The following is a 56,754-nucleotide window of genomic DNA, read 5'->3' on the forward strand; positions in this document are numbered from 1 at the left end:
CGGCAGGAACCCCGACGACTTCTGATTCGCCTTCCACGCCTTCAGATCGGCCTCGCGGTGGGCGATGTTCCAGTCACCGCACACCACGACCTCCCGCCCACCGGCCGCCGCCTTCTCCCGCAGCTCCACCAGGTACGGCAGGAACGCCGCCATGAAGCGCTCCTTCTCCTCCTGCCGCGGCGTGCCGACGTCACCGCTGGGCAGGTACAGGCTGGCCACCACCACGGACGGCAGCTCCACCTCCACGTACCGGCCGGAGTGCTCGAACTCGGGCACCCCGAACCCGACCCGGACCGCCTCCGGCGCCTGCCGGGTCAGCACGGCGACCCCGTTGCGCCCCTTGACCTCCGAGTGCGCGTGCGCCACGTGCCAGCCCGCCGGCGACCGCACCTCGTCCGCCAGCTGACCCGGCTCCGCGCGCACCTCCTGGAGGCACACCACGTCCGCGGCGGTCGCGGCGAGCCACTCCAGGTAGCCCTTCTTGGCGGCGGCGCGCAGGCCGTTGACGTTGACGGTGGAGACGGTGAGCACGACCGCACAGCCTAGTGCCGTTCGGCGACCGCCCAGCCGTGCGGGTAGACGGCGTCGCAGCCGGTGCACCGCGCCACCAGCCCCAGCATGAGCACCATCGGGCTCGCACCCCCCGGCGACGGCACGCCGCTCACCTCGTGCCCGTCCAGCTCGGCCCGCAGCCCCGGCCACTCGGGTGCGCACGCGCACGTCGTCACCGCGCCCCGACGCCCCGGGCGCCACCTGAAGAACATGCCGACCATCACACCACCGCCTGGCCGCGCCGCGCGTACCGGACCCGGCAGGGCGCGGCCGGCCACTTCGTCCGCATCCCGCGCACCGGCCGGGGATCGGGGTCGAGCAGCGTGAAGTCGTAGCGGCGCAGCAGCCGGGCGAGCACGACCTTCATCTGGAGGTACGCGAAGTGCACGCCGGTGCAGCGGTGCAGGCCGCCGCCGAACCCGATGAGCGACTGGCGCTCCCGCCTGCCCGCGCGGCCGTCGGCGAACCGGTCGGGCCGGAACTCGTCCGGCCGCGCGTGCTCGCCCGGCAGCCGGTGCGACACCGACGGCGCGGCGATCACCACGGTGCCCTCGGGGATGACGTGCCCGTCCAGCCGGAACGTCTCCACCGCCTGCCGGGCCAGCACGTGCGCGACGGGGTGCAGGCGTTCGGTCTCGTGCAGGCAGTTGTCCAGGTGCGCCATGCGCTTGACGTCGGTCAGGTCGAGCCCGCCTGCCAGGTCGAGCCCGCCCGCCTCCGCACGCACCCGCCCGACGTGGTCGGGGTGGCGCAGCAGGTCGACCAGCGCCCACGAGATGTGCCCGGTGGTGGTCTCGTGCCCCGCCCAGGTGAACAGCAGGATCATGTTGACCAGCACCGGGTCGGGTACCGGCGTGCCGTCGGCGTAGGTCGCTCCGACCAGGGCCTGGAGGAGGTCCGGCGGCTCCAGCGGCGCGGCGCGGCGAGCCCGGACCAGCGCGCCGAGCGCGCACCGCAGGCGGTCGCGGGCCCGGTTGCCCCGGAGCACGGACGGCAGCGGGAGCCACTGCGGCGCGAAGAGGTTCATGCCGGCGGAGAACCGGCGGAACTCGTCGAAGAAGTCCCGGTCCATCCGGGAGCCGAAGTCGGGCCCGAGGAAGCAGCGGGCCGCGATGCGCATGACCAGCGGCCCCAGCTCGTCGGTCAGCTCGAACTCGCCCGCGTCGCCGAGGTGGCGCTCGAACGCGGCGGTCTCGTCGAGCACGACCGCCAGGTAGCCGTCGAGCTCCCGGCCCCGGAAGCGCGGCACGACGATCTCGCGCTGCCGCCGGTACTCGTCGGGGTCCGCGAAGAAGTAGAACCCGGGCGAGAACATGCGCTCGAAGAACGGGTAGGCGGTGCGGATCGACAGCTTGCGGTCGGTCTCGGCGAAGAAGAACCGGTTGTGCCGCGCGCCGAGCAGCACCACCGCCCGCTTGCCCGGCAGGCGCAGGGAGAACACGTCGCCGACTTCGCGGTGCCCGCGCTCGATCAGCCCGACGGGCGCGCGGGCGACCTCGACCACGTGCCCCAGCAGGGGCAGCGCACCGGACACCCGGGGTGGGAGACCATCACCGAGCACGGTTGTGGCGCCACGGGCCACGCGTCACACCGCCTCCGGGGAGACCCGATCTCCGGGGAGGCCCGGTATCCGGGACACCGGCGCGGCTCACCCGCAGTCGCCGTCCGACGTCGGGGTGACGAAGTCGTCCTTCACCCAGTGGCCGTCCGAGAGCTGCCGGAACCCGTTCTGGACCGTGCGCTCGGCCTTCACCACGGCGTCCAGGCGGAGCGTCGACACGATCGGCTCGGTGTCGGCGGGACCGGTCCGCACGTTCAGGATGTCGGCGGTCACGGTGACCTCGCACTCGGCCGACGCGCCCGACGCGCCGCCCATCGGCTTGCCGCCGTTCGCGACGTACATCACCCCCGCCGTCGCCAGCACACCCGCCACGACCAACCCTCGCGCTGGAATCCCCAACATCGCGCCACGCCTCCCGGAACCCGCTTGGGTGGAGATATAGCCGAGGCGAAGCGCGATGGAACGCCGCGACGCCGTTTCCACTCCGCAGGTGAACCGAACGAGTGACACCACCGCACGCGACCACTCAGCGCACTGGACACTCGGGCGTGTACGGGCAGGAGCCGGGCAGCGGCCAGGCGCCCCCGCAACGGCGGAGGGGACCGCCCGGAAGCGGTCCCCTCCGACCCGGCCCGGACCCCGCCCGGCCGTGCGCCTGCCCGTGCTCAGCCGGCCATGCGCTTCTGCAGGTTCTCGTCCAGCGTGCCGAGGAAGTCCTCGGTGGTCAGCCACTCCTGGTCCGGCCCGACGAGCAGCGCGAGGTCCTTGGTCATCCGGCCGCTCTCGACGGTCTCGATGACGACCCGCTCCAGCGTCTCCGCGAAACCGGTCACCTCGGGGGTGCCGTCCAGCTTGCCGCGGTGCTTCAGGCCGCCGGTCCACGCGTAGATCGAGGCGATCGGGTTCGTGGAGGTCGGCTTGCCCGCCTGGTGCTGGCGGTAGTGGCGGGTCACGGTGCCGTGCGCGGCCTCGGCCTCGACGGTCCGGCCGTCCGGCGTCATCAGGACCGACGTCATCAGGCCCAGCGAGCCGAAGCCCTGCGCCACGGTGTCGGACTGCACGTCGCCGTCGTAGTTCTTGCACGCCCAGACGTAGCCGCCCTCCCACTTCAGCGCCGCCGCGACCATGTCGTCGATCAGGCGGTGCTCGTAGGTGAGGCCGGCGGCGTCGAACTTGTCCTTGAACTCGGACTCGAAGACCGCCTGGAAGATGTCCTTGAACGCGCCGTCGTACGCCTTCAGGATCGTGTTCTTCGTCGACATGTACACGGGGTAGTTCCGCTGCAAGCCGTACGAGAACGAGGCGCGCGCGAAGTCCTCGATCGACTTGTTGAAGTTGTACATGCCCATCGCCACGCCGCCGTCGGGGCCGTAGTTGGCCACGACGTGCTTGATCGGCTCGGAGCCGTCCTCGGGCGTGAACGTGACGGTCAGCTCACCCGCGCCGGGCACCTTGAAGTTGGTGGCCTTGTACTGGTCGCCGTGGGCGTGGCGGCCGATGATGATCGGCTTGGTCCAGCCGGGCACCAGCCGCGGGATGTTGGAGATGATGATCGGCTCGCGGAACACCACGCCGCCGAGGATGTTGCGGATCGTGCCGTTGGGCGAGACCCACATCTTCTTGAGGCCGAACTCCTCGACCCGCGCCTCGTCGGGCGTAATGGTGGCGCACTTGACGCCCACGCCGTGCTTCTTGATGGCGTGCGCGGAGTCGATGGTGACCTGGTCGTCGGTGGCGTCCCGGTGCTGGATGCCCAGGTCGTAGTACTCCAGGTCGACGTCCAGGTACGGGTGGATCAGCTTGTCCTTGATGAACTGCCAGATGATCCGGGTCATCTCGTCGCCGTCGAGCTCGACGACGGTCCCCTGCACCTTGATCTTACCCATACTCCGGGCGCTCCTCTCGCGACAATGCAAGCAAGACAAGCGTACTGCTATGTCCGGCCGCGCGTGACCCCACCGACTCGAATGGGAACGGGGTCACAATGCCTTAGCCTCCACTCACGATCTTGGAGGGGGCACCATGTCGACCGGACCGACGCACGCCATGAGCGGCTTGCTGGCCTGGGCGGCGGTGACCGCGCTCGCCGACCACCATCCCATCGGCCAGCTCAGCCCGCAGAGCTGGGCCGTCGGGGCGGTCCTGGCGACCGGCGCGGCGCTGCTGCCCGACCTCGACCACCCGTCGTCGACCATCTCGCGCACGTTCGGCCCGATCAGCGCGGGCGCGTCGGCGGCGATCAACTCGATCAGCTCGTTCGTCTACCGCACCACGCGCACCCGCAAGGACTCGAACCGCGACGGCGGGCACCGCGGCCTGACCCACACCCTGGTGTTCGCGCTGCTCGCGGCCCTCGGCACGACCGCCGTGGTGCAGCAGTCGCAGAAGTGGGCGCTGCCCGCCCTGATGTTCGTGTTCGCGGGCCTGGCCGTGCGCGGGATCATGAACGACTGGTGCCCGAAGAAGGACGCCCTGCTCATCACGGTCGTGTCGGCCGCGATCACCGGCATCTGCCTGGCGTGGACGGCCCGCACCCCGGCCAGCGCGGCGGCGTGCGGGCTGGCGGTGGGCATCGGCTGCGTGGCGCACTACCTGGGCGACGCGATCACCGAGCAGGGCTGCCCGATCCTGTGGCCGATCCCGCTGGGCGGCAAGACGTGGTTCCCGGTCGCGCCGCCCAAGGTCATGCGGATGCAGACCGGCGGCGCGGTGGAGATGAGGATCGTCGGCCCGCTGATCACGCTCCTGTCGATCTGGCTGTCCGCGGCGGCGCTCCAGCGGGCGGGCGCGCTGCCGTTCCTGACGGGGTTCGATCTGATCCCGACCTAGATGTTCGATCTGATCCCGACCCAGATTTCGGACACCGGCCATCCGGCGGCTACCCGAGCCTCACCCGATCGGACTAATCTCGACGGGAGCCGCGGCCGGGTGGCCGGCCGACGCCGATGGCGGGCCCGCGCTGATGGCGGGCTCGCGCCGACCCGCGGTGGGCTCGCACCGGACCGCGGGGGAAGGGACCGGGATCGATCCTCGTGGACGTGCGATGACGACGTGGCTCGGCCTGGACGCGGGGCACGCCGACCCCCGGACGGCGGACGACACGGCGGTGGCGCTGTACGAGTCGCTGCTGTTCCACGCCCACGTCGTGTGCGTGCACGCGGTGGAGGGTCACCACGCCATCTCGTTCCGCCTCACCGACGACCCGTCCGAGAACACGGTCTCGACCCTGCTCGAACGCGGCTACGGCGTCGCCGTGCACAACGGCGGGCTGCAACGGCTGGCCGGGCCGGACCACCTCACCAGGGGGGCGCTGCGGGCCGCCCTGGCGCACCGGGACCGCAGGGAGGGGCGGGCGCTGCGCTTTCCGGGACGGCGGTCGCTGCGCGGCAGGCACGGGGTGTCGGACATCCTGGCGTTCAGCGCGATCGAGGAGGTGCTGCCGCACGGCATCAAGAGCGTCGACGCCAGGGGCGACCTCCAGCCGTGCTTCCTCGACGGCCGCCTGGTGCTCGTCTGCCCCGAGCCGTAGCCCGCGGTTCCGACCCCGCTAGCCGGGGTGCGCGCCCGCGGTGTCCTTGATCTGGCCGCCCAGCCCCTCGGCGCTGCGCGCGCAGTGGGCGCAGCAGAAGAACCGCCCCTCCACCTCGACGCCGTGCCCGAGGATGCGGCAGTCGCAGTGCTCGCACCGGGGCGCCAGGCGCTGGGCGGCGCACTCGATGCTGTCGAAGGTGTACGCCCCGCCGCCGACGGTGCGCACCTCGAACGCCATCCAGTAGTCGTTCCCGCAGACGTCACATGTCGCCATGGGCGCAGCGTGCGGCAGCACCGCGCACCCGGCAACTCGAAACCGGGCCGGGACGTGGGCGATCCCGCGCGACTCGCGCGGTGTGGTCGGTGCCGTGCCGCCTGCGTCCGCCGTTGGTGTGCCGTCGATGCGGGCGGTGTGCCGTCGATGCCGCGGACCAGGCCGGATTCGAACCGGCGTACTCCCGCCCCGGAGGGCACGGGCGCGTCAACCACTGCGCTACAGGTCCACGAGCCGTGGCCGGTACCGGGCCGTCGGGCTCGGCACCAACACTAACCACCACCCAGCGCCGGAAACAGAGCCGAAACGGGGCCACGCCCGCGTGCCGCGACCCGACCGCACCACGCGGGAACCCGGCCGAGACCCGACCGCACCGCACCGAAGCGCGTCCGCGACCGACCGCACCGCACCGGACCGCGCCCGCACCGGTGCCGCTAAGGTCTGCCGCGTGCGCGGGGTCGACTACTACGAGCTCCTCGGGGTGGGCCGCGACGCGTCCACGGCGGAGATCAAGTCCGCTTACCGATCGCTGGCCAAGGTCATGCACCCGGACGCGGGCGGCTCGTCGCCGACCTTCCGGGTGCTGCAGGAGGCGTACGACACGCTCCGCGACCCGAGCCGCCGCCGCGACTACGACCGGGGCTGGTCGACCACCCGCCCGCAGTCGCCCACGAGCCCGTCGCGTCCCCGCCGGACGGGGCGCACGGGGCGGTTGCGCGACTTCGGCGACGACCCGGACTTCGTGCCGCCGAGGCCGGTGGTCGACACCGACGAGGTGCCGTGGTGGCACCTGGTCGACCTCGGCCAGCGGGTGCGCTACGCGCCGGCGTCCGGTCCCGGCCACGCGCCCGCCCTGGCGGCGGTCTGCGGCTGGTTCTTCCTGCTGCTGCCGGTGTTCCTGCTCGACTTCTCGCCGCTCACGCTCACGTTGTGGCTGCTGGTGGTGGCCGCCGCGGCGGCGGTCGCGTTCCGGTTGGTGCGCCGCTACCTGCGAGCCGTCCGGGCGGACCGGGCGTTCGCCGTGCAGGTCGACACGGACGTCGTCCACGGCACCCCCGACGACCGCCCGTGCGAGCGCGCCACGGCGGACCTGCTGGCGCGGTACGTCACCCGCCTGCCCGGCGCGCGGGTCTTCCACGGGCTCGCGTGGCCGGGTTCGGTGTTCGCCGACGTCGACCACGCGGTGCTGTGCGGCCGTCGCCTGGTGCTGATCGAGTCGAAGTCCTGGCTGCCCGGCCACTACGCGGTGGAGGACGACGGCGTGCTGTGGCGCAACGGCCACCCGTTCCGGGGCGGTGGCACCCGCCTCCCCCGGACCCACGCGGCGTACCGGAAACTGCTGCCGTGGCTGGACATCCGCACCGTTCTGGTGGTGTACCCGAGCAGGGCGGGCGAGATCACCACCGATGAGCCCGCGGACACCCTGGTGCCACCGATGACGCCGGCGCAGTTCGTGTCGGAGGTCGGCGAGTGGCTGTCGGAAGACCCGGCAACAGTGGACCGCGAAGCCTACCGCCTCCTGCTGGCCCAGGTAGTGCCGATCACCCGCAACACCGCGTGAGCCCCTCAGCCGACTCATGACCCACGAAACGGTCCTACGAGATGTAGAATCATGCCAGTGCGAAGCTCGCCGAAATACCGGACGAATTCGACATGGCCGAACCGTCCTTCGGCTGCACAGGTCAGCCAACTTACGCTTGAAGCTCCTGGCCCAGCGATACCGCCTGCACTTCATCAGGCGACAACTGGGCCCTGGCCATCTGGCGAATCTTCTTCGAAGTGAACCAGGTGACGACGGGCCTTCGATCCGCGCGCCCTGAGCCGCGGGTGCGGCCATGTCCTTTGGCCCCGCCAGGCATGCGTGGCCCGACCCGGAGGCCGGCGAACCCCCCTTGTGCACGGACTCGTCCGTCCTGCTCCGGGCATGTTGCTGGACCAGCACGCCGTCTGATGCATGTCCGAAAGGACAAGCGCCTGCCGACTGCCGGACGACTCCTACGGCTGCCGAGTGGTCCTGCCGGTCTTCGAAGGCGCTCCGGGATGCGTCAGGCGCGGTAACAACCCTGTCGGCGGCGGCGATTCCCCAGTACATCAATCGAGGGGCAATCGTCATGACCTATCCGCAGGGTGCTCCGGAGTACGCACCCGCCGCACCGCAACCCAAGCCGAACAAGTTCGGCGCGCTCGCGTGGACCGCGCTGATCGTGGGCATCGTGGGCGTCGTCGGCTCGCCCGTCATCTTCCTGAACAACCTGACCGCCGTGGCCGCGTTCGTCGGGGCCGTGCTGGGCGTCATCGCGCTGTTCGGCACCAAGAAGGTGCTCGCGGGCATAGGCACGGCGCTGTGCGTCCTCGGGATCGTCTTCACGGTCATCGCCCAGCAGGCCGCCGTGGAGAAGCTCGACGAGATCATCAACGGCACGACCAACCAGGGTCAGGTGAACGACGGCGACGCGGGCAACGGCCAAGCGACCCGGACCGATACGACGAACGCTCCACCGACCTGGGGCCAGCGCTACACGTGGAAGAGCGGTCTGGCCGTGGACGTCTCCGCACCCGCCGCCTGCACCCCCGGCGAGTACGCGTCACCGCGGGGCGTCGAGCGAGCCGTCAAGATCACCGTCACGGTCACCAACGGCACGGACAAGGCGTTCGAGACGGCGGTGCTGACGATCGGCGGCGACGCCCAGTTCAACGGCAAGAAGGCGGAGCAGGTCTTCGACTCCAACGGCCAGTGCGGCGGCGGGGGCTTGGACAGCACCACGGTCCTGCCGGGCAAGACCTACACCTACGAGACGTCGTACGCGGTCGGCGCGCAGCCGGGCGAGTTGCAGGTCGTGTTCCAGCCCGATTTCGGCTCGGACAAGGCGGTTTTCGTCGGCCAGGCGTGAGCATCGGATGCACGTAGCCGTCTTTCATGAGACCGCCACCCGCCTGGTCGATCAGCCGAACAGCCTCTTCGGCGGCTGTCCGGCTGATCGACCAGGCGGACGTGCGGCAGCGGACGCAGCGGGCGTTCGAGGTGATCCCCGGATGTGGACCCAGGAGCGCTTCTCGTACTCCAGTCCGGACTTCGAGATCATCGACACTCAAATGGGTCCCCGAGTCGCGGCGAGGGCCACACCACCGCTGTGGTAGGCGGTCGCGAATCCCGCGTCGTTCGTCCAGGCGGGCGGGCCCGGAACCAGGGTGCCGGAAACGATCCGGGAGTCGGCTCGTACGTGAACACCAAGTCGGCCTTCCGCCTCCGAGCCGCGTATACCCTGGTCAGCTCCACGATCAACCCGTTGTCCCCGCTCGATACTCGCTCCTTGCAATTCAGTCTGGCTGTCCGTCACATTGACTGGGCTGACCACCCACCGCTGGCGCTGGCGCACGGCGCCACCAAGACCACCGTGGGATGCTTCCGCCATGAGCCCGAAGCTGTGCCTCGCCCAGGACCAGGAAGCCGACGAACTCCTGTCCGAGAGCCCTCTCGCCCTGCTCTTGGGTATGTTGCTGGACCAGCAGATCCCGATGGAGAAGGCGTTCAAGGGGCCGAAGGACATCGCCGACCGCATGGGTGGGTTCGACGTTCGTCGGATCGCCGAGGCCGGTGAGGAGGAGTTCGCCGCCGTCATGGCGCGGACCCCGGCCATCCACCGGTTCCCCGGCTCGATGGGCAAGCGGCTCCAGGCGTTGGCGCGGTACCTCGTCGAGCACTACGACGGCGACCCCGAGGCCATCTGGACGCGCGACGAACCCGACGGCAAGACCGTCCTCAAGCGGCTCAAGGAGTTGCCCGGCTACGGCGACCAGAAGGCGCGGATCTTCCTCGCCCTGCTCGGCAAGCAGCTCGGCGTGCGGCCCGAGGGCTGGCGGGAGGCCGCCGGGGCCTACGGGGAGGAGGGTTCGCGGCGCAGTGTCGCCGATGTCCGGGACAAGGTCACGCTCGCCGAGGTGCGGGAGTTCAAGAAGGCCGCCAAGGCGGCGGCGAAGGAGTCGTCCTGACGCGGCGTCGCGTCGGCATCGCCCTCGACCGGTCGCACCGCGCGCAGGCGGCCTCGGCGTGCGCCCGCATCACCGAGGCCGACCCGATCACCGGTTCGCCGCCGCGAGGGAAGCGGAGCGCCGGCCGCCCCTGCGGTCACGTCACCGGTACACGGCCAAGACCTGCAACACCACCAAAGGCCCGCGCACGACGGCGAGGTCCGCCTCCGCCTTGGCCGCCTGGCGGCGTTGCCGCCTGGTCAGCGCCGGTTGACCCGGCACCTCCAGCAGCGTGTACTCCCCCTTCCTCGGCACGATGTCGGAAACCTTGCCGAACACCGTCGACCGCCCCTCCAACTCGTTGAACCGGCCGCCGATCAGGCCCGCCCTGATGGGCAGCACGAAGGGCGGGGCACCTGAGCCCGGATGCATCACGACGGACACCTTGTCGCCGATGGCCTCGCGCGCCTCGCCGATCAGGGTGACCATGTCGAAGAACTCCTCGCCCACGTCCACGTTCCCGGCCAGGCCGAGGTGGCTGATCTGCCGGACGACGTTCCCGATCAGCTGGTACTTGTCGGCGTTCATCATCGCGCTCACCAGGGGTGAGATCTGGATATCCCCTCGCACCTGGAAGAACGACTCCTCCTCGACGGCCTCCAGCGCGAGCGCTTCCCCGGCCCGGACGTGGTTCACCTCGCCCTCGTCCATCATGTACCGCAACAACCGGCCGAACCGGGCAGCCGAGGTCTGCCGGACCGTCTTCCTCCTGCTGTCGGACGACGACAAGCCGTTCGGCGCCACCTCGTGACCGGACGGGGTGACACCCGAGCTGTCGAGGGTGGTGTGCCGGTCCTCCTCGTCGAACAGGCCGCCCTCGATCACGGAGAGGTAACTGTCGACGGTTCGGTCATCGCAGTACAAGAAGTCCCTGAACAGGCTCATCCGCCCTCTCCACCGATTTCCAGGGCATCGGACACCGCTTTGTTGGCCGCCTCGATCGCAGGCTGGAAATCACCGGCCGACAGCCAACCGCCGCCCACCGTGTCCACCTCCAGGCCCGTGCTCGCGAGCCGGTCTGCCAACGTCTTGCGCTTGGCGGCGGAGCCGTCGAACCGCACCAGCAACCGACCCGAGACATCGCTGAACGACTTGACCCGGCCGACTTCCACGAGCAGCGTGCGATTGCGGTCGATTCCGTCGGCGATGCCCGCCTCGTAGTAGACGTTCGGCCTGGCCTGCCCCCGGACCTCGGACTCGTCCGGGCCGTCCGCGTCATCGAGCAGGTCGCCCCGCAAGCGCACCAGGACGTCCGGGGTGAACAGGATGACCACCGCGTCGGACATCTCGAACCCACGGGCGACCACCTCCCCCACGTAGGGGTTGGGCACACCGGTGCGGCGGACCGCGTGCGGCCACTCGATGACGCGCAACCCCAGCGAGCGGAGGAATTGGTGCATCGCCTCGACGATCGCCGCATCACGGCCGTGCACCAGGAAGACGCTCCGCCCGTCGACCCGGTGGCGCACGCCGGGATCACTTCGCGCGCCGTTCCCGCCGGAGCCCTCCGAGCCGCCCGGCGGTCCACCGACGTGCTCGTCGGTCACGTCCTCGGCCCGGTCGGCCGCGCGCCACTCGACCGTCGGCCCACCGGCGAAGAGCACCGGCGAACCCCGGTCTTCGCGCTCGATCTCGCGGATGAGCACGGACGACGGCACCGCGCTCGCGGACACCCGCAGCCGGGTGATCGAGGACGCGTGGACGGTCCTCCCGTTGACCGTGATGTGGCGACCCTCGCGGTACGGCGCGAGGAACTGGGACTCCAGCTGCGCCGGAGCGAGGTCCAGTTTCACCTCGTCGTGCCGCTCACCGGCGATCGAAAGACGGGTGTGGAAATAGCTCACGGACGCTCTTCCCCGTATTCGTGCCAGGCGCTGACCACGCCGCCGGCCGCGGCGGTCCGGTGGCACAGGTACTCGGCGAGCTGGTCGGCGGCGGTGTCGAGCTGCGCCGCCACCTGGTAGCGGCTCATGCCGAGCCGCCTGGCCGCGGTGGACCGGTCGTTGTCGTCGATGAGCACGTGCGAGACGAGGTCGGCCTGTTGTGGCGTGACGACACCCGAGCGCATCGCCTCCGCGAGGACGATGTCCGGGTGCCCACCCGCCGGGCGGTGCCGCCGAACCGTCCCGGTGGGCTCCGAGCGGCCCGCCGACCGCAGCTCCCTCCGGCACACCTCGTGCCCCCGCCGGCGGGCGGCTCCGTGGAGTTGCGCGTAGATCCGCGGTGTCCGGGCCTCCGCCAGGTCGAGTTCCTGGAGGAAGCCCGCGACCACCTCGGATTCGAGGTCGACGTGGTCGACGGGGAAACGCCCGCGGAGCGCGGTGACGATGTGCCTCAGCCCCGGCCTCATCATTCCGGCGGCCACGGTCGTCCACGGGTCGGGGATCGCCTGCGCCCGCTCGACCAGCTCCGCCCACACCGCGTCCTTGGTTATCCAGGCCGTTCCCCGGCGGAGGAGCAGTGCCCGCAGCTCGTCCGGCCGCAGCGCTTTCGCGGGCAGCCCGCAGCCGAGCGCGGCGCAGTCGAGCAGCACCGGTTTCGAACCGGAAGACAGTGCGAGGAACTCGCGCTCGATCGCGTTAAGGTGCGATGGCGAAGACATCAGCTGACGCCTTTCGGGAGGAGGTGGGGACCAGTCACCCAATTAATGCCCGATCAATGCCGAAGCCGGCCCGGAAGTCACCGGAACGAGTGATATGCCCTCGGCACGGCGGGCTTTCCCGGTAGGGTTCGGAACTCGCGCTCTTCGACCGGGAGGTCAATGGACGAGGTCCACGCACCGGACCGCATTGATGTGGTCGATCATCACCGCGCCGCTACGAGACGAATTTTCGCCACCGCCTCGGCGGCCTTCTCGAACACCCCGCCCTCGGCGCGCGGGAATCCTGCTCAGGGCATCGGCGACGCGCGGCACCACCGGCCGGCAAGGCCGCGGCACACGGGCGCACGGCGCGTCGCGCAGGCCAGCGGCACGCGGGCACACGGGGCGTCGCGCACGCCGGTCGCGCACGTGGTTTCGCGCTGCGGCCGAGCGCGGGCGATGTCGGTGGCTCGGGTTGGAGTCCCCGCGTGGGACTGCCGGGATCGGCCGATCCCACACCGCTGGGGCAGGGCGGGTTCGCCACCGTCTACCGGGCGCGGCAGGTGGGGTTGGGGCGGGACGTCGCGGTCAAGGTGGACGACCGCGTGTCGCGGACCGAGCGTGATCGGCGGCGGTTCCTGCGGGAGGCCGAGGGCGGCTCCACGGTCACCCCAGGACGCCCTCAGCCCCGGCTACGCGCCGCCCGAGGCGTTCGCGGGCCGAGGTGATGAAGGCCGACACCCGCCCCACGCTGGACACGTCGACTTGGGAGATCGCCGCCGTCGCGTTCAGCGAGAGCGACCGGAACTACTTCCACTGCTTGGCGAAGGACCCCGAGTCGGGCGAGGCGACCACCAGCGCGTTCGGCTCGGCGGGCTCCTGACGCGGCGGGCGCAGCGCGAGGACCAGCAGCACCAGCGCGACCACGGCGAGCAGCGACGCGATGGGCGCCAGCGGCACCAGGCCGACCCAGCTGATCACCACGCCGCCGACCACGCCGGACAGGCCGACGCCCAGGTAGATCGCGGACGCGTTGAGCGACAGCAGCAGGCCGCTGTTCGCGGGCGCGAGCGCGATCAGCCACGTCTGGATCGGCGGGTTCGACGCCCACGTCAGCGCGCCCCACACGAACAGCGCCACGGCCGCGCCCGCGACGGTGGACGTGGTCAGCGGCAGCGTCGCCAGCACGACCGTGAAGGAGCTGAACAGCACCAGGAGCAGCTTGCGGATCCCGAACCGGTCGGTGAGGCGGCCCGACGCCCAGTTGCCGAACGCGCCGCCGACGCCGTAGGCGACGAGCAGCCCGCTGATCACCGCGCCGTCGACGTGGGCGGTGGCCGTGAGCAGCGGCGCGATGTAGTTGAACACCGTGAACACCGCCAGGCACACCAGCACGGTCAGCATCAGCACCATGACCACGCGCCGGTCGGCGGCGGGCGCGAACCGCTCGCGCAGGCGGACGCCGGGCGGCGGCTCCACGCGCGGCAGGCCCAGGCGCACGGCGACAGCGGCGACCGCGGTGACGCCCGCGATCAGCCAGAACACGCCCTGGTAGCCGAGCGGTCCGCCCAGCAGGTTGCCCGCGGGCACGCCGAACACCAGCGAGAACGTCAGGCCGCCGAACACCAGGGCGACGGCCCGGCCACGGCGGTCCGGCGTGCTGAGCACGGTCGCCACGAGCGTCGCGGCGGGTGTGTAGACGGCCGCGCCGAGCGCGCTGACCACGCGGGCCGCCAGCAGCAGCGGGTAGTTCGGGGCGAGCGCCGCGAACAGGTTGCCCACGGCGGAGACGCCCAGCGCGGTGACCAGCAGCGTCCGGCGCTCCCACCGGCCGGTGACGGCCGCGAGCAGCGGTGACGAGATCGCGTAGGCGATGGCGAACGCGGTGAGCAGTTGGCCTGCGGTGGCGTGCGAGACGTTCAGCTCGCGGCTCACGGCGGGCAGGACGCCGGAGACGATGTACCCGCTGGTGCCGATGGCGAACGCCCCGGCCGTGAGCAGGTAGGTGCGGGCAGACATGTGGCTTCCCCCGGTGGGCTGATTGGTTCGATCAGAACCGTACTACGAGATCCGTCGAACTTCGATGATTCTCGTATCATGGGTCCATGCAGAGCCCCCTGCCCCACCCGGCGCGCGACGAGATGCGGATCGAGGCCGTGCTGAGCGCGCTGGCCGACCCGATCCGGCTGCGGATCGTCCGCGCGCTCGCCGACAGCGCGGAAGGGATCTCGTGCGGGCTGCTCGACCTCGGGGTCAGCGCGTCGACGTTGACCCACCACGTGCGGACCCTGCGCGAGGCGGGTGTCGTGCGGGTGCGGCCGCGCGGCACGTCCCGGATCAGCAGCCTGCGCCGGGACGACCTCGACGCCCTCTACCCCGGCCTGCTCGACGGGGTGCTCGCCGCGCCCCGCTGACCCGCCCCGCTGGGCACCGCCTTTCCGGGCACCGCCTGGGCGACACCCGTCCGCGCGGCGCGCCACCCCGAGCCCGGAGAAATGGATTGCGGCCGTTCCTAGGGTGGTAAGACGTGCGCGCCTATGCGCAACTCGCGCTCGCCGGATTCCGCCGTTACTCCACCTATCGACAAGCGATGTTCGCCGGCCTGGCCGCGAACGTCATGTTCGGCCTGCTCAGGACCTCCGTGCTGATCGCCGCCGTGGCCGCCGCGCCGGTGGCCGGGTACGACGTGCCCGCCGTCGTCGCGTACGTCTGGCTCGGCCAGGGCCTGATGGCGTTCGTCCAGCTCTGGGGCGACACAAGGCTGACCGAACGCATCCGCACGGGCGACGTCGTGGTCGACCTGCACCGGCCGTGGCACCTCCAGACGGCGCTGTTCGCCGAGGACCTCGGCCGCGCCGGCTTCAGCGCCTTCCTGCGGTTCGCGCCGCCGCTCGTGATCGGGTCGCTCATCTACCCGTTCCGGTGGCCCGAGGCCGCGGTGTGGCCGCTGTTCCTGCTCAGCTCGGCGCTGGCGCTGGTGGTCAGCTTCGGGCTGCGGTTCCTGCTCAACGCCACCACGTTCTGGTTGCTGGACAGCCGGGGCGTGATCACGCTCTACGTGGTTGCGGTCAGCGTGCTGTGCGGCTTGGCCGTGCCGCTGGACTTCTTCCCGGAGTGGTTCCAAGACCTGTTGTGGGCCACGCCCTTCCCGGCGCTGATCCAGGCGCCGATCGACGTCTACCTCGACCGACGTCCACAGTGGACGGTCCTCGGCTACCAGGCGTTCTGGGCGGTCGCCGTGTACGCGGCCGGGCACGTGGTGCTCGGCCGCGCCGTGCGGAAGGTGGCGGTGCAGGGTGGGTGACCGCGTCTACCCGAAGCTCGTCGGCGCCCGGCTGCGCGGCCAGATGACCTACCGGGTCTCGTTCGCCCTGGAGTGCCTCGGCCAGGGTTTCGCCCAGGCTTCCGAGCTGGTCGTGATCCTCGCGCTGTTCGGCCAGGTCGACTCGCTTGGCGGGTTCTCCCGGTCCGAGGTGATCCTGATGTACGCGATCGCGAGCACGGCGTTCGGGATCGCCGACCTGGTCGCGGGCCAGCTGAACGAGCTGCCCGACTACATCCGCACCGGCAAGTTCGACGTGCTCCTGCTGCGCCCCTTGGGCACCCTGCCGCAGATCGTGGTGTCGGACGTCCGGCTGCGCCGGGTCGGCCGGGTCGCCATCGGCGTGGTCGTGATGGTGCACGCGTTGGGGCACAACGACATCGCGTGGTCACCGTGGACCGCGCTGCTGGCGGTCGTCGCGCCGCTGGCCGGCGCCGTGATCTTCTCCGCGGTGTGGGTCGTGGCCTGCGCCGTGTGCTTCTGGCTGGTGGAAGCGCAGGAACTGGCGAACACGGTCACCTACGGCAGCAACGCCTTCACCTCCAACCCCATCACCGTGTACCAGGGGTGGCTGCGGCGGTTCATGGCGTTCGTCGTGCCCGGCGCGTTCGTCGCCTACTACCCCGCACTCGCCCTGCTGGACCGCCCCGACCCGTTGGGCGGCCCGGCGTTCCTGGGCTGGGTCTCACCGCTCGTCGCACTGGCCGCCGCGGGCGTGGCCGGGCTGGTGTGGCGGTTCGCCGTTCGCCACTACCGAGGGACCGGGTCATGATCGAAGTGCGGGAGCTGTGCCGCGAGTTCACGGTGACGGGCAAGGCCGGGCGGTTCCGGCGCACCCGGACGACCGTCCGCGCGGTCGAGTCGGTGAGCTTCGACGTCGCCGCGGGCGAGGCCGTCGGGTACGTCGGGCCGAACGGCGCGGGCAAGTCGACCACCATCAAGATGCTGACCGGCATCCTGGTCCCGACGTCCGGGCACGTGCGGGTGTCCGGCGTCGACCCGTCCCGGTCGCGGCGCGAGCTGGCGCGGCGGATCGGGGTGGTGTTCGGGCAGCGCAGCCAGCTGTGGTGGGACCTGCCCCTGCGCGACAGCTTCGCGCTGCTGCGGTCCATCTACCGGGTGGGCGCGGCCGACCACGCGCGGCGGCTGCGGGAGTGCGTCGAGCTGCTGGAGCTGGCCCCGTTCCTCGACCGGCCGGTGCGGCAGCTCTCGCTCGGGCAGCGGATGCGCGGCGAGGTGACCGCCGCCCTCCTGCACGGCCCGGAGCTGCTGGTGCTGGACGAGCCGACCATCGGGCTGGACCTGGAGTCCAAGGAACGGCTGCGCGAGTTCCTGGCCGACCTCAACACCGCGCGCGGCACCACGCTGCTGCTGACCACGCACGACCTGGACGACATCGAGCGGCTGTGCCGCCGGCTGGTGGTCATCGACCGCGGGACGGTGCTGGCCGACGGCCCGCTGGAGGGCCTGCGGGCGGAGGTCGCGCCGGACCGCGTGCTCGTGGTCGACCTGGAGCGGCCCGCCGAGCCGTTGGAGGGCCTGCTGGGCGTGGTGGACGTGCGGACCGAACTGGGCGGGTTGCGACAGCGCCTCACGTTCCGCCGGTCGGAGACCACGGCCGCGGCGCTGATCACGGCCGTCGTCGCCCGCGCGGAGGTGCACGACCTGGTGATCGAGGAGGCGGATATCGACGATGTGGTGCGTCGGCTCTACGCGCGTCGGTAGAGTCGGACGAAACGGTCAGCCGAGTTCGGCCGAATCCACGGGAGTCGTCATGCGCGCAGGTCGTCCGGTCGCCACCCTCGTCCTGGTGCTGGGACTCGCCGGCGCGGTCTCCGCGTGCGACGCGGTGCAGCAGGCGTCCGACACCGCCAACCAGGTCGGGGCCGCCGCCGACAAGGCGCAGCTGTGCATCGACGCGCTCGCGCTCGCGGGCTTCACCCCGAGCTCCGCCGACCCGCAGAAGGCGGTGGAGGAGACCAAGGCCAAGGCCGAGGAGCTGACCAAGCTCGCGGAGAAGACGGGCGACACCACGCTCAAGGACGCCATCACCGGCGTGTCGGACACCATGTCCAACGTGACGCTGAACGACCTCGACCCGGCGCGGCTCGCCGACTGGTCGCAGCGGAAGCTGGAGCAGGTGGAGAAGCTGACGCGCGCCTGCGGCTGAGCGGAAATGCCAGGCTGTCGGTACCTTCGGAACCGTCCTACGCTGTGACGCACCGGAGGTGTTGCAGATGCACGCGACAGTAGGTGACCGGCTGCACGTCCACAGCCGCGCGGTGGGTCTCGACGAGCGCATCGGCGAGATCGTGGAGGTCCGCGGTTCCGATGGCGCGCCGCCGTACCTGGTCCGCTTCTCCGACGGCCACGAAGGGCTGGTCTACCCCGGCCCGGACTGCCTGGTGGAGCCCCGCACGGGCGACTGAGTTGAATTGGCTGTGTTGGATTGCCTCGGCTCCGCCGAGGCGGGCTCGGCCGCCTGGAGTCGGGCCATCGCGCCTGATTTCCCGCCGATCGTAAAGCGTGATCGGCGGGAAATGAGGCGCGACAACCCGACGCGGCCTCGCGGCGCGGGGACCGGGGGTCAGGGAGCGGGGGCAGGGCGCGGGCGTGGGGCAGGGGGCTGGGTGCCCGGTTGTTGCCGGTGCTTTTCGGGTGGCAGGTGGCCTCCGGAGCCGGGGTGGCCCTGGGGTCAGCCCAGTACGGTGGTGATCAGGTCGTCGGCCAGGGCCTCGGTTGCGGCTGCGACGCCTGACCAGCGGCGGGTCAGGTCCAGGTCGAAGGTGAGCGGGCGGCCGTGCAGGTCCAGCAGCGCGCCGCCGGCGGCGGGCACCGTCACCAGGGCCGCGATCAGGTCCATCAGCCGGTGGGTGTCCGAACCGGGGTCGGCGAACGCGTCCACCGAGCCCTCCGCGACGAGCATCGTCTCCAGGCAGGTGGTGCTCAGGACGCGGATGCGGTCGACGGCGTTCGCCAGGCGCAGCCACGCGTCCTCGGTGCCGCGCTTGGGGCGCATCGCGCAGATCGACGCGCCCCGGAGTTCCGTGCGGCCGGACGTGCGGAACGGCGTCGGCTGACCCGCCTTCGCCGACCAGGCCCGACCGGTGTCGAACCAGACCGTCAGCGCCTCCACCGGTCGGGTGTCGAGCACCAGCGCGCCGGCGAAGCAGGACAGCGGCACGCCGGCCGCCGCGTTGGCCGAGCCGTCCACGGGGTCGACGACCAGGGTGGCGGCGGAGCCGTTGTCCACGAACCCGGTCTCCTCGGACAGCAGGTTGGCGCCCGCGTTCGTCGCCGCCTCCGCGATCGCCGCCTCGACGATCGCGTCCACCCGCATGGTGGGTGTGCCGTCCGCGCCGTCCGCGACCTCCGCGCGCAGCTCGGCGCGCGTGTGGAGGTGCCGCGCCTCCTGGTACGCGCGGGACGCGGCGCGGGCGGTCGCCGCCAGGGCCGGGTGGACGTCGGGGGCGAGCAGGGGTTCGGGAACGGGCCACGGGTTCTTCGTCACGACGGAGAACATGCCACGGGGGAGCCCCGGACAGGGCTCCCCCGCGACGTGTTGCCCGGATCCGGTCCGGATCACCGGCTCAGATCAGGCCGAGGGCCTTCACCGCGTCGCGCTCCTCGACCAGCTCGGCCACGGAGGCGTCGATGCGGGCGCGCGAGAAGTCGTCGATCTCCAGGCCCTGCACGATCTCGTACCGGCCGCCCTTCGACGTCACCGGGAACGACGAGATCAGGCCCTCCGGCACGCCGTAGGAGCCGTCGGACACGACCGCGGCCGACGTCCAGTCGCCCTCGGCGGTGCCGTTGACCCACGTGAAGACGTGGTCGATGGCCGCGTTCGCCGCCGACGCCGCCGAGGACGCGCCGCGCGCCTCGATGATCGCCGCGCCGCGCTTGGCCACGGTCGGGATGAAGTCGTTCTCCAGCCACGCCTGGTCGTTCACGGCCTCGGCGGCGATCCGGCCGTTCACCTCGGCGTGGAACAGGTCCGGGTACTGCGTCGCCGAGTGGTTGCCCCAGATGGTGAGCTTCCTGATGTCGGTGACCGACACGCCCAGCTTCTTGGCCAGCTGCGACAGCGCCCGGTTGTGGTCGAGGCGGGTCATCGCGGTGAACCGCTCGGCCGGGACGTCCGGTGCGTGCCGCTGCGCGATCAGGGCGTTGGTGTTGGCCGGGTTGCCGACCACGAGCACGCGGACGTCGTCCGCCGCGCCCGCGTTGATCGCCTCACCCTGCGGCTTGAAGATGCCGCCGTTGGCCTCCAGCAGGTCGCCCCGCTCCATGCCCTTGGTGCGCGGGCGGGCGCCGACCAGCAGCGCCACGTTCACACCGTCGAACGCCGTCTTGGCGTCGTCGGTGATGTCGATGCCGGACAGCAGCGGGAACGCGCAGTCGTCCAACTCCATCGCGGTCCCCTCGGCGGCCTTCACCGCCTGCGGGATCTCCAGCAGGCGCAGGCGGACCGGGACGTCGGGGCCCAGCAGGTGGCCGGAGGCGATGCGGAACAGCAGTGCGTAGCCGATCTGGCCGGCCGCACCGGTGACGGTGACGTTCACGGGCGTGCGGGTCATGAGCCTTCCCGAATGACGATCCGACGGGCTTCAGTCCTCGGGCACGACCACTAGGCAGGCTGCACCTGTCAGCGGCGGTCTCTACTCCGGGACCGGCGCATCGGGCGGTTTGCCCGACGCGGTGAGGTTACCAACCGTTGAACGATGGCAAGGTGTGACAGTGGACATCATCGAAGCGGACGAGGACTACGGCGACGCCGTGCTGGCCGGGCAGCGGTGGGAGGGTCGCTCGTTCGTGCGGTGCGACTTCACCGAAGCCGACCTGCGGGGGCTGGTGACGTCGGGTTGCTCGTTCACCGAGTGCACGTTCGACCGCGCCGACCTGGGCGGTTCCGCGCACACCGCGACGGCGTTCCGGTCCTGCCGGTTCGACCGGGCCGTGCTGGCGTCCGCCTCGTTCCGGTCGTGCACGCTGCTCGGGTCGACGTTCGTGGACTGCGGGTTGCGGGGGCTCGCCCTGGAGGAGACCGACCTCACGCTGGTGGGGCTGTCGCGGGCGTTGCTGCGCAAGGCGTCGTTGCGCGGGTTGCGGCTGCGGGAGGCCAACCTGGAGGGCGCGGACTTGCGGGACGCCGACCTGCGGGACGCCGACCTGACGGGCGCGCGGCTGCGGGAGTGCCGGTTCGAGGGCGCGGACCTGCGCGGGGCCAGGGTGGGCGCGGACGGGCTGGTCGCGGCGGACCTGCGCGGGGCGCGGGTGGACCTGGCGACGGCCGTGGCCTTCGCCGCAGCGCACGGGCTCCGCGTGGATTGACCGCCGGGTGGGCGGCACGGCGGCCGGTAAGTGGCCGCACGTGGGCCGATGGGGTCCGGGGATGCCGGCCGGCGGTCCGCGCGTGTGCCGGGCCGCTCGGGTGCGCCTGGTGTGGACCGGTCCGGGCGGGTGCGCGCGGACCGGTCCGGGCACTGGTCAGTGGGTCGGCGCCTCCTGGTTCGCGACCTCCACCAGGACGCCGTCGGCCAGCATGTCCTCGATCGACTTGGGCATCAGGTAGGCCGTGCCGCCGCCGGGCTGCTCGAACCACGGCACGGCGACGCCGGTCAGCACCTCCACCGCGCGGCGCAACCGGTACACGCGGTACGGGCGGTTGATCCACGACGGGACCAGGGAGCGCTCCTCGAACGGGGTGCCGACGGCGTAGACGAGGTTGCCGTTGCCGTCGCCGAACCGGTCGACCTCCGTGCCGGCGGGCAGCTCGACCATCTGCTTGTGCCGGAAGAGGGTGAGCGGTGGTTCGCCGTTCATGGGCGTGATCGGCCAGGAGCGCGCCTTCGGTGCTTCGGGCTGGTTCTCCGGGCGCGGCGTCGGCGGCGGCGGGACGGGGCGGCGGTCGTCGCGGAAGCCGTTGGTCGCGGGTGGGCGTGCCGGTTCCTCGCGGAAGCCTTCCCCGTGCGGGCGCTGGGGCTCGTCGCGGAAGGCTTCGCGGTGCGGTTCCTCGCGGAAGTTCTCGCCGTGCGGGCGGTGCGGTTCCTCGCGGAAGCCCTCGGCGGGAGCGCGGTGCGGCTCGTCGCGGAAGCCCTCGCCGTGCGGGCGCTGGGGCTCCTCGCGGAAGCCCTCGGCCATCGGCGGGCGCGGTGGCTGGTTGCGCGGCGGGGGTGGTGGCAGCGGGCGCGGGGCGCGGCGGCCGGTGAGGACCAGCTTGCCGATCAGGTAGGCCGCGGCGTCCTCCACGCGGTCGAACCGGACCGGGTTGGTCGGGCCGTGGTCGAACCACGACACCTCCCACGACCGGCCCTCGGTCCGGAGCACCCACGTGCGGTCCGCCGGCTCGCCGAACCGGTAGGCGGCGGGCGGCACGTCCAGGTCGTCCAGGGCGCGCCGGACGCCGGTCAGCTCGCGCTCCTCCTCGGGCGTGACCTGCCTCGGCTCGACCGGCGCGGCCTGCTCGCCGAAGGACCCCTCCGCGAAGCCGCCCTCGCCGTCGAACTCGCGCTCGCCGAATTCCCGCTCGGCGAACGGCCGACCCTCGAACTGCTCGCCGCCGAACTGCCTTCCGTCGAACTGCCGGTCACCGAACTGCTGGTCGTCGAACCGCTGGTCCGCGAACTGCTCGCCGCCGAACTGCCGGCCCTCGAACTGCTCGTCCTCGAACGACTTCTCGGCGAACTGCTGGTCGGCGAACTGCTCCTGCGCGCCGAACGGCGGCTGCTCGTCCGCGAACGGCTGCCGGTCGCCGAACTGCTGCTCGTCCGCGAACTGCTGCTGGTCGCCGAACTGCTGCTGGTCGCCGAACTGCGGCTGCGCGAACGCCTGCTGCTCGTGGAACAGCTCCTCCTGGTCGACCTCGAACTCGGTGGTCTGCTCGACCGCCTCCGGCGCGGCACCGGCCTGGTCGTGCCCGGCCTGTTCGTGCCCGGCCTCCGCCACCGGCACGTCGGCGAGGTCCGGCCCGTCCTCCGCCACCTCCTCCGGCGCGGGCTCGGCGGGCGCCGCCGCCTCGGCGGTCCCCTCCCGGACCGCCGGCTCGGAGCCCTCCTCGGCGAACGGGCTCCACGCCTGGGTGTCGTTCAGCTCCCGGTCGTAGCTCGCGGGCGCGAACAGGTCCATCCCGTCGACGTAGGTCTCCCGCCGGTAGCGGTCGTCGATGACCGGGCCGCCGTCCTCCTCGAACCGCACCCGGTACGGCGGGCCGTCCTGCGTGAACTCGGCGACCTCGGGCGTGATCTCGGTCAGGTTCGCCGTCTCCTCGACGTCCGCGGGCGCGGCGGCGGGCGGCTCCGGGTCGTGCTCGCGCTCGCGCTCCGCCTCGGGCGGGTCGGCCACGGCGGAGGGCGGCGGGGGCACCTCGGGCCGCGGCGCGACGACCGTCGCGCCCACCTCCACCGGCTCCTCCCGCTCGGCGAACGCCTCGAACGGCTCGGCGGCCTGCTCGGCGGCCTCGGCCACCGGCAACCGCGTGTCGCGCGGCGCGGCGGGCGCGCCCAGGTTCGCCGCCGCGGCGATCCGCGCCTCCTCCGGGACGTCGGGCAGCACGTAGTCGTTCGCCTTGGCCCGCTCGACCAGCTCGGGTTCCGGCGGCACGCCGTACGCCCGCAGGTAGTAGCCCACGGCGGCGGGCCAGATCCAGTGGCCGTCGGTCTGGAACGCCACCGGCACGACCGCGGGCGCGTCCGGGTTCAGCACGTCGGCGTCGAACCCGCGCCCGATGACGGCGACCGGCGCGTGGTCCAGGTAGTCCAGCAGCAGCTCGTGCTCGCCCTCCGGCACCGGCGGCCGGTTCACCGAGGGCCGCCCGCCGGGGCCCGCGCCGTCGAACACCCTGGCCGTCCGGAAGCCGCGCGGCGGGGTCGGTGGCGGCGGCGTCGGCGGCTGCTGCGCCAACCTGCGGCGCAGCCAGTCCGGCACGTTCTCGTCGGCGCGCGGGAAGAACCGCATCTCGTCCACGTACGCCTGCGGCGGCGGTGGCGTCTGCCACGCGGGCTCGGCGCGGTCGAAGTCGAGGTTGTAGCTCGACGGGTGGTCGAGCTGGTAGCGGGCGTTGGTCCAGCTGCCGCGACCCTCCCGGTACATGCCGGCGCGCAGGCGCGAGAACAGGCCCGCCACCTCCTGCGGCGGCGACCAGACGCGCATGGTGCCGTCGGCGGACCGCACTTCGGCGGCCAACTCGAAGTACCGACCGGTCGCGCGGTACTCCGCGGACACGTGCCGCCAGTCTTCCGGGGCGGCGCGCATCAGCGTCAGGCCGATCTGCTTGACCAGCGCATCCTGCTCGGTCGGGTTCAACGGCTTCGGCTCGGACACGTGCATCATCTTCCCCCGCGACTCCCCGTGCCCGCACGGACCCCCGCTGCGCCGAATGGACTAACCAAGCGGTGGAATCATTCCCGGACCTCGGGTGACGGCGGCCCGATGGTCGCGCCGGGGATCTCGACGAGGCTCCCGTCGGCCAGCAAATCGCGCACGGCCTGCGCGAGGAAGTAGCCGGTGCCGCCACCGACCTGGCCGAACCACGGCACCGCGACGCCCCGGAGCGCCGGCACCGGCTTCCGCACCCGATACACGTGGTAGTCGCGGTTCAGCCAATCCGGTGGCAGCGATCGGTTCCCGTACATCGTCCCGGCGGCGTACACGAGGTTGCCGGCGTCCGGCCCGAATCGATCCAGTTCGGTGCCCACCGGCAGCACGACGGCCTCCCGGTCGCGGAACAGCGACAACGGCGGCTCGTCCGGCAGCGGCTGGATGTCCGGCACCGGTCGCACGTCGGCCACCGGTCGCGCGGCCGCCGCCCGGTTCGCCGCCCGCGCGGCGTCCAGGTCGTCGCGCCACAGCAGCTCGGCCAGCAGCGATTTCGCCGCGTCCACCACGTGCTCGTGGACCGGCGGACGCCCGTGCGGGCCGCGACCGGCGTCCCAGAACTGCACCTGCCACCCGGCCGGTCCGGGCGCGGGCTCCAGCACCAGCGCGTCCGGTTTCGGCTCGACGATGCCGTACTCGTGCTCGTTCACCCCGTAGTGGTCGAGGCGCGCTTTCAGGCGATCCAGGACGCGCCGCTCGTCCTCGGTGATCACGCGGGGCCGGTGCTCGGGCAGCGGCACGCCCTCCGCCCGACCGCTCGCGAGGGCCTCGGCGGCGCTGCGCGCCTCCGGGGTGACCGGCGGCAGGGCGTAGCCGTTCTCCCGGATGTGCCGCACGAGCTGCGGCACGGGCGGCACGTGGTGGTTGCGCAGGTGGAAGCCCACGCCGCCGGGCCACACCCAGGTGCCGTCGGTGTGGAACGACAGGGGCACCGACGGCGTCGCGTCCGGCTTGAACGCGTCGACGCCGTAGGACCGGGCCGCCAGCACGACCGGGGCCTGCTCCAGGTAGGCCAGGACGTCGTCCAGCTCCTGCGGGTGGACGGGCGGCCGGTCGTGGGTGGGCAGGCCCCGCGCGTCGACGCCGTCGAACACCGGTGCGGCGATCAGCCCGACGCGGGGCACCCGGCCCGCCTTCGCCGCCAGCCAGTCCGGTGCCGGGTCGCGCGGGTGGCGCTCCAGCTCCTCCTCGTACCGCTCGGGCGCGGGCGGCGACGTCCAGTCCGGCTCGCGGTCCCGGTCGAACACCGCCGAGTACGTGTCCGGGTGTTCGAGGTGCAACCGCACGGCGAACCAGGTGCCCTGGCCCGGCCGCGCCATGCCCTCGCGCAACCGCACCAGGAACGGCAGCGCCTCGTCGGGCAGCCGCCACGGGAACGACCCGCCGAAGATCGTCCGGCCCGACGCCTCGGCCTCCACGTGGGAGCCCATCGCGCGGAAGTCGACGGACAGCTGCTCCCAGTCGCCGGGCAGCCGGTGCACCAGCAGCGTGGTGAGCGAGCCGAGGATCGCGTTCTGGTCCTCGACGTCCAGCTGCGGCGCGACCTCGACGCCCGGCGGCGGCGTGCCCTCGACGCCCGGCGGCGGCGCGTGCCCGACCTCCGACCGCGGGGTGCCCTCGGCGTCCGGCTGCGGCGCGCTCATGCGTTCTGCTCCTCGGTGGCGGCCTCCGCCAGCTCGGCCCGCAGCCAGTCCGGGATGAAGGCGTCGTCGCGGGGGAAGGCCGCCAGGTCCCGCGCGAAGTCGGTGGCGGGCACCGGGGGCGCGAACAGCGGGTCGTGGTCGAAGTTGTAGGTGATGTCGATCCGCGCCGGCGCGTTCACCACGCACCGGCAGGAGAACCACGTGCCGCGGCCCGGCTGGTACAGCACCTCGCGCATCTCGCGGAACGCCGCCGTCAGCCCCTCCGGCGGCAGCACCTCCGGCGTCGACCCGTCCGGGCGGTACACCGTCAGCGCCAGGTCCTGCACCGCGACCGTCATCCGGACCAGCAGGTCGACGCGCCGGAAGTCCTCCGGGACGGCGGCCAGCAGCAGGCCGCCGATGCGCTGGAGCAGCTCGTCGTGGCGCTGCTCAGCGGCCGGCGGGCCGGTGGGCTCCGGTGTGCTCATGGGGGCGGCTCCTGACGTAGGTCCCGGTCGTGCCGTCGGCGCGCCACCCGCCACCGGGACCGGTGCCGGTGGCGGAGCGGGTCGCGCGGGGCGGCGGTGTCGATGATCTCGACCGTACCGCCGGCACCGGCGGACTTCGACCGGTCCCGCGCCATCGGCGGCGGGTCTTCCGGAGGGTTCGGGCCGACGACCGCGCGCACCCCGCACGAGTGTATTTGGTGTGGGATACATCACAGTTATCTTTGCGAGGGGCCCTCCGGACAGTGATGACGCGATCACGCGATCAGACGTCCCACGTCTGCGCAGAACGGCGGGCCGGCGTCGCGTGCAGAGTGGTTGGGTGCTCCGCCCTTACCGCGAACTGGCCGCCGTGCCGGGACTGCCCGCGTTGTTGACCTGGTCGATGCTGGGTCGGGTGCACATGCCCGGCACACCGCTCGCGACGTCGTTCCTGATCGCCGGGTGGACCGGGTCGTACACGGCGGCGGGGCTCGTGGCCGGCGCGTTCGCGCTGGGCCTCGGCGTGGCGAGCCCGTTGCGCGGGCGCACCGCCGACCGCCGCCCGGCGAACCGGTTGCTGCTGGTCACGGCGGCGGGTTACACGGCGGCGATGGCGGTGGCCGGCCTGCTGCCCGCGCTGCTCCCGCCGTCCTGGTGGCCGCTGTCGGTGCTGGTGGCCGCGCTGGCGGGGCTCTCGCTGCCACCGGTGGCGCAGGTGAGCCGGGCGAACTTCCCCCGGCTGGCCACGGGGCCGGCGCGGCAGGCCGTGTTCACCGTCGAGGCGTCGATGCAGGAGCTCCTGTACATCGTCGGGCCCGCGCTCGCGGCGACCGTCGTGGCGGTGGCGAACGCGCAGGTCGCGCTGTGGCTGTGCGGCGCGCTGGGCGTGCTGGGCGCGCTCGGGTTCCGCGCCGCGCTGCGGCGGACCGGGCTGGACGAGCCCGAACCGCGCGGCGAGCACGCCGGGCGGACCCTGCTGGCGGACCGCTCGATGGTGTGCGCGCTGGTCACCAGCCTGTGCGTGGTGGCGTCGCTGGTGACGGTCGACATGGTGGTCATCGCGTGGGCGCGCGACCTGGGCGACCCGGCGCTGGCCGGTGTGCTGGTGGCGGTGTGGGGCGTCGGGTCGACCGCGGGCGGCCTGGTCGTCGGCGGGATGAGCGGCGAGGTCCGGTTCACCCGGCGGATGGCGTTGCTGGCGCTGGGCGTGGCGGCGCTGGTGCCCGTGCTGCCGCCGGTGCTGTCGCCGTCCTCGGCGTGGCTGATCGGCCTGGTGCTGTGCGTCGGCGGGATGGCCATCGCGCCCGCGATCGCCGCCAACAACGCCCGGATCAGCGACCTCGCGCCGGACGGCCGCAAGGCCGAGGCGTTCGGGTGGGTGAGCGCGTTCTCCACGGCGGGTTCGGCGACGGTGCTGCCCCTCGCGGGCTGGCTGCTCGACCACGTCGGGCCCGCGGCGGCGGCCGGCGCGGCGGCCGGGGCGGCCGGGCTGGCCGTGCTGCTGGCGAGCCGGGTGCGCGTGCCGCGGCGGGAGCTGGCCGGCTCCGTTGCCTGAGCGGGCTCCATTGCCTGGGAGTGCTCCGTCGGCGCGGCTGCGGGCCGTCGGCGCGCTCGTCGCGTTCGCGGGCGGGGTGGTCCTCGCGGTGCAGGGCCGGCTCAACGGCGAGCTGGGGCACGTGTTCCGCGACGGGTTCCTGGCGGCGCTCGTGTCGTTCGGCGGCGGGTTGCTGCTGCTGGTGGTCGGGGTGGGCGCGTCCGCCGCCGGGCGGGCCGGGTTGACCCGGCTGCGGGCGGCGGTGCGGCGCGGCGACCTCCGGTGGTGGCAGTGCGTCGGCGGCGCGTGCGGCGCGTTCTTCGTGTCCGCGCAGGGGTTGACCATCGCGTCGCTCGGCGTGGCGGCGTTCACCGTGTCGGTGGTGGCCGCGCAGGTCGTGAGCAGCCTGCTGGTGGACCGGGCGGGCGTCGGTCCGGCGGGCGCGCAGCCGTTCACGGTCCCGCGCGTCGCGGGCGCGGCGCTCGCCGTGGTCGCGGTGGGGGTGGCCGTGTCGGACGGGTTCGGCCGGCCCGGCGCGCTGTGGCCGGCGCTGCTGCCCGCGGCGGCCGGTGTCGGGCTCGGGTGGCAGCAGGCGGTGAACGGCCTGGTCCGGGAGGCCGCCCGGAGCACGGGAGTGGCGACGCTGGTCAACTTCGCCACCGGGACGATCGTGCTGCTGGCGGTGTGCGCCGTCGACGTGGCGGTGCGCGGCCTGCCCTCGGCCGCGCCCTCGTCGCCGTGGTTCTACGCGGGCGGTGCGCTGGGCATCGTCACGATCGGGACGGCCGTGGTGGCGGTGCGGTGGAGCGGGGTGCTGCTGGTCGGACTGGGCCAGGTGGCCGGGCAGCTGGTGGGCGCGCCGGCGGTCGACCTCATCGCGCCCGCGGGCGGTGCGCGCGTGGGCGTGGTGACCGTGGTGGGCACGGTGCTGACGCTGCTGGCGGTGGTGGTGGCCGCGCTGCCGGACCGGCGACGGGGCTGAGCCGCCCGGCGGTGGTAGGACCGCCGGGCGGAGCCGCGCCGACTGCCGAACGGCGCCGGACGGGCTTCGGCGACCGGAACCCGGTCGGCGGGCCGGTGGCCGGGTGGTCGGGCGGCAGGGTGCTCGGGCGGCCGGGCGGTGGTCGGCGCGCTCCGCCGGTGGCGGTGGTGCGAAGATGGGGCGCGTGACGGCGACGATCCTCAACGGCAGGGCCACTCGGGACGCGATCTTCGACGACCTGCGCACGCGGGTCGCGGCGCTGGTCGAGCAGGGGGTGACGCCGGGGCTGGCCACCGTGCTGGTCGGCGACGACCCCGGTTCCCACTCGTACGTGAAGGGCAAGCACGCCGCGTGCGCCAAGGTCGGCATCACGTCGATCCGCCGCGACCTGCCCGCCGACACCACGCAGGAGCAGCTCGAAGCCGTCATCGACGAGCTGAACGCCGACCCGGCCTGCACCGCCTACATCGTGCAGCTGCCGCTGCCGAAGCACCTGGACGCGAACGCGGTCCTCGGTCGCATCGACCCCCGCAAGGACGGCGACGGCCTGCACCCCGTCAACCTGGGCAAGCTCGTCCTCGGCGAGGAGGCCCCGCTGCCCGCGACGCCGCGCGGCGTGATCGAGCTGCTGCGCCGGTTCGACGTGCCGATCGCGGGCGCGAACGTGACGGTGGTGGGCCGCGGCGTGACCGTCGGCCGCCCGATCGGCCTGCTGCTGACCAGGCGCAGCGAGAACGCCACCGTGACGCTGTGCCACACCGGCACCAAGGACCTGGCGGCCGAGGTGCGCCGCGCGGACATCGTGGTCGCGGGCGCGGGCAGCCCCGGCCTGATCACGGCCGACATGGTGAAGCCGGGCGCCGCCGTGGTGGACGTCGGCATCACCCGCACCGACGCCGGCCTGGTCGGCGACGTGCACCCGGACGTGGCGTCGGTCGCCGGCCACCTGGCCCCGATCCCCGGTGGCGCGGGCCCGATGACCATCGCGATGCTGCTGACCAACACCGTCGAGGCGGCCGAGCGCGCCGTGGCCGCGGGCTGAGGCGGGAGCGGTGGAGCTCATGCCGGAGCAGCGCTGGCGCTCGGCGGCCGGCCGGCACCTGCCGTTCGGGCTGGTGCTCGGCGTGGTCGCGCTGGGGCTCGTGCGCATCCTGCAGTACCACTGGCGGCAGGGCGCGGTGCTGATCGGGGTGGCGCTGCTGGTCGCGGCCCTGCTGCGGCTGCTGGTGACCGACGAGCAGGCCGGCCTGATCGCGATCCGGGGGCGGGGCGTCGACGCGCTGCTGTACTCGGGGCTGGGCTTCGCCGTGATCGTCGTGGCGATGACCATCATCGGCGGGCCCCTCAGCCGCTGACGCCGGGGCATTCGGCGCGCCTCGGGCGTTCCCGCGCGCTGGACCGGCCTGGTGCCGTGTTCGACTCGCCCGACTTCGATCCGGCGCCTTACGCGGATGTCGACGCGTCGGCACAGGTGCGGCGCACCTATTGCAGCTGGGGCGACGCGGGCCGGCGGTCGCTGCTCGTGCAGTGCTTCGACCACGCGGCCGAGGCCGACGACGTCCGGCTGCCCGGTGTGGCCGACCTGCACCTCGTGCTCTACGCGACCGGTGACGCCGTCATGCGCACGCGGACCGACGGGAAACCGGTCTCCGCGCGCCGGGTGCCCGGCGACCTGGAACTCGTGGTACCCGGCCGGGCGAGCGTGCGCGACTACCGGGCGACGGCCGCGATGCGCACCATCCAGGTGCACGTCCCGTCGGCGACCGTCGAGCGGGCCGCCGCCGGCTCGGCGGCGGTCCGCCGTGGGCGGTGCGGTTGTCGGTCGCGCCGCCGGCCCACTCGGGTGCTGCGACGGTCACCGAGCCGGTGAAGTCGCGCTACGTGCGCACCCGGTCGTCCGCGCCGGCACGCCGCGCGCGGCACCGCCCGTGAGAACCGCCCCGCACCCACCAGCCCGCACCCACCGGCCCGCACCCACCGACCCCGCCCAGCGACCCGCGACCCGCGACCACCGCGTCACCGGAAGTCCCGCGAGCGGGACGGGACGCGCAGGTCCAGGGCCTGGAGCCGGTCCGCCCGGATGCTGATCACGCCCTCCGCCTTCTCCAGCACGCCGCGGACGAGCAGGGCGGGGCTCGTCCGCGCCACCTTGCGGTACCTGGCCCAGAGGCCGGGCGTGCAGACGACGTTGACCATGCCGGTCTCGTCCTCGATGTTCAGGAACGTCACGCCGCCCGCCGTGCCGGGGCGCTGGCGGTGGGTCACCGCGCCGCCCACCAGGACCCGCGCGCCGTCCGGCGCGGACGCCAGGTCCACCGCGGCCAGCGCGCCCAGCGCGGTGAGGCGGTCCCGGACGAACTGGGTCGGGAAGCTGTCCGGCGACAGGTTCAGCGCCCAGACGTCCGCCACCGCCAGCTCCACCTCGTCCATGCCGGGCAGGGTCGGCGCGGTGGTGCCCACGACCGTGTGCGGCAGGCGGTCCGGGCGCATCCCGGCCACCGCGCCCGCCGCCCACAGGGCCGACCGGCGGTCCAGGCCGAAGCAGCCGAAGGCGCCCGCCGTCGCCAGCGCTTCCACCTGCGCCGTGGTCAGGCGCGCCCGCCCGCCGAAGTCGGCCATGTCCCGGAACGGCGACGTGCCCCGGCTCGCCACGACCCCCTCCGCCACCCGCTCGCCGATGCCGCGCACCCCGGCCAGGCCGATGCGCACGGCCTGCTCGCCGTCGACCCGCTCCAGCGTGGCGTGGGGCAGGCTCGCGTTCACGTCCGGCCCGAGGACCCGCACCCCGTGCCGGCGCGCGTCGGCCACCAGGGACTGCGGCGAGTAGAAGCCCATCGGCTGCGCCCGGAGCAGGGCCGCGCAGAACGCCGCCGGGTGGTACAGCTTGAACCACGCGCTGACGAACACCAGGTGGGCGAAGCTCAGGGCGTGGCTCTCGGGGAAGCCGAAGTTGGCGAACGCCAGCAGCTTCGCGTAGATCCGCTCGGCCGTCGCCTCGTCCACGCCGTTCGCCCTCGCGCCCCGGTGGAACCGGTCGCGCAGGCGTTCCATGCGGTGCGTCGAGCGCTTCGCGCCCATCGCCCGGCGCAGCTCGTCCGCCTCGGCGGGGCTGAAGTCGGCCACGTCCACGGCGATCTGCATCAGCTGCTCCTGGAACAGCGGCACGCCCAGGGTCTTGTCCAGCGCGCCCTTCAGCAGCGGGTGGTCGTGCTCCCACGCCTCGCCGCCGTTGCGGCGGCGGATGTAGGGGTGCACCGAGCCGCCCTGGATGGGGCCCGGCCGGATCAGGGCGACCTCCACCACCAGGTCGTAGAACTCGCGAGGCTTGAGCCTGGGCAGGGTCGCCATCTGCGCGCGGCTCTCCACCTGGAACACGCCGACCGAGTCGGCCCGGCACAGCATGTCGTAGACGCCCTGGTCGGTGAGGTCCAGCGCGCCGATGTCGACCTCCACGCCCTCGTGCTCGCGCACCAGGTCGATCGCGTAGTGCAGCACCGACAACATGCCCAGCCCCAGCAGGTCGAACTTCACCAGTCCGATCGACGCGCAGTCGTCCTTGTCCCACTGGAGCACGGTGCGGCCGGCCATGCGTCCGCGCTCCACCGGGCACACCTCGCTCACCGGGCGGTCGCAGATGACCATCCCGCCGGAGTGGATGCCCAGGTGCCGGGGCGAGTCCTCCAGCTGCGCGGCCAGCTCCAGCACCGGTCCGGGTATGCCGCGCTCCTCCACCGCGGACCGCAGCGGGCCCCAGCGGTCGATCTGCTTGCTCCACGCGTCCTGCTGACCGGGCGAGTGGCCGAGCGCCCTCGCCACGTCGCGGATCGCCGACCGGGCGCGGTAGCCGATCACGTTCGCGACCTGCGCCGCGTGCCGCCTGCCGTACTTGGCGTAGACGTACTGGATGACCTCCTCGCGGCGGTCGGACTCGATGTCCAGGTCGATGTCCGGCGGACCGTCGCGGGCGGGCGCCAGGAAGCGCTCGAAGAGCAGGTCGAACCGGACGGCGTCGACGTTCGTGATGCCCAGCGCGTAGCAGACCGCGGAGTTCGCCGCCGAGCCGCGCCCCTGGCAGAGGATGCCGTTCTCCCGGCAGAACCGCACGATGTCGTGCACCACCAGGAAGTAGCCGGGGAAGCCCAGCTCCTCGATGATCCGCAGCTCGTGCTCGACCTGCCGGTACGCCTCGGGGTTCTCCTCCGGGGCGCCGTAGCGCCGCGCCGCGCCCGCGTGGGCGAGCGCCCGCAGGTGGCTGTCCTCGGTCTCGCCCGCGGGCACGTCGAACGGCGGCAGCCGGGGCGCGATGAGCTTCAGGTCGAACTGGCACCGCATGCCCAGCACCGCCGCCCGGTGCACCGCGCCGGGGAACCGGGCGAACCGGCGGGCCATCTCCTCGCCCGACCGCAGGCACGCCGTGCGGCCCGGCGGCAGCCAGCCGGCCATCTCGTCCAGGCCGCGCCGCGCCCGCACCGCCGCCATCGCCGCCGCCAGCCTGCCGCGCGAGGGCACCGCGTAGTGCACGGCGTTCGTCGCCACGGTCGGCAGCCGCAGGTCCCGCGCCATGCCCCACAACAGGTCGTTGCGCGGGCCGTCCTCCGGGTAGCCGTGATCGGTCAGCTCCACGAACACCCGGTCCTCGCCGTACAGGTCGACCAGCCGGCGCAGCTGCTCGAACGCGGCCTCCGGACCGCCCGCCGCCAACGCCCGCCGCACCGCGCCCTTGCGGCACCCGGTGAGCACGACGCACTCGTCGCGGGTGTCCGCGACCACCTGCTCCAGCGAGTACACCGGGCGGCCCTTCTCGGCGTCCTCCGCGAGCTGGCCGGTGGTGATGGTGCGGCACAGCGCGTGGTAGCCGTCCGGGTTGGTGGCCAGCAGCAGCAGGTGCTCGCCTTCCGGGTCGGGTGAACCGCTCTGGGGCGCGGAGAGCCCGAGGCTCAGCTCGGTGCCGAACACGGTGCGCACGCCGAGTTCCCCGGCCGCCTCGGCGAACCGCACCACGCCGTACATGCCGTCGTGGTCGGTGATCGCCAGCCCGTCCAGGCCGAGCTGCTGCGCCGCCTCCACCAGTTCCTCGGGGTGGCTCGCGCCGTCGAGGAAGCTGAAGTTCGAGTGGCAGTGCAGCTCCACGTACGGCACGCGGGACCGGGTCGCGCCCAGCTCGTCGACCTTGACGGCGAAGTCCGGCGCGGCCTCGTACCGCTCGCGGTTGCGCGTCCACGCCGGGCCGTCGCCGCCGTCGGCGGGCGGTGGCGCGCCCCTCAGCGCGCGTTCCAGCTCCGACCAGCGGACGGGTGGGTTGTTCCAGCCCACGTCAGAACAGCTCCTCGGGTGCGCGGCGGGGTGACGGGATCAGGTCCCGGTCGGTCAGGTCCCGGTCGCCGGGGCACCGGCCGGTCAGGTCCCAGTCGCCGGGGCACCGGCCGGTCACGTCCCGGTCGGTGGGGCGGTGGTTGGTCGGGCACCGGTCGGTGGGGACCCGGTCGGCCGGGCCCCGGTCATCGGACAGGTCACCGGGCATCAGTCGTACACCCCTTCCACCGCCCACTTCCCGCCCGCGCGGATCAGCAGGAACGCCAGCTCTTCCCCGTTCGGGGCGGTGCCGAGGACCTGGAGCCGGGCGGCCCGCACGGCGTGCCCGTCGTCCCACCACCGCTCGTCCACGGGCCACGGACCCGCCCACGCCACGACCCGCCGCGACTGCCCGCCGTGCACGATCCGGTGCGGCCGGGCGACCAGCTCGGCGTACCCGGTGACCACGACGTCCCCGCCCGCCTCGTCCACCAGCGCCGCGGGTTCCGGCGACGCGAACACCGTCGCGGGCGACGGCGCGGGCAGCCGACCCGGCCACGGCTGCGCCGGGTCGGTGGCGGGTGTGCGCTCGTCGCCCCACGGCACCAGCCGGACGCGCTCCACCGGGCCCCGGCCGCCCTGCGGCACGGGCGTCACCACGGCGTCCGGGCCCAGCAGGCCCTGCACGTGGACCAGGGCGCGGGCGGCGCGTTCGGCGGCTTCGCCCCGGTCCTCGCCCGCGCCCGGCCACAGGGCCGGCTGCCGGGCACCCGCGACCACCACCTCCTCCGGGTCGAGCCGGAGGAGGCGGATGCCCGAGGTGAGGCGTTCCCGCGTGAGCCAGCCGTCGAGCTGCCACCGCACCCGGTCGGCGATGCCCTGCGGCGTCAAGGGGTCGGCGCACTGCCACACCCGCCGCAACCGCTCACCGTGCTCGGTGGTGGCCTCGATGCCCAGCCGGGTGCAGGCCAGGCCGTGGCGGACGAGGACCCGGTGCAGGCGTTCGGCCAGGGCCTTCGCGGCGAACGCGGCGGCGTCGACCCGGTCCACCGGCGGGTCCAGGTCCCCGGTCACGGACAGCTCCACCGGCGGCCTGCGGCGCACGCGGGGCCGTTCCACCACGCCCGAGGCCAGCCGGTGGGCCAGCACCGCCTGCCTGCCGAACCGGCTGGCCACGTCGCGCTCCGGGATGCCCGCGAACGCGCCGAGCGTGCGCAGGCCGAGCCGCCGCAGCAGGTCGACCAGCTCGGCGCGGTCCTCGCGGTGCTCGGCGGGCGGGTCGAGCTCGTGGATGCCGAGCGGCGCGAGGAAGTCGCCGGTGCAGCCGGGCGGGACGAGCCGGCCGCGCTGGGCGGCGAGGGTCGCGGCGAACAGGCCGTCGGCGAGGCCCACCTGCGCTTCCACGCCGGCCCGGACGGCGATGTGGTCGACGAGCCGTTCCGCCGCTCGTTCAGGTGATTTGTAGTACCCGATCGGGCCTTGGGCGGCGACCGTGACCAGGCCGGGGCGCACCACCTCGATGCCGGGCGCGAGTTCTTCGACGGCGGCGGCGACCGGCTCGAACAGGCGGGCGTCGCGGACCTCGTCGTGCTCGAAGACCGCCAGGTCGGGGCACTGGCCCTGGGCGGTGCGCTTGCGCTGGCCGCGCCGGACGCCCTCCGCGCGGGCCACGGCGGAGCAGGCGACGACCTCGTTGCCCCGGACCACGGCGGCGGGGACGTGCGGCGGCAGGGCGGCCTCCGCCGACGCGGCCACCACCGGCCAGTCGGGGCACCACACGGCGAGGGTGTACATCGCGGTCACCTCGTTCCTCGGGTCGGGTCGGGTCGAGCGCTGCACGGATCGAGCGCTGCACGGGCCGGGCGCTGCACGAATCGGGTGTCGCTCGGGCCGGCGGGCTGCACGGGCCAGGGGCACTCGGATCGGGCGCTGCCCGGTCGGGTGCCCTGCGGTGGGGGCCGACAGGTGCCGGGCACCGCGACGCGCGCACGCCGATCACCCCGCCACCGGGCGCAGGGCCGGGCGGGGCGGTTCGGGGCTCGTCGGACCGGGCAGCGGCAGGGTCGTGGTCCTCTCCCGCGCGGCGGCGCCCCGCCCACCGACGTGGACGGTCGCCGTGCGGGTGGTCAGCAGGCCGTGCCCCTCGCCCAGGCCGTGCCACGGGCCGAAGGAAGCGCGCAGTTCCACGTCCGCGCCCGGCCAGGACGACCCGAACGGCAGCAGGACGGACTTGCGGTGACGTGCGCGGGCGGAGAGCTTGCGCGCGGTCGCGGGTGTCACGGGGGTCGCCAGGGACACCAGGTCGAACCCGTCCAGCAGGGCCGCCACGGTGCGCTCGACCTCGCCCTGGTCCCTCCCCGGACGAGGGACCAGGGCGAGTCGCTGGACGGCCACCCCCAGCTCGGCCGCCGCGAGCGCCCCACACCCCGGCAGGCCGGCCACGACCGCCCAGCACCCTTCGGCCGTCGCCTGGGCCAACAGCGTGAGCAGCAACGATGTCGACCCGCGCACCGACACCGTGCTGCCCCGCCGCAGGCCGCCCCACGGGAGGACCTCCGCCAGTTCCCCGCGAACCGGCAGGACCCGAGCCGGTGCCTCGGTCGACTCGCCGGCCGCGCCTACCCCGAGCGCGACCAACGTCGCCGTTGCCGACCTGGACACCAACCCTCCTCCCACGAATCCGCACGCACCCCTGTGTGCGGACCGCCGTGGGAAGCCGGCGACCTGGACGTCGAACACCTGTTCGAACGACGGCACGATCCTATCGCCTTCCGGCCACCCGATGTCAATGGCCGCGTCCGGGGCCGCGATCGGGTGACTGGCACACTGCTCGGCGCAGCTTCCGCGACGCACGGGGGGAACCGTGAACGCTCCTCAGCACCAGCCTCCACAGCCCGGACAACCGGGCCCGCTCCCACCACCGGGTTACGGCGCACCAGGCGGACCGGGTGGACCCGGCGGACCCGGTTACGGCGCGCCGGGCGGCCAAGGCGGGTTCGGCCACGGCGCGCCGGGTTACGGCGGGCCGGGTTACGGCGGGCCGGGTGGACCGGCCGGGTACGGGCCGCAGCCGCCACGGAAGAAGCGGACCGGGTTGGTCGTCGGCTTGGCGGTGGGTGCCGTCGTGCTGATCGTCGGCGGCGTGTTCGGCAAGCTGTACCTGGACTACAGCGACGAACCCGGCGGCGGCCCCGGCGAGCAGCCCGTCGCCCAGTGCGAGCTGAGCGCCGAGCTGCGTGCCCAGGCCCGCGTCAGCAGCTTCCGGCTCATCCAGGCGCCGCACGAGAGCGCCAAGGGGCTCAAGCAGAGCCACTGCGCCTGGGAGCAGACCAAGGGCAAGGACGGCCGCGACCCGCGCACCCTGAGCTTCCTCGTCTACGACTTCAGCAAGTTCTCCGACAAGCAGGACCGCAACCTGGAGCAGGCCAAGAGCAACTACTCCGGCTTCACCGGCTACGCCGCCGGGCAGCAGGCCAAGCCCGTCCAGGGGGTGGGTGACGAGGCGATCATCGTCATCCCGTCGTCACCCGCCGACCTGACCGAGGTGAACCTGTTGGCCCGCAAGGGCGCGGTGGTGTGGAACATCCGCTACTCGGGGCGGGACAAGGGTTTCTTCAGCGATTCGGAGTTCCCGATCGAGGACGCCGAGGCCGTGGTGCGCAAGACCGCCGAGGAGCTGACCAAGCGCTGACGACCGGTCCGAGCGGGGCGCCCCTCGCCCGGTCCGGGAGCAGGGGAATCCCCCGGCGGGGTCGGTGGTGCTCGGGAATCGGTGGACCCCCGAGCACCCGCACGGGTGTCGGCGGTCTGCCGCTAGTGGGCGAAGTGCCGCGTGCCGGTCAGGTAGACGGTCGCGCCCGCCGCCTCGGCCGCCGCGATCACCTCCGCGTCCCGCACCGAACCGCCCGGCTGCACGACGGCCCGCACGCCCGCCTCCAGCAGCACCTGGAGCCCGTCCGGGAACGGGAAGAACGCGTCCGACGCCGCCACCGAGCCGCGCGCCCGGTCACCGGCCCGCGTCACCGCCAGCCGCGCCGCGTCGACCCGGTTGACCTGGCCCATGCCCGCGCCGACGGTCGCCCCGCCGGACGCCAGCAGGATCGCGTTCGACTTCACCGCGCGGCACGCGCGCCACGCGAACGCCAGGTCCGCCAGGCCCTCCTCGTCCAGCGCGGCGCCGCAGGCGAGCGTCCACTTGGTCGGGTCGTCGCCCTCGGCCTCGATGGTGTCCACGGTCTGCACCAGCAGCCCACCGGACACCGCCCGCGTCTCCGTGCCGCCGCGCACCGGCTCGTCGGCGACCAGGATGCGCACGTTCTTCTTGCGCGCCAGCACGTCCACCGCGCCATCGGCGTACGAGGGGGCGACGACCACCTCGGTGAAGACCTCCGCGACCTGCTCGGCCAGCTCCACGGTCACCTCGCGGTTGGCCGCGATCACCCCGCCGAACGCCGACACCGGGTCGCACGCGTGCGCCTTGCGGTGCGCGTCCGCGATCGCACCGGGACCCTCCACTGAGGACACCGCAATGCCGCACGGGTTGGCGTGCTTGATGATCGCGACGCACGGCAGCGAGTGGTCCCACGCCGCGCGCCACGCCGCGTCCGCGTCCACGAAGTTGTTGTAGGACATCTCCTTGCCGTGCAGCTGCCGCGCGGTCGCCAGGCCGGTCCGCCCGTCGCCCCGCGTGTACAGCGCGGCCTTCTGGTGCGGGTTCTCGCCGTACCGCAGCACCTGCTCGCGGTGCCACGTCGCGCCGAGCCAGCCGGGGAAGCCGGAGCCCTCGTCGTCGGGGCTGAGCACGCCGCCCATCCAGGACGCCACGGCCACGTCGTAGGACGCGGTGTGCCGGAACGCCGCCGCCGCCAGGGACTGCCGGTCCGCCGTCGTGAACCCGCCGTCGGCGACCTGCTCCAGCACCCACCCGTACCGCTCCGGGTCGACCACGACCGCGACGCTCGCGTGGTTCTTGGCCGCCGCGCGCACCATCGCCGGCCCGCCGATGTCGATCTGCTCGACGCACTCCTCCGGCGACGCGCCCGACGCCACGGTCCGGGCGAACGGGTACAGGTTCACCACCAGCAGGTCGAACGGGGCGATCTCCAGCTCGCGCAGCTTCGCCACGTGCTCCGGCCGCCGCGTGTCGGCGAGCAGGCCCGCGTGCACGCGCGGGTGCAGCGTCTTGACGCGCCCGTCGAGCACCTCCGGGAACCCGGTCACGGCCTCCACCGGCGTCACCGGCACGCCGGCGTCGGCGAGCGTCTTCGCCGTGCCGCCGGTGGACACGATCTCGACTCCGGCCGCGTGCAGGCCGGTGGCCAGTTCCAGCAGCCCCGACTTGTCGGACACCCCGATCAGGGCCCGACGAACCGGTCGCCTCTCGGCAGGAGTGGTCACGGGATGCTCACCTTTCGTCCGTTCACGGTGCAGCCCTCACGGGCCAGGCGGGCGACGACGTCGACGAGCAGCCGCCGCTCCACCACCTTGATGCGCTCGTGCAGGCTGTCGACGTCGTCACCGGCACCGACGACGACGGCTTCCTGGGCCAGGATCGGCCCGGTGTCCACGCCGCCGTCCACCAGGTGCACGGTGGCGCCGGTGACCTTGACGCCGTAGTCGACGGCGTCGCGGACGCCGTGCGCGCCGGGGAAGGCGGGCAGCAGCGCGGGGTGGGTGTTGACCATCCGGCCGCCGAAGCGGGCCAGGAAGGCGGAGCCGAGGATCTTCATGAACCCGGCGGAGACCACCAGGTCGGGCTCGTGCGCGGCGACGGCGTCGGCCAGCGCGGTGTCCCAGTCGTCCCGAGTGGCGTGGTCGCGCAGCTTCACGGTGAAGGTGCGCACGCCGGCGCGCTCGGCGCGGGCGAGACCTTCGATGCCGTCCCGGTCCGCTCCGACCGCCACCACCCGGACGGGGTAGCCGGGGTCGGTCGCGGCGTCCAGCAGGGCCTGCATCAGGGTTCCGGAACCGGAGACGAGGACGACGACCCGCGCGGGGTTCGGAAGCCGGAGTGTGGTCGCGGCGCTCAGCGTGCTCTCCTTGCTGGGGACTGTCACAGCAGCTCAGGAGCAGCCTAGGCGTTGCCTGGTCGGGCCCGTCGGTCAGGTCTGGTCACGGGCGGGGCGGGCGCCCCCGCCGGTGCCGCGATCGGGGTCGCGGTCGGAATCGGCGTCCGCGTCGAGGTCCGCGTCCGCGTCGGGATCGAGGTCCGCGTCGGGATCGAGGTCCGGGTCGAGGTCGGTGTCCGGGTCGACAGCGGCGTCCGCGTCCGGCTCGGGGTCGGCCGGGTCGTCGTCGGAGGATTCCTCTTCGAGTTCTTCGAGTTCCTCCTCGTACTCAAGGTCGTCCTCGTCTTCCTCGTAGTCCTCGTCCTCGTAGTCCTCCTCCTCGTCGTCGTAGTCGTCGTCGTCGTCGGAGTCGGGGTCGGGGTCGGCCTCGTCGTCCGGCAGGTCGTCGCCCTCCTGCTCCCCCGGTCCGTCCACGTCGGAACCGCCGGCACCGCCGGCGTCCGGGTCGTCGGCAGCGGGCTCGTCGGCGACGCCCTCGGCGGGCACGACCGGAGCCGGGCGGGGGCCCGCGAACCAGGCGACGATCGAGCCCGGCACGGCGATCCAGCCCACCGTCAGCACCGCCAGCAGGCCGGCGGGCACGGTCACCGGGTTGAACGCGCCGCTGCCCAGCGCCCCGCCCGCGACCGCCGCCAGCACGAGCCCGCCCACGCCCGCGGTCACCGCCGCCACCAGCACGGCCCGCACCCGCGCACGCGGCGTCTCGGCCGCGTCCCGCAGGGACACGCCCACCAGCACCCCGGTCGCGCCGGCCAGGATCAGCACCAGCGGCAGCACCGGGGTCTGCGCCTCGGGCAACGCGGCCAGCAGCGGCACGGCGGGCACCGGACCGCCGGTGAACTCCGTCGGGCTCACGGTCACCGCGCCGATCGAGAAGCCGGAGCCCACGACGTAGGACATCGCGCCGACCACGGCGTTGGGCAGGTACGCCAGGCAGAACAGCCAGATGCCCAGCCCCGTGCCGAGGGTCCCGCCCGCCTGGCGGAACAGGCCGCTGGTCACCGGCCACGACACCGCCAGGCCGAACGCCAGCAGCAGCGCGCCGACCGCCGCCAGCACGGCCAACGCCACCGCGCCCGCCCGCAGCCCGCGCCGGGCCACCGGGTCGACCCGCTCGAACACCACCTCGACCAGGCCGCACCGCTGCGCCACCCCGGCCACCGCCGCGACCCCGGACACCGCCGCGCAGCCGAAGAACGCCACCGCCGGCGTCGCCCGCACCACACCGCCGTCACCCAGCAGGAACGCCACCACCCCGCCGAACGCCGCGTGCGCGCCGGCGATGCTGAGCACCACGCCCCGCGCCTGCAACGGCTCGAACAGGCCGAGCCGGTCCGCCGCGCCCGCCGCCGCCCGCGACACCAGCAGCATCAGCAGGACGGTCGGCAGCAGCGGCAGGACGCCGAGCTGACCGCCGTCGAACCGCAGCGGCACGTGGTGCGCGACCAGCCACCCCGGCGCGGACGCCGTGAGGACGCCGGTGGTGGAGAACCGGGCGTGCGCGGCCGTGGACGAGACGAGCGCCAGCAGCGCCGCGACGGCCGCGTAGCTGACCACCACGGAACCGGCGGCCGTCATGGCGAGCACCCTGGCGCGTTCCGCGCGGGAGAACTCGGGCGGGCGCACGGAGTCCGTCACGGCGCCGTGCGAGGACGTTTGCAGCACCGGCATCTTTCCACTGTCTCAGGAGGGATCGGCCGTTCGGGTGAGGCACGCCGCGCACGCGAAGAGGGGTGGCACCGACGCTGCGGTACCACCCCTCCCACGACCGGGTCAGCTCTGCTGCTGGCCGCCGAACCCGCCGGGCGGCGTGCCCTGGCCGGGCTGGTTGAACTGGCCGGGCTGCGGCATGTACGAGGTGGGCTGCGGCGCGCCACCGGGCTGCTGGGGCTGCTGGGGCTGCTGCTGCTGGACCGGCGCGCCGAACTGGCCGGACGGCGGGCCGAACTGGCCGGGCTGCTGCTGGTGCTGACCGGTCTGCGGGAATCCACCGGACTGCGGGTTCCAGCCACCCGGCTGCCCGCCGTACGGGTTGGCCGGCTTGGGCTCGAACTTCACGACGCCGGAGTCGAGCAGCAGCGCGAGCACGATCGCGGCCGTCTCCAGCAGCGCGATGATCAGCACGACGATCTGCATGCCCTTGACGTCGGCTTCGCTCTTGATGATCGCCTGGAGGAACAGCAGCGTCGGCACCGCCGAGAGCACCACCGCGGCGGGCAGGAGCTTGAGCGCCTTCGGCAGCGCCGTCAGGCCGGCCAGGGCGGCGGCGGCGAGCAGGTACTCGATGGTGCCGAACGACGACACGTCGTCGGCGAAGGCCAGCAGGTAGGCGATGAGCCCCAGGCCGGCCGCGACGAGCGGGAGGATGAGGCTCAGGTTGACGCCCACCGCCGGCTGCTGCGCCGGACCCGGCTGCTGCTGAGGGGCGCCGTACGGCACGGACATGGCGAGGTCTCCTCCTCCACCGACGGACTACTAGCGACAACCGAACGCTAGCCGATGCGCACTCTCCGACGGCGACCGGACCTCCGTGGTTCCCCCGGATGTGCGCATTGACGGACGCACAACTGCGGGGAAGGCCACCTCCGGGTGGAGATGACCTTCCCCGATCAGGTGGCTGATCAGCCGATCGAGCCCATGATCTCCCGCATGAGCGCGGCGGTCTCGGACGGCGTCCTGCCGACCTTCACGCCCGCCGCCTCCAGGGCTTCCTTCTTGGCCTGGGCGGTGCCCGCCGAGCCGGACACGATCGCGCCCGCGTGGCCCATCGTCTTGCCCTCGGGCGCGGTGAAGCCCGCCACGTAGCCCACGACGGGCTTGGTGACGTGGTCCTTGATGTAGGCCGCGGCCCGCTCCTCGGCGTCGCCGCCGATCTCGCCGATCATCACGATCGCCGAGGTCTCCGGGTCGGCCTCGAACGCCTCCAGGGCGTCGATGTGCGTGGTGCCGATGATCGGGTCGCCGCCGATGCCGATGGCGGTCGAGAAGCCGAAGTCGCGCAGCTCGTACATCATCTGGTAGGTCAGCGTGCCCGACTTGGACACCAGGCCGATCTTGCCCGCGCCGGAGATGTTGGCCGGGATGATGCCCGCGTTGGACTGCCCGGGGCTGATCAGGCCGGGGCAGTTCGGGCCGATGATCCGGGTCTTGTTGCCGGTGGCCACGGCGTGCGCCCAGAACGCGGCGGTGTCGTGCACCGGGATGCCCTCGGTGATCACGACGGCCAGGCCGATGCCGGAGTCGATCGCCTCGATCACGGCCGCCTTGGCGTGGGCGGGCGGGACGAAGATCACGGTCACGTTCGCGCCGGTCGCCTCGATGGCCTCGGCCACGGTGCCGAACACCGGCAGCACGACCTCCTGCGGGGCGCCCGCACCCGAGCCGGCGTCGAGGGTCACCTTCTCCCCCGCCTTGCGCGGGTTCACGCCGCCGACGATGTTCGTGCCGGACGCCAGCATCCGCTTGGTGTGCTTGGTGCCCTCGGCGCCGGTCATGCCCTGGACGATGACCTTGCTGTCCTTGTTGATGAAGATAGCCATCGTCAGACCCCCGCAGCCGCGAGCTCGGCGGCCTTGTCGGCCGCGTTGTCCATCGTGTCAACCACGGTCACCAGCGGGTGGTTCGCCTCCGCGAGGATGCGGCGACCCTCCTCCACGTTGTTGCCGTCGAGGCGGACGACCAGTGGCTTGGTCGCCTCGTCGCCCAGGATGCCCAGCGCCGCGACGATGCCGTTGGCGACCGCGTCGCAGGCGGTGATGCCGCCGAACACGTTCACGAAGACGCTGCGCACGTCCGGGTCGTGCAGGATGATGTCCAGCCCGTTGGCCATCACCTCGGCGGACGCGCCGCCGCCGATGTCCAGGAAGTTCGCGGGCTTGACGCCCTGGTGCCGCTCGCCCGCGTAGGCGACGACGTCCAGCGTGGACATGACGAGCCCGGCGCCGTTGCCGATGATGCCGACCTGGCCGTCGAGCTTGACGTAGTTGAGGCCCTTGGCCTTGGCCTTCGCCTCCAGCGGGTCCTCGGCCTGCTTGTCGACGAGCGCCTCGTGGCCGGGGTGGCGGAAGGAGGCGTTCTCGTCCAGCGTGACCTTGCCGTCGAGGGCGACGATCCGGCCCTCGGGGTCGCGGACCAGCGGGTTGACCTCGACCAGGGTCGCGTCCTCGGCGACGAAGGTCTCCCACAGCTTCACGATCACGTCGGCGACCTGGTCTGCCACCTCGGCGGGGAACTTGGCGGCGGCCACGATCTCGTCGGCCTTGGCCCGGTCGACACCCCTGATCGCGTCCACGGGCACCTTGGCCAGCGCCTCGGGCTTGGTCGCGGCGACCTCTTCGATGTCCATGCCGCCCTCGACGGACGCCATCGCGAGGAAGGTGCGGTTGGCGCGGTCGAGGAGGAACGAGAAGTAGTACTCCTCGGCGATGTCGGACGCGGGCGTCACCAGCACGCGGTGGACGACGTGGCCCTTGATGTCCAGGCCGAGGATCGCCTCCGCCTTGACCTTGGTCTCGTCCGGGTCCTCGGCGAGCTTGACGCCACCCGCCTTGCCGCGGCCACCGGTCTTGACCTGGGCCTTGACGACGACGGTCCGGCCGAACCGCTCGGCGATGGCCTTGGCCTCGTCGGGGGTGCTCGCCACGTCGCCCGGCAGCACCGGGACATCGTGTGCGGCGAAGAGGTCCTTCGCCTGGTACTCGTACAGGTCCACTCGGGTCTCCTGCGACGTCGGTGTCGGACACCGCGTCCTTGTGCGGTCCTCGAAAGGTCCGGCGCTCCAGGCTGGGGCCTGGTGCCCACACGTACCAGGCATCACCTGGAACGCCGGCATAGCCGTGGGGGGACCGGCTCGACGCGGCTGCGCAGAACACTATCGACCTGCGCGGACCACTCCGCACCCCACACCCGTGAGGTCGGTCATAAAGGTGGTGAGGTCGATCACCACCCCGCGCGGCGCGGGCGTCACCCCGGTCGGGGAGCGGATCGGCGGTCGGCCCGGATCGCGGCCGCGACCAGCAGGAGCGCGGTCGTCGCGAGCGCGAGCCACAGGGCCGGCCCTGGTTCCGTCCCGGCCGCGCGGGACGCGGAGAACGGGTACTCCAGCGCGCGGGTCGCGGTGACGCAGGCCGCCCCGAGCAGCAGGGCCGCGCCCCTGCCCGGACGGGACACGAGGGAGAGCCCGACGGCGACCAGCACGGCCACGAGGGCGATCAGCAGGCCCCACGAGCCGACCCGCAGGCCGAACGCCGTGATCGGCACGTAGCCGGGCGCCGCCAGCACCGGCAGCGCGAACGCGCCGACCGCGACCAGCCCGGCCGTCAGCGCGGCGGCGAGCAGCGGCAGCGGCGGCGACGTCCGGTCCGCGCCCTCCTCGTCCCGCTCGACCGCGCCGGCCAGCGCGGCGGTGCTCGCCGCCGCGCCGGCGAGGAGCACGGCCAGCGCGGTGAACCACACGCCCGGACCCGGTCCGACCGACGGCACCTTGGCGGCGTTGAGCGCGGCGTCCAGCGCCTGCCCGGCGGCGAGCGGGACGGCCGCGAGCGCGACGGCGAACGCCGGGCGGGCCTTGGGCAGCAGCGCCGTCAGCGCCACGGCGACCGCCGCCGGCCAGAGCAGGCGGGCGGCGTAGTCGGTCGGCGGCGTCACGCCCGCCGGCACGTCGAGGTGTCGGGTGAGCGCGCCGAGCGCGGCGCACGCCCCGGTCGCGACGCCCAGGACCGCGGCGATCAGGTGCAGCCGGCGGCGGCCGGGCAGCGCGAGGTCGTGCCCGGCCCGGCCGGTGGCGGGCCACGCCAGGGCCACCGCCGCGCCCAGCACCAGGAACGGCCCCGGCGCGGCGTCGACCCGGTCCACGGCGACGGCGGTCGCGAGGCCGGGCGCGGCGAGCGCGACCAGGACGGCGGCGATGCCGAGCAGGCCGCCCCGGCGGGCGTCCGGGTCGCCCGAGCTGGCCGACAGCACCGCCAGGACGGGCGCGGCGAGCGCCACGAGCAACCCGCCGGCGAGCGCGGGCAGCGGGGCGTCCAGCGGCCCGCCGGCCGGGATGAACGCGTCGGAGGAACCGAACGGGGCCATGCACAGGCCGACCGCGCCGACGACACCCGCCGTCGCCGGGAGGCCGAACCGCTCGGACCGGCCGCCCTCCGGTTCGGTCCGGGCGGTGGCGGCGACGAGGCCCGCGGCGGCGGTGAGGACGTGGCCCGCGAGCAGCACCCACAGGCCGGCGGCCGGGCCCGGCGCGGTCAGCGCGGTCGGGAGGTACAGCTCGGGCCTGGCCGCGGTGAGCGGGTCCGCCAGGACCTGGAGGTCGACCAGGAACCGGCCCACCGCGAAGACGCCCGCGGGCACGAGCGCGGCGGCGGCCGTCGTCGTCGCGCGGCGGCTCAGGAAGAAGGCGGCCACGCCGACCGGGAGCAGGGCGAGGGCGGCGAGCAGCGGCCACGCGGTGTACGCGGGCGGCGCGCTGCCGTCGACCACCGGCAGCGCGGCCCCGACCGCGCCGCACAGCGCGCCCGCCGCCGCGAACCCGAACGCCGTGCGGAGCCTGCTCGACGCCGGGGGCGCCGCTTCAGCGGTGCGGATCACCGGCCCGACGCTAGCAAACGGCGGTGGAGCGGCCCGGCATGTCCACGACCGCCGTCGGGTAGTCCCGTTTCGTGGAAATCTCACCTACTTTCAGCCTCATGGGTGGCGCGCGGTCGATCTTCGAGCGGGTCGGTACCGGGCTCCGGGCTGGGGTGGGCGCGGTCCGCGACGCGGTCGGCACCGGGACCGACGCCGTGCGGGACGCGGTCGGGACCGGGGCGGACGCCCTCCGGGACGCGGTCGGGTCCGGCGTCGACGCGGTGCGCGACGCGGTGGGCACGGGGACCGACGCCGTCGCGGTGGGCACCGGGACGGACGTGGTGGGCACCGGGACGGACGTGGTGGGCACCGACGCCGACACCGTGCGCGACGCGGTCGGGATCGGCACCGTCCGCGACGCGGTGGGCGCGAGGGCCGACGCGGTCCGCCAGGCGGTCGGCGCGGGCGCGGACGTGGTCGGCGGCGTCCTGGGCGGGGTGGCCGGTGTCGCGCGCGGCGTCGCGACGCCCGGCGGCGTGCGCGGCGCCGTGGTGGAAGCGGCGTGGCTGGCCGCGCACGCGGTGCTCTACCCGTGGGGCGCGCTGGAGCAGCGGTGGCGGCCCGAGGGGCACCTCCGGCACTACCGCACCGACCGGCTCTCGCCGCGGCGGCGCGGCCTGCTGGTTTCGGCGATGGACGCGGCGGGCACCCCGATCGTGCTGGTGCACGGCATCGGGGACAACCGGTCCGCCTTCGCAGTGCTGTCGGGGGCGCTGCGGAGGCGCGGCTTCGGGGTGGTGCACGCCGTCAACTTCAGCGTGCTGACCGCGCTGACCGGCGACGTCCGGCGGTCGGCCGCGCTGCTCGGCGAGCACGTCGAGCGGATCTGCGAGCAGACCGGGTCCGACCGGGTCCACGTCGTGGGCCACTCGCTGGGCGGCCTGATCGCCCGTTACTACGTGCAGCGCCTGCGCGGCGACGCCCGCGTGCGCACGTTGATCACCCTGGGCACCCCGCACGGCGGGACGCTGGCCGCCTACCTCTTCCCCACCTCGCTGACCCGCCAGCTGCGCCCCGGTTCGGAGCTCCTGTCCGAGCTGGCCGCGCCCTGCCCGCCGTGCCGGACCCGGTTCGTGGTCGTGTGGAGCGAGCTGGACCAGGTCGTGATCCCGCAGCGGCACGCCCGGTTGGAGCACCCCTCGTTGCTCGTCGAGGAGCACCAGATACGTGATTCAGGTCACCTTTCACTACCGGTCGATACTCGCACTGTGCACGTGATCGTGACGGCGGCCACTCGTCCGCAGGACACCGAGAACCACCCCATCGTGCCTGTAAGTGAGGGTTTCGCGAGCGCGACTTCGACCGACCGTCACCTCGCCCCACCCCTGCCCTCCCCCTGACCGCTAATCGGTAGACATCGCGGTCAGGGATTGCCTACGAGGCTCTCGCCCCGTTACTGTCCCCCGGTCCGTTGTCACGGTCTGGTCACAAGCAGGACAACGAGCCGGTACCCCGACTGGCTCAACCGGGTTCCCCCGCCCGGTGTCGACCGGACTCCCCGAAGACGGAAGGCATGGTTTTGTCCCGACACCGCTCCCCCGGCGGCCCAGGCAGTTCCGCTGTGCTCGAAGACGCGGTCGACCGCGCCTCCACGCGTCCCACCGGGACGCACCGGCTCCCGCCGCCGCCCTCGGCGCTGCGCGGCCGGATCGTGGTCGCCGCCGTCGCCGTCGGCGCGTTCGCCGCCGCCGGCGCAGGTCAGACGCTCCAGGCGCTGGGCTCCGGCCCCGAAGCGCCCGCCGACGAGGTCACGCCCCTCGCGAACGCCGCCGCCGACGGCGCCGCCGCGTTCGGCGTCGGCGGCACCGGACCGGCGTCGCCGCAGGTCCTGCCGGTCGCCAAGACCGTCGACCCCGCCGCCGAGGCCCAGAAGCTCACCAAGAGCGCCCGGATCACCGAGGACCGCGAGGCGGCCGAGGCCGAGGCCAAGCGCCCGAAGTACGCCCGCCCCGCGAACGGCGACTTCACCTCCGGTTTCGGCGGTCGCTGGGGCGAGATGCACTACGGCATCGACATCGCCGGACCGATCGGCACGCCGATCCTGTCCGCCGCGGATGGTGTCGTGATCGAGGCCGGTCAGGCAAGCGGTTTCGGGCTCTGGGTCAAGGTCGAGCACCCCGACGGCACGGTCACCGTCTACGGGCACGTGGACACCTACTCCGTCCGCAAGGGCCAGGTCGTCCAGGCGGGCGAGCAGATCGCGCGCATGGGCAACCGCGGCTTCTCCACCGGTCCGCACCTCCACTTCGAGGTCTGGAACCCGGCCGGCAAGAAGATCAACCCGCTCGACTGGCTGAACTCCAGGGGCATCACCGTCTGAAGCCGGGCCGACCGCCCGCGTCGGACCGACCGCACGTCCGCGGTGGTACCCGCAGCCACCGCCACCCCGCTGCAACACCCCGCTGCAACACCCCGCTGCGGCGCCTCCGCACGGCACCACCGCCACGGCGCGGAAAAGGCCGGGTCGCACCCGCGACCCGGCCTTCGCTCTCCCTCGGACCACCCCCCGGTGATCCCCTGTCACGCGCTCGCCGCCCCCGAAGCGGCTCCCGCGTCCCCCTTGCCCGCGAGCGGTTCCCGCCGACCGGTTCGCCCCGATCGCCCCGGCCGTTCCGCTCGCGACACCCTTAAGACGCCCGGAAGCCGGTGGGGTTGCCCCGGAATTCCCGTGTTCCCGGAATGGCCGGTGTCACGCCGCGCCCGACCGCCGGTCGAACGCCGCGCGCGCCGCGATGACGTCCTGCTCGTGCTCCTCGGCCCACCGCACTAGGGGCCGCAGGGTGCGGTGCAGCGTCGCCCCGAGCTGCGTCAGCTCGTACTCCACGCACGGCGGCACGGTCGGGTGCGCGGTGCGCTCCACGAGCCCGTCGCGCTCCAACTGGCGCAGGGTGGCGGCCAGCACGCGCCGGCTCACCCCGTCGACCCTGCGCCCGAGCTCGTTGAACCGCTGCCGCCCGTCCTCCAGGTACCCCATGACCAGCAACGACCACTTGTCGGACACCCGGTCCAACATGTCGCGCACCAGGCAGTCGGACCGCGTGTCCCACTGCCTCGGGTCGTCCTCGGTTCCCTCGCGGTGCCCAGGTGACTTCGAAGTGCCCTCTTCCACGGTCGCCCATCCTCACCCAACCTTGTATGCACATGCAAGGAATTGGGAGGGGTTGTGGCGACTACGGACACCACCGCACGGTTGGGCGGGCGCGAGTGGGGCGTCCTGCTGGTGCTGTGCGGCGCGATCTTCCTGGAGGGCCTCGACGTCTCCCTGATGGGCGTCGCGCTGCCGTCCATCCAGGCGGACCTGGGCATGACCGCCGGCGGCCTCCAGTGGGTGATCAGCGCCTACGTGCTGGGCTACGGCGGCTTCATGCTGCTCGGCGGGCGCGCGGCCGACCTGCTCGGCAGGCGTCGGGTGTTCCTGTGCTGGCTGGCCGTCTTCGTGGCGTTCTCCGGCCTCGGCGGCCTCGCGCAGGACGGGTGGGTGCTCATCCTCGCCCGGTTCGTCACGGGCGTGAGCGCCGCGTTCCTCACGCCGACGGGCCTCTCCATCATCACCACCACGTTCGACGGCCCGCGGCGCGACCGGGCCCTCCTGGTGTACGGCGGGGTCGGCGCGGCCGGGTTCACCCTCGGCATGGTCGCCGGCGGGCTGCTGACCGCGGTGGGCTGGCGGTGGGTGTTCTTCGCCCCGGTCGCCCTCGCGCTGCTGGTCCTCGTCGCGTCCGTGCGGGTCATCCCCCGCGACACCGGGCACGGGGGCGGCCGGTTCGACGTGGCGGGCGCGGCCACCGCCACGGGCGGGATGCTGCTGCTGGTGCTGGCCATCGCCGAGGGCGCCTGGCCCGCCCTCGTCGGCGGCCTGGCGCTGCTGGCGGCGTTCGCGGTGGTCGAGCGCCGGGCCGCCGAGCCGCTGGTGCGGGCGGGCGTCCTCCGCGTCCGCGGCCTGGTCCGCGTCAACCTGGTGGCGCTGCTGTTCGCCGGGTCGTTCTTCGGCTTCCAACTCGTCGCGGTGCTCTACCTCCAGCAGGTGCTCGGCTGGTCCGCGCTGGAGACCGGTCTCGCGCTGCTCGTCAGCGGCGTCGACGCGGTGCTCGCGCCGACCCTGACGCCGCACCTGGTCCGGCGGTTCGGCCTGGTCCGGGTGATGACCGCCGGGCTGCTCTCCGCGACCGCCGGCTACGCGTGGCTCCTGCGGATCGACGAGGGCTGGGGCTACTGGCAGCTGTTCCCGTCCGCGCTGCTGGTCGGCCTGGCGCTCACGCTGGCGTACGGGCCGATGACGATCGTCGCCACGACCGGCGTCGCCGACGCCGAGCAGGGCCTCGCGGGCGGCCTGTACAACACGTCGTTCCAGTTCGGCGCGGCGCTCGGCGTGGCGGGCGTGACCGCCGTCGCCGCGCTCGGCGACACCCCGCTGGAGGGCTACCGGCTCGCGGCGCTGGTGCCGGTGGCGGCGGGCCTGCCGGCCGCCCTCACAGCTTCACGAGGGGCACGCCGCCGATCAGCATGAGCCGGACCTTCCCCGCGCTGCCGAAGTCGATGGTGGCGGTGGCGCGGGGCCCCGAGCCGTCCACCGCGACGACGCTGCCCAGCCCGTACTTGTCGTGGCTCACCCGGTCGCCCACGTCCAGCTTGAGCGCGGGCGTGTCCTTCCACGCGGCGTTCGCCGGCGCGGGCCGCGCGGGCGAGTCGGAGCGGCGGCCCCACGTCGTCGCGGTGGACGGCCCGGAGCGCTTGGGCTCCACCCGCCGCCACTCGACCAGGTCCGCCGGGATCTCGTCCAGGAAGCGCGACGCCGGGTTCGCCGACGGCTGGCCCCACGCCGAGCGCACCAGCGCCCGCGACAGGTACAGCCGCTGCCGGGCCCGCGTGATGCCGACGTAGGCCAGGCGGCGCTCCTCGGCCAGCTCGGTCGGGTCGCCCAGCGCCCGCAGGTGCGGGAAGACGCCGTCCTCCCAGCCCGTGCAGAACACCACCGGGTACTCCAAACCCTTCGCGGTGTGCAGCGTCATCAGCGTGACCACGCCGTCGGACTCCGCGTCCGGCACCTGGTCGGCGTCCGCGACCAGCGACACGCGCTCCAGGAACGCGGCCAGCGACCCCTCGGCGGGCAGGCCCTCGTCGGCGGGCTCCCCCGCCTCGGCCTGGGCCGCCGCGCCCAGGTCGGTGAACTCGCGCGCGACCGTGACCAGCTCGTTCAGGTTCTCCACGCGGGTGTGGTCCTGCGGGTCCTCGCTGGCCTCCAGCTCCGCCCGGTACGCCGTGCGGTCCAGCACGGCCTCCAGGACGTCGGCCACGTCGTCGCCGCGCTCCACCAGCTCGCCCAGCTCGTCCAGCAGCTCGACGAACCCGGCGATGGCCTTCTGCGACCGGGGGTTCAGCATCGGCACCTTGCCGCGCACGGCCTCCCGCAGCGCCTGCGCGAAGCTGATCCGCTCGCGCTCGGCGTAGGTGGAGACGCACGCCTCCGCGCGCTCGCCGATGCCGCGCTTGGGCACGTTGAGGATGCGCCGCAGCGACACCGTGTCGTCCGGGTTGGCCAGCGTCCGCAGGTACGCCAGCGCGTCGCGCACCTCGCGCCGCTCGTAGAACCGCACGCCGCCGACCACCCGGTACGGCAGGCCGAGCCGGATGAAGATCTCCTCGAACACGCGCGACTGGTTGTTCGTCCGGTAGAACACGGCGATCTCGCCGTTGTTCGCGTCGCCGCCGTCGACCAGCCGGTCGATCTCGCCCGCGACGAACGCCGCCTCGTCGTGCTCGTTGTCCGCGACGTAGCCGACGATCTTCTCGCCGTCGCCCAGGTCGCTCCACAGCCGCTTGTCGCGGCGGCCGGGGTTGCGCGAGATGACCGCGTTCGCGGCCGTCAGGATGGTCTGCGTGGACCGGTAGTTCTGCTCCAGCAGGATCGTCGTGGCCTGCGGGTAGTCGCGCTCGAACTCCACGATGTTGCGGATCGTCGCGCCGCGGAAGGCGTAGATCGACTGGTCGGCGTCGCCCACCACGCACAGCTCGCCCGGCGGCACGCCGTCCTGGCCGGTGCCGACCAGCTCGCGGACCAGCGTGTACTGGGCGTGGTTGGTGTCCTGGTACTCGTCCACCAGCACGTGCCGGAAGCGGCGGCGGTAGTGCTCGGCCACGTCCGGGTGGCGCTGGAGCAGCTCGACCGTGCGCATGATCAGGTCGTCGAAGTCCAGCGAGTTCGACTCGGTGAGCCGGCGCTGGTAGCTCTCGTAGACCTCGGCGACCCGGCGCTCCAGGTCGTTGCCCGCCTGCTCCTTGGCCGTCTCGACGTCCACCAGCTCGTTCTTCAGGTTCGAGATGTGGATCGCGAGCGTGCGGGCGGGGTAGCGCTTGGGGTCCAGGTCGAGGTCGCGCGCGACGAGGGTGATCAGCCGGCGCGTGTCGTCGGAGTCGTAGATGGAGAAGTTCGACGACATGCCCAGCGTCTTCGCCTCGCGGCGCATGACCCGGACGCACATCGAGTGGAACGTCGACACCCACATCGCGCGGGCGCGCGGGCCCACCAGGTCGGCGACGCGCTCCTTCATCTCGGCCGCGGCCTTGTTGGTGAACGTGATCGCCATGATCTCGCCGGGGTGCACGTGGCGCTCGGCGAGCAGGTAGGCGATGCGGCGGGTGAGCACCCTGGTCTTGCCCGAGCCCGCGCCCGCGACGACCAGCAGCGGCGAACCGGCGTGCTCGACCGCCCGGCGCTGGGCCGGGTTGAGGTCGTCCAGCAGGTTCGAGGACCGGGCAGCAGGGGGACTTGAGGGCAAGTCGAACAAGGCGCTCATCGTGTGTTCACGTTACCGGGTGCCCCCGACAACCCGTCGGCTGTGGCATGATGGCGCGGTGCGCACGGCCCACTTCGAGTTTTTTTACGGGAACCGGACTCCGGCTCCCGTGGACCGCTAGCGCGCCAAGCACCCACGAAGCCCCGGAGTCCTCGGATTCCGGGGCTTCGCCGCTTCCGGGACCGGGGCTCCACCACCAGTCGAGAGGCCACCCCGATGAACAGCACCGACACCGCGCCCGCGCACGAGGACATCGACGCGTTGCGCAAGGAGATCGACGACCTGGACGCGGAGCTGCTGCGCCTGGTCAAGCGGCGCGTGGCAGTGTCCAGGACCATCGGCGCCGCGCGGATGGCCGCCGGTGGCACCCGGATCGTGCACAACCGGGAGATCGACGTCCTCAACCGCTACAAGGAGCTGGGCCCGGAGGGTCGCGACCTCGCGATGATCCTGCTCAAGCTCGGTCGCGGGCCGCTCGGCCGGTGACGGCCCTGGCCAGGTCGCGGTCCACCAGCCGGGTCTCGTCCGGCACGTAGGCGAGGGGGTCGTCGAGCAGCGGGCCGGTGCCCACCAGGCCCTCGACCAGCGCGTGCAGGCACAGCGCCGCGTAGCCCCGCAGGTAGCCGCCCTCCTGGGTGAGGACGGTCGGGAGGTCCAGCGCCGCCACCTCCCGGCCGATGCCCCGGTAGCCCGCGGCGGTCAGGTTGTGCCGCCCGTTCGGGTCGAACGCCGAGCCGTCGAACCCCGAGGCGCAGACGAGGAAGTCCGCGCCGTGCGCCCGGATCGCGGGCAGGGCGACCTCGGTCAGCGCCCGGTGGTAGGCCGTGTCGCCCGCGCCGAGGGACAGCTCGATGTTCAGGTTCGCGCCGTCGCTCTCCTCGGGGCCGCCGGTCTGCTTGTGGTTCACGCCCCACGGGCCGTGCCGCATGTGGACGGAGACGGTGAGGACGTCCTCGGCGTCGCGGAAGACGTCCTGGGTGCCGTTGCCGTGGTGGACGTCCCAGTCCAGGACCGCGACCCGCCGCCCGGCGCGGCGGGCCGTCTCGGCGACCAGCGCCGCGTTGTTGACCATGCAGTAGCCGTCCGCGAGCGACCGCTGCGCGTGGTGGCCGGGCGGTCGGACCAGCGCGTACGCCAGGCGGGTCCGACCGGACTCGACCGCCTCCCACGCGGCGAGCGCCGTGCCGGCGGCGGCGCGGATCGCGTCCCACGAGCCGGGGCCGACCACCGTGTTGGTCTCCAGTGAGACCCGTTCCCCGGCGTGGCACGCCTTGTACACGTGCGCGAGGTATGCGTCCGAGTGGACGCGCGCCAGCTCCTCGTCCGTGGCGAACCGGCCGGTCGACCACGTGAGGTGCGGCGCGACCGGGCCGTGCGTCAGGGCGTGCCGGAACGTGCGCAGGCGCGCCGCGTTCTCCGGGTGCGGCTCGGGCGCGTCCAACCACTCCCACCGGCCGGGCAGCTCCCACAGCCCCTCGCCGGTGTCGTGCTCCAGACAGGCGTCATGCCAGAACAACTCCACACCAGGGGGATATCAGGGCGATCACCCATGCACCAACTCCGTTGTCGCGGGGCACACTGGGGTCATGGGAGTCCTCGGCCTCATCACGGGCCTCATCGCGATCCTCGGCGTGCTCGCCACGCTGGCCCACGACGGCTACCTGGCCATGCTCGGCTCGGCGGCCAAGTCCAAGCGAGCGGCCGGCGCGCCGATCGCGCAGTACGTCCGCAGCCGGTGGACCGTCGCCGGCGTCACCACGGTCATCGCCCTGGTCGGCCTGCTGATCACGACCGGCGGCAACACCGCCAGCGACATCATCGGCGCGCTGATCGCCGGTGGCGCGGGCCTGACGGCCACGAACGCGTTGCAGAGCAGCCGCAAGCGGTTGAACAGCGGAAGCTGAACTTCACTCGGTCGGGTGCCACGCGCTCCCGCAAGGCTGATCCGCCCCTGATCCGGCCTGCCACCAGCGGATTCCCCACCTACCCTGGCCTCGGCGCAGGGTCTCGTCCCACCCCGACCCCTGCCCCCCTGGACAGGCGGACGACGACCGGCCCGGCGCCGGGCGGGCGGGGTGGGAGGGGTCGGCACAGGCATGGACATCGCGGAGCAGCAGCGGTCGGGTCGGCACCGGCTGGACGACGACGGGGCGGCCCGGCGGCCGCCGCGCGGCGGTCCCGCCCGCCCGGCCACCGCGCCGCGCGCGATCCGGTTGGACGAGCTGCCGCTCCAGCGCACCCGCGACCCGCTGGCGGACACCGACGCCGCGGGGCTGCGCAAGTTCGACATCGGCCTGGTGCCCGCCTCGGTGACGCCGCCCCGGACGTGGCGGCGGGCCGCGTGGTTCGCGGTGCTGTCGTCGGCCGCCGTGCTGGTCGGCCTGGCCTACGCTGCGGCCGAGCTGGTGGGCGTGAGCGCGCCCGCGGAGCCGATCGGGATGCCGGGCTACCCGAGCGCCGCGCCGGTCGTGCCGGGTCCCACCGCCACCGCGCCGCCGTACCAGGCGGGCCTGGGCGTCATCGGCACGCCGGCCGCGCGGCCCGACGGCCTCCGGTCGACCGCGGGCCGGCCGGCGCGGGTCGCGGTCGCGCCCGCGGGCACCGCCGCCGTCCCGGAGCCCGGCCCGACGCCGGACGAGCCGCCGCCGCCGACCGTCCGGACGGTGCCCAACGCCGCGGCGCCGCTCGTCGACGGCGCGGAGATGGCGGCGCGGGCCGAGCGCTTCTACGAGCTGCTCGCGGCCGGCGGCGCGCTGTCGCTGGTCTCGGACGCGTTCCGGGGTGACGCCGAGGCGCTGCTGGAGCGGCGGTTCGCGGACGTCGCGGAGGTCCGGGTGAGCGAGGTCAGCGTCGACCCGGTGCGCGGCGTCGCGGTCAGCACGCTGCACGTGACGGAGCAGGACGGCACGCGGCGGACCGAGAAGCGCGAGCTGGTCTTCACCACCACCGGTGACCTGGTGATCCGCGACGAGCGGCCGTTCGCCGGCGCTTAGCGGTCGGTCCCGGCCGCACGACTTCGGCCCTCCCCCCACTTGATCGCCCGATCGAGGGACCGCGGCTCGCCACTGACCGCCACGAAAGGGTGAATGCCGCCGATCGACTGGATTCGCGCTGGTCCGGCACG

54 protein-coding genes and 1 tRNA gene (1 of these 55 running past the window's edge) are annotated in these 56,754 nt (G+C 73.5%); 25 read left to right on the plus strand and 30 right to left on the minus strand.

What is annotated here, in order from left to right:
- From C8E97_RS31590 to C8E97_RS31610, 5 genes are all read right to left on the minus strand, one after another.
- A protein-coding gene (locus tag C8E97_RS31590; RefSeq protein WP_121009485.1) for an exodeoxyribonuclease III crosses the window boundary here: on the minus strand, window positions 1-531 show its 5' portion. 291 nt of this gene lie to the left of the window's left edge; only the first 531 of its 822 coding nucleotides appear in the window; it begins with the start codon at window positions 529-531; its stop codon lies beyond the left edge, outside the window.
- Window positions 532-542: 11 nt separating this feature from the next.
- On the minus strand, window positions 543-764 hold the full coding sequence (locus C8E97_RS31595) for a hypothetical protein (protein ID WP_147455286.1): 222 nt from the start codon (window positions 762-764) through the stop codon (window positions 543-545).
- An 8-nt stretch (window positions 765-772) separates the two neighbouring features.
- On the minus strand, window positions 773-2,086 hold the full coding sequence (locus tag C8E97_RS31600) for a cytochrome P450 (protein ID WP_246019285.1): 1,314 nt from the start codon (window positions 2,084-2,086) through the stop codon (window positions 773-775).
- Window positions 2,087-2,200: 114 nt separating this feature from the next.
- Window positions 2,201-2,485, minus strand: a complete 285-nt coding sequence (locus tag C8E97_RS31605; protein ID WP_147455287.1) for an SH3 domain-containing protein — start codon at window positions 2,483-2,485, stop codon at window positions 2,201-2,203.
- A gap of 293 nt (window positions 2,486-2,778) precedes the next feature.
- Window positions 2,779-3,999: an NADP-dependent isocitrate dehydrogenase gene (locus C8E97_RS31610; RefSeq protein WP_121009497.1), complete on the minus strand. Its 1,221-nt coding sequence runs from the start codon at window positions 3,997-3,999 to the stop codon at window positions 2,779-2,781.
- A 136-nt stretch (window positions 4,000-4,135) separates the two neighbouring features.
- On the opposite strand from C8E97_RS31610, the gene C8E97_RS31615 reads away from it, so the two are divergent.
- Window positions 4,136-4,942: a metal-dependent hydrolase gene (locus C8E97_RS31615; RefSeq protein WP_121009500.1), complete on the plus strand. Its 807-nt coding sequence runs from the start codon at window positions 4,136-4,138 to the stop codon at window positions 4,940-4,942.
- Between the two features lie 214 nt (window positions 4,943-5,156).
- Entirely contained in the window at window positions 5,157-5,642 is a 486-nt protein-coding gene (locus tag C8E97_RS31620) for a hypothetical protein (protein WP_121009503.1), read from the plus strand.
- 18 nt (window positions 5,643-5,660) lie between these two features.
- Here C8E97_RS31620 and C8E97_RS31625 read toward each other — a convergent pair whose 3' ends face one another.
- A complete protein-coding gene (locus tag C8E97_RS31625; RefSeq protein WP_121009506.1) occupies window positions 5,661-5,918 on the minus strand; it encodes a Prokaryotic metallothionein in 258 nt (85 codons plus the stop codon).
- 153 nt (window positions 5,919-6,071) lie between these two features.
- Window positions 6,072-6,147 (minus strand) — tRNA-Arg (locus C8E97_RS31630).
- Window positions 6,148-6,366: 219 nt separating this feature from the next.
- Here C8E97_RS31630 and C8E97_RS31635 point away from each other — a divergent pair.
- The 3 genes from C8E97_RS31635 (at window position 6,367) to C8E97_RS31645 (ending at window position 9,908) form a co-directional block, all read left to right on the plus strand.
- On the plus strand, window positions 6,367-7,479 hold the full coding sequence (locus C8E97_RS31635; protein WP_121012816.1) for a J domain-containing protein: 1,113 nt from the start codon (window positions 6,367-6,369) through the stop codon (window positions 7,477-7,479).
- Window positions 7,480-8,029: 550 nt separating this feature from the next.
- Entirely contained in the window at window positions 8,030-8,809 is a 780-nt protein-coding gene (locus tag C8E97_RS31640) for a hypothetical protein (protein WP_121009509.1), read from the plus strand.
- A gap of 520 nt (window positions 8,810-9,329) precedes the next feature.
- A complete protein-coding gene (locus C8E97_RS31645; protein WP_121009512.1) occupies window positions 9,330-9,908 on the plus strand; it encodes an HhH-GPD-type base excision DNA repair protein in 579 nt (192 codons plus the stop codon).
- Window positions 9,909-10,049: 141 nt separating this feature from the next.
- On the opposite strand, the gene C8E97_RS31650 is transcribed toward C8E97_RS31645, so the two are convergent.
- The 3 genes from C8E97_RS31650 to C8E97_RS31660 are packed head-to-tail and all read right to left on the minus strand — an operon-like array spanning window position 10,050 to window position 12,480.
- On the minus strand, window positions 10,050-10,832 hold the full coding sequence (locus tag C8E97_RS31650) for a DUF6414 family protein (RefSeq protein WP_121009515.1): 783 nt from the start codon (window positions 10,830-10,832) through the stop codon (window positions 10,050-10,052).
- Entirely contained in the window at window positions 10,829-11,791 is a 963-nt protein-coding gene (locus tag C8E97_RS31655; protein ID WP_121009518.1) for a TIR domain-containing protein, read from the minus strand. Before C8E97_RS31655 ends, C8E97_RS31650 begins: the two co-directional genes overlap by 4 nt.
- The gene (locus C8E97_RS31660) at window positions 11,788-12,480 is read right to left on the minus strand and encodes a hypothetical protein (protein WP_121009521.1); all 693 of its coding nucleotides are present in this window, start codon (window positions 12,478-12,480) and stop codon (window positions 11,788-11,790) included. The genes C8E97_RS31655 and C8E97_RS31660 overlap by 4 nt, the downstream gene beginning before the upstream one ends.
- 536 nt (window positions 12,481-13,016) lie before the next feature.
- Between C8E97_RS31660 and C8E97_RS31665 the strand changes: the two genes are divergently transcribed.
- Window positions 13,017-13,256: a hypothetical protein gene (locus tag C8E97_RS31665; protein WP_246019286.1), complete on the plus strand. Its 240-nt coding sequence runs from the start codon at window positions 13,017-13,019 to the stop codon at window positions 13,254-13,256.
- Between the two features lie 79 nt (window positions 13,257-13,335).
- Here the strand turns inward: C8E97_RS31665 and C8E97_RS31670 are convergent, their stop codons facing one another.
- Window positions 13,336-14,547 (minus strand): MFS transporter, encoded by a 1,212-nt coding sequence (locus C8E97_RS31670; protein WP_121009526.1) that lies wholly within the window; start codon window positions 14,545-14,547, stop codon window positions 13,336-13,338.
- Between the two features lie 86 nt (window positions 14,548-14,633).
- On the opposite strand from C8E97_RS31670, the gene C8E97_RS31675 reads away from it, so the two are divergent.
- The 6 genes from C8E97_RS31675 to C8E97_RS31700 all read left to right on the plus strand — a co-directional run bounded on the left by C8E97_RS31675 (window position 14,634) and on the right by C8E97_RS31700 (window position 18,279).
- Window positions 14,634-14,942, plus strand: a complete 309-nt coding sequence (locus C8E97_RS31675) for an ArsR/SmtB family transcription factor (protein ID WP_121009528.1) — start codon at window positions 14,634-14,636, stop codon at window positions 14,940-14,942.
- 176 nt (window positions 14,943-15,118) lie between these two features.
- The gene (locus C8E97_RS31680; protein WP_246019287.1) at window positions 15,119-15,832 is read left to right on the plus strand and encodes an ABC transporter permease; all 714 of its coding nucleotides are present in this window, start codon (window positions 15,119-15,121) and stop codon (window positions 15,830-15,832) included.
- A complete protein-coding gene (locus C8E97_RS31685) occupies window positions 15,825-16,622 on the plus strand; it encodes an ABC transporter permease (protein ID WP_121009534.1) in 798 nt (265 codons plus the stop codon). Before C8E97_RS31680 ends, C8E97_RS31685 begins: the two co-directional genes overlap by 8 nt.
- Entirely contained in the window at window positions 16,619-17,575 is a 957-nt protein-coding gene (locus C8E97_RS31690) for an ABC transporter ATP-binding protein (RefSeq protein ID WP_121009536.1), read from the plus strand. Before C8E97_RS31685 ends, C8E97_RS31690 begins: the two co-directional genes overlap by 4 nt.
- 49 nt (window positions 17,576-17,624) lie before the next feature.
- The gene (locus tag C8E97_RS31695; protein WP_121009539.1) at window positions 17,625-18,020 is read left to right on the plus strand and encodes a bacteriophage spanin2 family protein; all 396 of its coding nucleotides are present in this window, start codon (window positions 17,625-17,627) and stop codon (window positions 18,018-18,020) included.
- A 67-nt stretch (window positions 18,021-18,087) separates the two neighbouring features.
- On the plus strand, window positions 18,088-18,279 hold the full coding sequence (locus tag C8E97_RS31700; protein WP_121009542.1) for a DUF1918 domain-containing protein: 192 nt from the start codon (window positions 18,088-18,090) through the stop codon (window positions 18,277-18,279).
- 266 nt (window positions 18,280-18,545) lie between these two features.
- Here C8E97_RS31700 and C8E97_RS31705 read toward each other — a convergent pair whose 3' ends face one another.
- Together C8E97_RS31705 and C8E97_RS31710 are read right to left on the minus strand one after the other, a co-directional pair.
- Window positions 18,546-19,361: an inositol monophosphatase family protein gene (locus C8E97_RS31705; protein WP_342776270.1), complete on the minus strand. Its 816-nt coding sequence runs from the start codon at window positions 19,359-19,361 to the stop codon at window positions 18,546-18,548.
- A 79-nt stretch (window positions 19,362-19,440) separates the two neighbouring features.
- Complete coding sequence (locus C8E97_RS31710; RefSeq protein WP_121009548.1) at window positions 19,441-20,430, minus strand: malate dehydrogenase; 990 nt, start codon at window positions 20,428-20,430, stop codon at window positions 19,441-19,443.
- Window positions 20,431-20,596: 166 nt separating this feature from the next.
- Here C8E97_RS31710 and C8E97_RS31715 point away from each other — a divergent pair, with 166 nt between their 5' ends.
- Window positions 20,597-21,184, plus strand: coding sequence for a pentapeptide repeat-containing protein (locus C8E97_RS31715; RefSeq protein WP_170212180.1), 588 nt, complete (start codon window positions 20,597-20,599; stop codon window positions 21,182-21,184).
- A 156-nt stretch (window positions 21,185-21,340) separates the two neighbouring features.
- On the opposite strand, the gene C8E97_RS31720 is transcribed toward C8E97_RS31715, so the two are convergent.
- The 3 genes from C8E97_RS31720 to C8E97_RS31730 form a co-directional block, all read right to left on the minus strand.
- Window positions 21,341-24,172 carry a glycohydrolase toxin TNT-related protein gene (locus C8E97_RS31720; RefSeq protein ID WP_147455288.1) on the minus strand — a complete coding sequence of 944 codons (2,832 nt, stop codon included), beginning with the start codon at window positions 24,170-24,172 and terminating at the stop codon, window positions 21,341-21,343.
- Between the two features lie 77 nt (window positions 24,173-24,249).
- Complete coding sequence (locus C8E97_RS31725) at window positions 24,250-25,869, minus strand: TNT domain-containing protein (RefSeq protein ID WP_121009557.1); 1,620 nt, start codon at window positions 25,867-25,869, stop codon at window positions 24,250-24,252.
- Window positions 25,866-26,336: a hypothetical protein gene (locus C8E97_RS31730; RefSeq protein WP_121009560.1), complete on the minus strand. Its 471-nt coding sequence runs from the start codon at window positions 26,334-26,336 to the stop codon at window positions 25,866-25,868. Before C8E97_RS31730 ends, C8E97_RS31725 begins: the two co-directional genes overlap by 4 nt.
- 340 nt (window positions 26,337-26,676) lie before the next feature.
- Here C8E97_RS31730 and C8E97_RS31740 point away from each other — a divergent pair, with 340 nt between their 5' ends.
- The 5 genes from C8E97_RS31740 to C8E97_RS31760 all read left to right on the plus strand — a co-directional run bounded on the left by C8E97_RS31740 (window position 26,677) and on the right by C8E97_RS31760 (window position 30,722).
- On the plus strand, window positions 26,677-27,891 hold the full coding sequence (locus C8E97_RS31740) for an MFS transporter (protein ID WP_121009566.1): 1,215 nt from the start codon (window positions 26,677-26,679) through the stop codon (window positions 27,889-27,891).
- 10 nt (window positions 27,892-27,901) lie between these two features.
- Window positions 27,902-28,852, plus strand: a complete 951-nt coding sequence (locus tag C8E97_RS31745) for a DMT family transporter (RefSeq protein ID WP_121009569.1) — start codon at window positions 27,902-27,904, stop codon at window positions 28,850-28,852.
- A 184-nt stretch (window positions 28,853-29,036) separates the two neighbouring features.
- Entirely contained in the window at window positions 29,037-29,894 is an 858-nt protein-coding gene (locus C8E97_RS31750; protein ID WP_121012818.1) for a bifunctional methylenetetrahydrofolate dehydrogenase/methenyltetrahydrofolate cyclohydrolase, read from the plus strand.
- Between the two features lie 19 nt (window positions 29,895-29,913).
- Window positions 29,914-30,207: a DUF3017 domain-containing protein gene (locus C8E97_RS31755; RefSeq protein ID WP_121012820.1), complete on the plus strand. Its 294-nt coding sequence runs from the start codon at window positions 29,914-29,916 to the stop codon at window positions 30,205-30,207.
- A gap of 56 nt (window positions 30,208-30,263) precedes the next feature.
- A complete protein-coding gene (locus tag C8E97_RS31760) occupies window positions 30,264-30,722 on the plus strand; it encodes a hypothetical protein (protein ID WP_211347170.1) in 459 nt (152 codons plus the stop codon).
- Window positions 30,723-30,868: 146 nt separating this feature from the next.
- Here the strand turns inward: C8E97_RS31760 and C8E97_RS31765 are convergent, their stop codons facing one another.
- The 4 genes from C8E97_RS31765 to C8E97_RS31780 form a co-directional block, all read right to left on the minus strand.
- A complete protein-coding gene (locus tag C8E97_RS31765; protein WP_121009572.1) occupies window positions 30,869-34,165 on the minus strand; it encodes an error-prone DNA polymerase in 3,297 nt (1,098 codons plus the stop codon).
- Between the two features lies 1 nt (window position 34,166).
- Window positions 34,167-34,373, minus strand: a complete 207-nt coding sequence (locus C8E97_RS31770) for a hypothetical protein (protein WP_121009575.1) — start codon at window positions 34,371-34,373, stop codon at window positions 34,167-34,169.
- Window positions 34,373-35,938, minus strand: a complete 1,566-nt coding sequence (locus C8E97_RS31775; protein WP_121012822.1) for a DNA polymerase Y family protein — start codon at window positions 35,936-35,938, stop codon at window positions 34,373-34,375. Before C8E97_RS31775 ends, C8E97_RS31770 begins: the two co-directional genes overlap by 1 nt.
- A gap of 201 nt (window positions 35,939-36,139) precedes the next feature.
- The gene (locus C8E97_RS31780) at window positions 36,140-36,805 is read right to left on the minus strand and encodes a hypothetical protein (protein WP_147455289.1); all 666 of its coding nucleotides are present in this window, start codon (window positions 36,803-36,805) and stop codon (window positions 36,140-36,142) included.
- 445 nt (window positions 36,806-37,250) lie between these two features.
- Here C8E97_RS31780 and C8E97_RS35025 point away from each other — a divergent pair, with 445 nt between their 5' ends.
- Window positions 37,251-37,835 (plus strand): hypothetical protein, encoded by a 585-nt coding sequence (locus C8E97_RS35025; protein ID WP_211347171.1) that lies wholly within the window; start codon window positions 37,251-37,253, stop codon window positions 37,833-37,835.
- 122 nt (window positions 37,836-37,957) lie between these two features.
- Here C8E97_RS35025 and purH read toward each other — a convergent pair whose 3' ends face one another.
- The 7 genes from purH to C8E97_RS31815 all read right to left on the minus strand — a co-directional run bounded on the left by purH (window position 37,958) and on the right by C8E97_RS31815 (window position 46,797).
- On the minus strand, window positions 37,958-39,541 hold the full coding sequence (gene purH / locus C8E97_RS31790) for a bifunctional phosphoribosylaminoimidazolecarboxamide formyltransferase/IMP cyclohydrolase (protein WP_121009581.1): 1,584 nt from the start codon (window positions 39,539-39,541) through the stop codon (window positions 37,958-37,960).
- Complete coding sequence (purN, locus tag C8E97_RS31795; protein ID WP_281275486.1) at window positions 39,538-40,200, minus strand: phosphoribosylglycinamide formyltransferase; 663 nt, start codon at window positions 40,198-40,200, stop codon at window positions 39,538-39,540. The genes purH and purN overlap by 4 nt, the downstream gene beginning before the upstream one ends.
- 45 nt (window positions 40,201-40,245) lie before the next feature.
- Window positions 40,246-41,883 carry a cell division protein PerM gene (locus C8E97_RS35030; protein WP_170212048.1) on the minus strand — a complete coding sequence of 546 codons (1,638 nt, stop codon included), beginning with the start codon at window positions 41,881-41,883 and terminating at the stop codon, window positions 40,246-40,248.
- A gap of 102 nt (window positions 41,884-41,985) precedes the next feature.
- Window positions 41,986-42,657: a DUF5336 domain-containing protein gene (locus C8E97_RS31800; RefSeq protein WP_121009584.1), complete on the minus strand. Its 672-nt coding sequence runs from the start codon at window positions 42,655-42,657 to the stop codon at window positions 41,986-41,988.
- A gap of 176 nt (window positions 42,658-42,833) precedes the next feature.
- On the minus strand, window positions 42,834-43,751 hold the full coding sequence (gene sucD / locus C8E97_RS31805) for a succinate--CoA ligase subunit alpha (RefSeq protein WP_121009587.1): 918 nt from the start codon (window positions 43,749-43,751) through the stop codon (window positions 42,834-42,836).
- A gap of 2 nt (window positions 43,752-43,753) precedes the next feature.
- Window positions 43,754-44,923 carry an ADP-forming succinate--CoA ligase subunit beta gene (sucC, locus tag C8E97_RS31810; protein WP_121009591.1) on the minus strand — a complete coding sequence of 390 codons (1,170 nt, stop codon included), beginning with the start codon at window positions 44,921-44,923 and terminating at the stop codon, window positions 43,754-43,756.
- Between the two features lie 251 nt (window positions 44,924-45,174).
- Window positions 45,175-46,797, minus strand: a complete 1,623-nt coding sequence (locus tag C8E97_RS31815; protein ID WP_121009594.1) for a hypothetical protein — start codon at window positions 46,795-46,797, stop codon at window positions 45,175-45,177.
- Window positions 46,798-46,895: 98 nt separating this feature from the next.
- Between C8E97_RS31815 and C8E97_RS31820 the strand changes: the two genes are divergently transcribed.
- Both C8E97_RS31820 and C8E97_RS31825 read left to right on the plus strand, forming a co-directional pair.
- On the plus strand, window positions 46,896-48,176 hold the full coding sequence (locus C8E97_RS31820) for an esterase/lipase family protein (RefSeq protein WP_246019288.1): 1,281 nt from the start codon (window positions 46,896-46,898) through the stop codon (window positions 48,174-48,176).
- Window positions 48,177-48,355: 179 nt separating this feature from the next.
- Entirely contained in the window at window positions 48,356-49,156 is an 801-nt protein-coding gene (locus C8E97_RS31825; RefSeq protein ID WP_425470687.1) for a M23 family metallopeptidase, read from the plus strand.
- Between the two features lie 369 nt (window positions 49,157-49,525).
- Here C8E97_RS31825 and C8E97_RS31830 read toward each other — a convergent pair whose 3' ends face one another.
- Complete coding sequence (locus C8E97_RS31830) at window positions 49,526-49,945, minus strand: winged helix-turn-helix transcriptional regulator (RefSeq protein WP_121009600.1); 420 nt, start codon at window positions 49,943-49,945, stop codon at window positions 49,526-49,528.
- Window positions 49,946-49,999: 54 nt separating this feature from the next.
- Between C8E97_RS31830 and C8E97_RS31835 the strand changes: the two genes are divergently transcribed.
- Window positions 50,000-51,343: an MFS transporter gene (locus tag C8E97_RS31835; protein ID WP_211347172.1), complete on the plus strand. Its 1,344-nt coding sequence runs from the start codon at window positions 50,000-50,002 to the stop codon at window positions 51,341-51,343.
- Here the strand turns inward: C8E97_RS31835 and pcrA are convergent.
- Window positions 51,306-53,630 carry a DNA helicase PcrA gene (pcrA, locus tag C8E97_RS31840; RefSeq protein ID WP_121009606.1) on the minus strand — a complete coding sequence of 775 codons (2,325 nt, stop codon included), beginning with the start codon at window positions 53,628-53,630 and terminating at the stop codon, window positions 51,306-51,308. The genes C8E97_RS31835 and pcrA overlap by 38 nt on opposite strands.
- A gap of 216 nt (window positions 53,631-53,846) precedes the next feature.
- On the opposite strand from pcrA, the gene C8E97_RS31845 reads away from it, so the two are divergent.
- Window positions 53,847-54,116: a chorismate mutase gene (locus C8E97_RS31845; RefSeq protein WP_121009609.1), complete on the plus strand. Its 270-nt coding sequence runs from the start codon at window positions 53,847-53,849 to the stop codon at window positions 54,114-54,116.
- On the opposite strand, the gene C8E97_RS31850 is transcribed toward C8E97_RS31845, so the two are convergent.
- A complete protein-coding gene (locus C8E97_RS31850) occupies window positions 54,085-55,152 on the minus strand; it encodes an arginase family protein (RefSeq protein ID WP_121009612.1) in 1,068 nt (355 codons plus the stop codon). The two genes, C8E97_RS31845 and C8E97_RS31850, sit on opposite strands and share 32 nt — an antisense overlap.
- A gap of 64 nt (window positions 55,153-55,216) precedes the next feature.
- Between C8E97_RS31850 and C8E97_RS31855 the strand changes: the two genes are divergently transcribed.
- Window positions 55,217-55,534 (plus strand): hypothetical protein, encoded by a 318-nt coding sequence (locus C8E97_RS31855; protein WP_121009615.1) that lies wholly within the window; start codon window positions 55,217-55,219, stop codon window positions 55,532-55,534.
- A 192-nt stretch (window positions 55,535-55,726) separates the two neighbouring features.
- Window positions 55,727-56,623, plus strand: a complete 897-nt coding sequence (locus tag C8E97_RS31860) for a hypothetical protein (protein ID WP_121009618.1) — start codon at window positions 55,727-55,729, stop codon at window positions 56,621-56,623.
- Window positions 56,624-56,754: the final 131 nt, after the last annotated feature.

This window comes from Saccharothrix australiensis (assembly GCF_003634935.1).
Taxonomy (GTDB): domain Bacteria; phylum Actinomycetota; class Actinomycetes; order Mycobacteriales; family Pseudonocardiaceae; genus Actinosynnema; species Actinosynnema australiense.

Coding starts and splice junctions, on each gene's coding strand:
- C8E97_RS31650 (WP_121009515.1), bottom strand. CDS start 10,832: ATGAGCCTGTTCAGGGACTTCTTGTACTGCGATGACCGAACCGTCGAC.
- C8E97_RS31775 (WP_121012822.1), bottom strand. CDS start 35,938: ATGTACACCCTCGCCGTGTGGTGCCCCGACTGGCCGGTGGTGGCCGCG.
- C8E97_RS31690 (WP_121009536.1), top strand. CDS start 16,619: ATGATCGAAGTGCGGGAGCTGTGCCGCGAGTTCACGGTGACGGGCAAG.
- C8E97_RS31615 (WP_121009500.1), top strand. CDS start 4,136: ATGTCGACCGGACCGACGCACGCCATGAGCGGCTTGCTGGCCTGGGCG.
- C8E97_RS31845 (WP_121009609.1), top strand. CDS start 53,847: ATGAACAGCACCGACACCGCGCCCGCGCACGAGGACATCGACGCGTTG.
- C8E97_RS31640 (WP_121009509.1), top strand. CDS start 8,030: ATGACCTATCCGCAGGGTGCTCCGGAGTACGCACCCGCCGCACCGCAA.
- C8E97_RS31725 (WP_121009557.1), bottom strand. CDS start 25,869: ATGAGCGCGCCGCAGCCGGACGCCGAGGGCACCCCGCGGTCGGAGGTC.
- C8E97_RS31595 (WP_147455286.1), bottom strand. CDS start 764: ATGTTCTTCAGGTGGCGCCCGGGGCGTCGGGGCGCGGTGACGACGTGC.
- C8E97_RS31755 (WP_121012820.1), top strand. CDS start 29,914: ATGCCGGAGCAGCGCTGGCGCTCGGCGGCCGGCCGGCACCTGCCGTTC.
- C8E97_RS31625 (WP_121009506.1), bottom strand. CDS start 5,918: ATGGCGACATGTGACGTCTGCGGGAACGACTACTGGATGGCGTTCGAG.
- C8E97_RS31800 (WP_121009584.1), bottom strand. CDS start 42,657: ATGTCCGTGCCGTACGGCGCCCCTCAGCAGCAGCCGGGTCCGGCGCAG.
- pcrA (WP_121009606.1), bottom strand. CDS start 53,630: ATGAGCGCCTTGTTCGACTTGCCCTCAAGTCCCCCTGCTGCCCGGTCC.
- C8E97_RS31620 (WP_121009503.1), top strand. CDS start 5,157: ATGACGACGTGGCTCGGCCTGGACGCGGGGCACGCCGACCCCCGGACG.
- C8E97_RS31700 (WP_121009542.1), top strand. CDS start 18,088: ATGCACGCGACAGTAGGTGACCGGCTGCACGTCCACAGCCGCGCGGTG.
- C8E97_RS31670 (WP_121009526.1), bottom strand. CDS start 14,547: ATGTCTGCCCGCACCTACCTGCTCACGGCCGGGGCGTTCGCCATCGGC.
- C8E97_RS31820 (WP_246019288.1), top strand. CDS start 46,896: ATGGGTGGCGCGCGGTCGATCTTCGAGCGGGTCGGTACCGGGCTCCGG.
- C8E97_RS31675 (WP_121009528.1), top strand. CDS start 14,634: ATGCAGAGCCCCCTGCCCCACCCGGCGCGCGACGAGATGCGGATCGAG.
- C8E97_RS31770 (WP_121009575.1), bottom strand. CDS start 34,373: ATGCCCGGTGACCTGTCCGATGACCGGGGCCCGGCCGACCGGGTCCCC.
- C8E97_RS31680 (WP_246019287.1), top strand. CDS start 15,119: ATGTTCGCCGGCCTGGCCGCGAACGTCATGTTCGGCCTGCTCAGGACC.
- C8E97_RS31645 (WP_121009512.1), top strand. CDS start 9,330: ATGAGCCCGAAGCTGTGCCTCGCCCAGGACCAGGAAGCCGACGAACTC.
- C8E97_RS31860 (WP_121009618.1), top strand. CDS start 55,727: ATGGACATCGCGGAGCAGCAGCGGTCGGGTCGGCACCGGCTGGACGAC.
- C8E97_RS35030 (WP_170212048.1), bottom strand. CDS start 41,883: ATGCCGGTGCTGCAAACGTCCTCGCACGGCGCCGTGACGGACTCCGTG.
- C8E97_RS31695 (WP_121009539.1), top strand. CDS start 17,625: ATGCGCGCAGGTCGTCCGGTCGCCACCCTCGTCCTGGTGCTGGGACTC.
- C8E97_RS31730 (WP_121009560.1), bottom strand. CDS start 26,336: ATGAGCACACCGGAGCCCACCGGCCCGCCGGCCGCTGAGCAGCGCCAC.
- C8E97_RS31610 (WP_121009497.1), bottom strand. CDS start 3,999: ATGGGTAAGATCAAGGTGCAGGGGACCGTCGTCGAGCTCGACGGCGAC.
- C8E97_RS31710 (WP_121009548.1), bottom strand. CDS start 20,430: ATGACCCGCACGCCCGTGAACGTCACCGTCACCGGTGCGGCCGGCCAG.
- C8E97_RS31855 (WP_121009615.1), top strand. CDS start 55,217: ATGGGAGTCCTCGGCCTCATCACGGGCCTCATCGCGATCCTCGGCGTG.
- sucD (WP_121009587.1), bottom strand. CDS start 43,751: ATGGCTATCTTCATCAACAAGGACAGCAAGGTCATCGTCCAGGGCATG.